Below are 56,343 nucleotides of genomic sequence, written 5' to 3'. Positions count from 1 at the left end.
ACTATCGGTGCTGCGTGGCGCGATCGAATGCGCAAGGTGTCGTCGTTACGCCTCGACTCGTTCATCGGAGCGGTCCTGCAATCGCTTGCTGCAATCCTTGTGATCTGGCTGATTTCCATCCCGGTGGCGGCGAACGTGCCGGGCACCGCGGGGCAGGCGATCCGGAATTCTAAGGTGCTCAGCATCGTCGACGAGGCCGCACCCGCATGGGCCTCGCGCCTGCCTGCGCAGCTCTCAGCGCTTCTCGACGAGTCCGGCCTGCCTCCGCTTGTCAGTCCTTTCGACGCCGGTGCGCGCCAGCACGTCGACGCACCCGCCTCCTCTGCCGTTGATCCGTCCATGGTCGAGCGCTCGCGTGAATCCATTGTTCACGTGCGAGGCGAGGCCGAATCGTGCAGGCGTCGACTCATGGGTTCTGGCTGGGTCGTTGCGGATAACTACGTGATTACTAATGCCCACGTGGTGGCGGGCACGACCGAGGTCGTCCTGGAAACTGTGCTGGGCATGAAGCAGGCGAACGTGGTGTACTACAACCCGGACGTGGATATCGCTGTGTTGCGTTCCCCCGAGCTTGGTCTGAAGTCGCTGCCGGTCAGCGATGAGCTGGTGGAAACTGGCCAGGATACCGTGGTGATGGGCTTCCCACAGTCCGGTCCTTTTGAAGCGGCACCGGCGCGTGTACGTGATCGGATCACTATTGCCGGGCCGGATATTTACGCCACCGGGCGCGTGGAACGTGAGGCCTACACGGTACGTGGCACCATCCGCCAAGGAAACTCTGGCGGACCGATGACCACCACTGACGGCGAGGTGATCGGTGTGGTCTTCGGCGCGTCGGTCGATTCTTCGGATACCGGCTACGCATTGACCATTCGCGAAGTGAAGCAGCAGGTCGGCAACATCCAGGAGTTAACCACCCCGGTCGATACTCAGGAGTGCGTGTCCAGGTAGTCCAGGTACGTCGCGAGCGTCTCGACGAACGCCTCTGGCTGCTCCACGTGCGGGATATTTTTCGTTCCTGGAATACTTGTCTCGTCGACACGCGCGCGCACGCGCTGTCGTGAACGCTTGGTCACGTAGTCCCACAATTTTTGGGGCGGGTGAATCAGGAGGGTGGGGGCGTGGACTGTGGCATCGCCACCCGTCGGCAGCGGCAGCTTCGGAGTGAGAAGGCGGGAATTGTGCACAATATGGGGCAACGCGTTGCCGATGCTCGCTGCTTTGACGCGCAGGTCGAGGATCTCGTCGAAAAGCGGACTGCGTTGAAACTCTGGCGTGGTGTTCAGGACCAGCTCGCGGTGCCACACGGGGCGGTGCAGCCTAGTCAGGCGCTTCAGCAAACCCGATGGGAGGCGGCCGACAAAGATGCGGAGGGTCATCGGCATGAAATCCCACGGGCGGCGCGCGATGGAGGCGCGCAGGTCGGTGGGATGGGCAGCCGAAGCAGAAATCAGCGCGGCCGTGCGCTCTGGGTACTGCGCGGCGAATGCCCAAGCGACCGAACCGCCGGTGTCATGGCCGACGACGATGGCCTCCGAGTGGCCCAGCGAGGAGATCACGCCGGCCACATCACCGGTGGCAATCCGCATCTCATCACCTGGGGTGGTGGGCGGTTTATCGCTCATGCCGTAGCCGCGCATGTCTAAAGCCGCGACGTGGTAGCCGTGGGCCGCCAGGGGCGCGATGACATCTTTGAAGTCGAACCATCCGCCAAAGGTGCCGTGAATGAGCAACACGAGGGGGTTGGCGGGGTCGCCGGCTGTTGCCGTGTGCAGACGGATCCCACGGGCATGCACCATGCGGTGGGTGAAATCGCCGTCGAGTTTGACCACGTCAGGAGATGGTGCATAGCGGTGCATCGGTGCGTGGCCTCCTTCGTTCGACATGGGAAAACGCCCGCCACGCATGATGCGCGGTGGACGTTAACTAAGGGTACACGCCGATCGGAGGCATTGGGGCGCAGCCGGTTTAGGTGTACATGTGGGACTGGCCCTTTTCCAGGTTGTGCTGTGCCTTACCTGGTACCAAGTTCTTCATGTTTGAGACTGAATCGATGGTGCGCTGCGGCTTCTTAATGTCCTTGACCTTGCGCCAGCCAATCAAGGCCGCCACGGCTGCGATGACCAGCATGATGACGAAGACGATGAGGAATGCAGACCAGCGTGGCAGCCATACCGCCAGCAGCTCGGCGAGGAAGAAGAAAAAGAAGAAGGACGAGTACAAAGCGACGACGCCGGCCAGGCCAAACGCCCCACCACCGATAGCACCCTTCTTCACTTCGCCTGCGATCTCGGTCTTTGCGAGCTCGATTTCAGAGCGCACCAGCGTGGACATCTGCTCGGTGGCGTTGGACACCAGCTCTCCCAGCGAGCTTTCGCCCGGACGAGTCGAATCGACATCGCTCAGCGGAATCGAATTGACTTTGGCGGAGTAGGACTCCGAACCATCAGTGTAAAGACCTTTGTTGCTCACGGTGTAAACCTTCCTGGGGTGTCTGTGGTGGACACTGCAGTTTTGTATCTATTGTCTGGCAACCACAGTAGTCCCATCTTTTTCATAATGCTCGTCTGATTATTGCTACTGGGGGCTATTGTAGAGGATATGCCTGCTCACAGCCCACTTTCCCCCTACCTAGAGCTCGGCGAGGTTGCATCGCTTGTCGACGAAGCCACGTCCACAATCGCTCGCGCACACCGTCGCCCGGCGGCTTTGCGCAGGGCTGACGTGATCGTCAGCGAGTCCGTTCTGCGCGGCGCGAAGCTCTCAGCCATCCTCGACGGCGTGGAGATCGAAGAACACATCAGTCCGTACGCGGTGCTCTCGCCAGAAACCTCCGAGTCCACCGCCCGCACGTTCCGGCGCGCGCCTGTGCAAGTCTTCGCCCACCTCGACGTTGCCGCCGGCGGTCCGGGCTTTTCGCTTCTCGACGATGGCCCCGCCCGATTGCATGCCTTTGCGCGATTAGTGGGATCGGCCGGCGGTGACGGGCTGGTGCTCGCTGCGGTAATGCACCTGGAGATTCTGGGCCGGAAATTATTCGGCCCGCGCAGTGGCGTGGTGGCACGCGTGGCGGCGCGCTGTGCGCTGCTGACCAGTGGAGTGGACCCGTTGGGCATTGCGGTCCCAGAGACGTACATGCACCGCCATAAGGCAGACTACGCGGCCGTGACGCAGGGGTGGGCCACCGGCGAGGCCGCAGCCGTCACCGCTGGGTTGGAGTTCATGCTGCGGGCGTTTGCGGCCGGCGGGGTAGAGGCGGACGGGATTGCTGCGGCGGCCTGATCGTCGTTAAGCGGTATCTATGCGGTATCTTTGCGCAGGCGCTGAGCCACCCACACGCCACCGACCGTGATGGCGGCGATCCCCGCCAGAACGCCTGCCCCGATGGATACTTCCTTCGCGGACGGCGCGTGGAAGAGGGGCTCTGGGTTTTTGAACGTGTTAACTTCCCAGCCGTGCTCGAGAGCGTGTTTCTTCATCGCACGGTCCGGGTTGACGGCGACGGGATTGCCTACCTGCGCCAACATCGGGATGTCCGTGGCGGAATCCGAGTAGGCGTAGCTGTTTTCGAGGTCCAGGTTGTAGCGTTTGCTCAGCTCGACGATCGCATCAGCCTTGGCATCACCCTTCAGGTAGCGGGTGATATTGCCGGTGAAGTGGCCGTCTTTGACTTCCATTTCGGTGGCTACAACGTGTTCGATTCCAAGTTCCTTGGCGACCGGTTCGACCAGCTGGATCGCTGACGCCGAGATAATCACGATCTCGTGGCCAGCGGCTTTATGAAAAGCGATGAGTTCGCGTGCTTCCGTGTAGATAGCGGGAGTGACCACGCTGTGGATCGTCTCATCGGTGATGCGACGTACTTCTTCAACAGGCCAGCCGGCGACAAGCTGACTGAGCTGGTCGCGCGTCGAGTCCATCTCACTGCTGGTCATTCCCCCGAACATATAAGAAGTCTTGGCCAGGTACATTTCCAAGGCTTCTTGCTTACTGATCAGGCCGTTGTTCATGAATTCGCGGCCAAACGCGAAGGCGGAGGAGGTGGCGATGATGGTTTTATCAAGATCAAAAAACGCGGCGACGGGCCGCGCCTCAGACGCGGGTGAGGCGGCGCTGTTCTGGTGCATGGGCCTTAGTGTAGCCCCAACTGATACGGAAAGTTAAGTGACGGAAGTGAATATTGTGAATTCCGGCAATTTTTTGCGAGACATAAGCGCAGGTTAAGGTCGGTAAAGTAAAAATTCGTAGATTTGTGCTAATTTGCTCTTGTCAAAAATCCATAGCGTGTGCCATAATCGTCAGTGCATGGCCCCGATATACAGTGTGGCCTGCCCCGGCTCGCCCCCCGAGGCCGGGTTACTTGACGGCCCGCGCACACCCCCCCGAGGCGCGGGCCGTCCCTTATTTTTAACGGCGGCCTCCGCCGAGGAGACCTCCGAGAAGGTCCTTCAATACGGTGCCCATACTCTGTTCACTCGGCTCGCCCTGTGTGGACTGTTGGGGCTGGCTCCCAACCATCTGTTGCAAAATTTGCTGGAGCAAGCCGCCCTGATTGCGTGCGGATCCTGCGCTTTCAGTGCTCTCAGAGCTCTGCTGGAGGCGCCCAGACAGCCACGAGAGCGCCACCGGTGCCAGCAGCGGCAGGAGTTGGCGCACCAAGTTTGAACCACCAAAAGCCCCGCCGAGCTGCTGGGTGACGTGGTCTTTGTTCTGGCCGAAGATATGGGCGGCGATTTTATCGCCGTCTTCAGTGTCGATGTCGGCCACGCTGACGTCACCTTCAGCAAGCTTCGGGTCATGCTGCTGCACGGCGTCGGTCAACGAATCACGGCCAGCATCGTCTTCCGCATTCGCTCCCATGCCCATGAGCAAGGAGTTGAAGATCCCCTCGGCTGCGGTGCGCACAGTGTGGGGGTCCTCGCCTGTCTTTTTCGACAGTTCGTCATAGGGGAGCTTGGAAAGTAGTTCTTGAATAGCGTTTGCGTTTTTGGTCATGGTTATCAGCATATGCTGATTTCGTGCAACGCATCGTAGCGAAGTAATGCCGGCGTTCGGCGTCGCGTTATGTCAGAAACATTCACTTCGGCGAGGGGTTATCCACAGAATCTTGTTGACTTATCTACGGAAACGGCGAGTTATCCACAGCGTGAGAACGTGCTGCGTAAAGCATGTGTGGGTGCAGCATCATCACAGTCATGAGACCGAACACACCAGAGCACACACCGATGCTGGTCGCAGTAGAGGATCCGGCACTGCACCCCGAATCTCTCCACCTCGCAGCGGCGACCGGCAGGCCGATCGTCGATACGCGCGATCCAGCTACCGTGGCCAACCAATGGCCGCGAGCCCATGCGGTGATCATTGATGCTGCCACTGCGGCATCCTTGTCAGCACCATCGCGCCGCAATGGCGTTTACTTCGTCACGGCGGATGCTGCCGACATCGACTTTGAAGCAGCATTGCAGGTGCACGCAAGCGGGGTGTTTATTCTGCCTGCCCAGGCCGGTGAGCTGCTCGCGGCGATCGGCAAAGTGGCAGCTGCTGAAAGCTCTCCCGGTGCGTCGGAAAGCGGTGGCGCGAGTGTGCTGTCGCTGGTCGGGGCCGCCGGTGGGGCAGGCACATCGACCCTGTCTGCAGCCTTGGCGCGAACCGCAGGCCGCGGGCATGCGCCGGTACTCGTCGACGCCGGGCGTTACTCCGGCGGGCTGGATCTACTCCTCGGGATCGAAGAAGAGACGGGAGCGCGTTGGGGCGAAATCACGGTGGGGGACGGGGAAGTTCACCGTAATGACCTGCGCCGCGCACTGCCTGGCACAACAGACGACATTCGGGTGCTGACCAGCGTGCGCACCACCATCGACGATCCTTTTCAGATCACTGCCGAGGAGCTCGACGCGGTGCTTATGTCGCTGGGATCCACAGGTGTCACCGTGGTGGATACAGCACCCCTCCTGGTTCCCTCGCGCAGCACGTACGTGGTGGTTGTGGTGCCAGCTGAGATCCGTGCCGCTGCCACCGCTGCCCGGATTGTCGCTGAATGCCGTGCCGCCAGCCAGAACGTTGGCCTCGTGCTGCGCCACCGTGGATGGTCCGGGATTAGCGCAGACGAGCTGGAGAAAATTGCGCGTGCCGACGTAATCGCCGAGCTACCGCACATCGCCAAACTCACACGCACCTTAGAGACCACGGGTTTGCCACAGCGCCTCCCACGGGCTCTGTCAACGACGGCGAAAGCGATCTGGCAGGCGGTGGGACTGCCATGACATTAAGCCCTGACACACTGGAGCGAATCCAGCGCCGGCTCGCCGATACCGCAGAGAATATGGGCGGTGCTTCCACCAACGTCGATCCCGCCGAGTTGGCCAGAATCATCCGCGAGGAAGCGGTAGTGATCAGTGATGTCGACGTGCTGGAAACGATGCGTGCCCTGCGCCACGACACCCAAGGGCTGGGGGCACTCGAGGCCCTCGCGTCCCGGCCAGGAGTGACCGATATTTGTGTCAATGGGCCTGAGCAGGTGTTCATTGACTGCGGCCGTGGCCTGGAACTGACGGACCTCAGCTTCAGTAATGACGCCGAAGTTCGGCGTTTAGCTACCCGCCTTGCCAGCGCGTGCGGCCGCCGGCTCGACGATGCCCAGCCCTTCCTCGACGGCCACCTCACCAGACTTGACGGCACCTTGGTGCGCATCCACGCGGTCTTGGCCCCGCCAGCGGCCCAAGGCACCTGCATTTCGCTGCGCCTCCTGCGACATTCCACGACCACGCTCGATGACCTAGTTCGCCGGGGCAGTATCCCCGCTCAGGTAGTCGAGGTAGTGCGGGGCATCGTTCGTCGGCACGCATCATTCCTGGTGGTCGGCGGAACCGGCTCCGGCAAGACCACCCTGCTGGGCGCGATGCTGGCCGAAGTGCCTCACGACGAGCGGATCGTGGCTCTCGAGGACACTGTCGAACTCGCACCCGATCATCCGCACGTGGTGAACCTGACCACGCGCGGCTCCAATACGGAGGGCCGGGGCGCAATCACCATGAGCGACCTGTTGAAACAAACGCTGCGCATGCGGCCCGACCGGATTGTGGTGGGCGAGATTCGTGGCGCAGAAGTCGTCGATTTGCTGGCAGCGCTCAACACAGGGCACGAAGGTGGCGCAGGAACCGTGCATGCCAACTCCCTGGCCGAGGTCCCTGCGCGCATCGAAGCGCTCGGGGCGCTGGGAGGGCTGGAACCGGCAGCACTACACTCGCAACTGGCGGCCGCGGTGAAGGTGGTGCTGGTGATGAAACGCGGGCCCGGAGGAGCACGCAGTCTCGACCAGATCGGCCTGCTTTCCGGAACTCCTGTGTGTGCCACCGCCTGTTGGACTGCTGACGAGGGCCCGCTCGATGGCTTTGAGGAGCTCAAGCGCATCGCCGGGGTGAATACGCGATGACCGCGTTCTTATTCGCCGCGGGCCTGCTCGTGGCTCCCGGTGCGCCAGCCGGCAGGCTTGTTTCAACCAGGCGGGCGCTTTCGGTCCGGCACCTCATCACAGCGGGAGCCATCCTGGCCGCCGTGGTAGCGGTGGCCACGGACAAGGTCCTTGTCACAGTCGCTGTCACGCTCGCCGCGATGACCGGCTTATGGGTGCTCAATGACCGCCGTGAGCAAGGCCAACGGGCACGCGAACGCGAGGTCATCGCCGATTTCCTGGGGCACATGCTTGCCGATCTTCGCGCCGGTGCCACCATCGCCCACGCCTGCCACCACGCAGCATCGCGCGTGCCGACGAGCAGCCCACCCGACGTGCGGATCGCCATCACACGTGCCGACGCCTATGTACGCCGTGGTGGTTCCGGAGCAACGGCGTTCCTCGATGCCGAGGCCGAAGAGCTGCGGCGCCTGGGGAGTGTCTGGGCGCTGGCCGAAAATCACGGCATCCCGCTGGCCACGCTGCTGGAGAAAGCGCGGGACCGGATCGACACCGCTCAACGCCACCGCGCGGCCACACAATCCTCGCTGGCCGGGCCTCAGTCCACGGCGTTAGTACTGGCAGTGCTGCCGGTGGCAGGGATTGGGATGGGCATGCTGATGGGAGCCAATCCGGTGAAGTTTCTCACCACCACTTCTCTAGGCGGAGTGCTTCTTCTGGTCGGTACCGCGCTGACGTGTACCGGAATCCTGATCTCCCATGTGATCGTAGCGAGGGCCGCCGCATGACTTTTGCACTGATTGTCGCCGGCTTACTGGTACTGACAGCCCCGCGCCCTGCTGGGCGCCTGGCAGGGATTGCTCAGGGCAGCGAAGCCAGACGTTCCCAACGGAGCCAGGGCGCGACACCGCGCGACGGGCCCTGGGACCTCTTGGCCATAGCTGCTGATGTCGACCTGTTTGCCGCTTGCCTCCGGGCCGGCCAACCGGTCACCACAGCCGTCGCTGCGGTGTCTGCTACCCACACCAGTGCTTCTGACGCACTCGGGGACGCCTGGTCCACGGCCGCGGCCTTGAGCTCTCTCGGTGTCGAACCGGAACGGGCCTGGGCCCACGTCGCTGGTATTCCAGGGCTGTCTGATGTGGCTAGCTTGGTCGCATTATCCAGCACCACCGGTGCTGGATTGGCGCAGGGCTGCGAGCGAATCGCCGCCACACTGCGCGCACAGTGCGTGGACGAATCCACCGCTCGTGCCGAACGCGCCGGCGTGATGATTGCCATTCCGCTTGCGCTCTGTTTCCTACCCGCATTCTTCGTCCTAGGACTTGCCCCTGTGGTGATCAGCCTGGGATCGGAACTACTACCTACCTATTAATTACTCACTCACCCTACAAGGAGAATCATCATGAACACTTTTCTAACCCGCTCATACGTCCATTTTTACACTCGCTTTTACTCCCGCTTTCACGACTTGACCAGCAATGATCGCGGAATGTCGACAATCGAGTACGCCATGGGATCTTTAGCCGCGGCCGCCCTGGCAGCGGTGCTGTACATGGTGATCAATGGCAACGGGGTGGTTGATGCCATAGAAGGAATCATCACCGATGCTTTGAGTAACACACCAGGTAACTAGCGAGTACCTCATGAGCATCCGCACGCTAACTAATGACCGCGGTTCCGTCACCATCGAGGCCGCCTTATCGTTGGCCACACTGATGGTGGTCGCCGCGGGCATTGTTGCGGCGATCGCCACCATGGCTGCCCACATCAGCGCCATCGACATCGCCGGTGCCGCCGCGCGGGCCTATGCCATCGGGGTGGACTTCGATCCCGGAACCGCTGACGTGACCGTCCGCGAAGCCGGCGGCATCGTCGAAGTCACCGCCCGAATCCCAGCGGCCCTCGGCACTGCTGAGGCCACCGCTGCCTACCCGGTGGAGTATCGCTGATGCGCACTACCAACAACGTTCGCAGTGCTCGCAGTGTCCGCAGTGCTCGCAGTGTGCTTGCCGACGATTCTGGCGCCGCCACTGTGGCCTCCGCAGGTATCATCACGGCCGTGACAGCATTGTTACTGGTGGTTGCCGGTGCGGTGGGGCATGTGGTGGGCTCGCACCGCGTCCAGGTCGCAGCAGACCTGGCCGCGGTCGCGGGTGCGACAGCCTTGTACAACGGCCACAACCCGTGTGTCGTCGCGCGCCACACCGCAGAACTCAACAACGCGACCCTCACAACCTGTGAGACGATGGAAGCAGACGTCGTCGTCACGCTCACCATGCCCCTTGCTGAGGCAACCTCGCGCGCCGGGCCCCTCTGATTGGATCAAGGTCGTTAATCAATGGTCTTCTCGAGGCGAGCGTACTCATGCGCGCAGTCGGGACATTGCTCCAAGCCTTCTGTATCGCGGTGGCTGACGACATACATTCCGCAAAGAGCCCGTTTAGGTTCCCCACTATGCGTGGAATTTTCGATGTCGGTCTTGTGGAGATAGTGCGAATGAGGATCTTCAACGAGGGGAAGGATTTCTTCTTTAGCAATGGATTCTTTGAGCTTTGAGGCTTGCTCTTGCCAGAAGCCCTCTTCCTCGCAACAGTAGAACAACGAATTTGGCAACGCATCCCAGCGGTACAGCGGTGGATAAATCGCATTGAGGACGAAAGTCTGCAAATCCCAACTGAGTTTCAAATTTGCCCAACGTGAACGGATTGTAAAGCGAACTGAAACTTCAGCTAGGCCAGAAGTTTCATCGACAGCGATGAGGAAAGAAAGGACTTCGCGATCAGCTGGGGGAACCTTAGAAAAAGTCCCTTCGGGGAAGCTTAGTATCTTCACAGTGGGGTTACCCGACAAAGCAGATATAAGTCCAGCATGTACGGTGCGTTGAATATCAAGCTTCCACGCAAGATAAATAGCGTTCGTTTCTTCCGCGAGCAGGAGTTTGCGATCTAGAGCTGTAGGAAGGAGGGCAGCCGCCGTTTCCGGGGATTGGTGATGTCGCTCAATCTTCTTGTAGAAATCGTCATGATCTTTGTGCCCGCCTTTTGCGAGTCCAGCAGTTACGACCCATGCGGTTCCCGCGTCGTCCTTCCATACGCCACCGCGCCACTGTGAGTTCTTTATTTCGAAGAGAAGGTAGTGGAGAGCTGCTTTAATGGCACCTTCGTGATGATCTTCTGTTGAATTTCCGTTAAAACTCTCTGCAGCCTTGATCAGGATCGGGTGATCGAGCTCGGACAATCCATACACAGAGGCTTGGTCTTCCTCACAGCGGGACGCAAGATAGGAAAAACGCGCCTCCCCAAGGTCCTCTCGTAGGAGCCTGAGGGTGGGGCGGGCGCGCTTTGCGTTCATTTACTGAAGATTACATGAGATCCATTAGCTCGTTGAGGGTCTCAGTTTGATTCTTGGCATAGTTACTACGAGCTTCAGCGAACTGTTTTCGCGCGGCTTCTCGTTCTGACATAAATCGTGCAATAGCACTGTGTGGAATCCGCTTGTGTGTTCCTACCATTTCGCATTCTAGATCCCCTTCGCGGATGAGCTTATTCACAAAGCTGCGACTTACACCGAGGAGATCAGCGGTCTCAGTTGTCGAGAGGGGTTTGGCTGGAAAAGAGTAAAAGACTTCATCATTGCTCGCGTGGATAAGCCGGGAAAGTATCTCTCTTACAGCGGGACGCTCGGCGATATGAAGCAACTTGTCAAGTTCCGTCCGATCTGAATCGCTGATGGGTGCAGCATTGATAGCTCCGTGCATGAAGGTCCTTGAGGGCTAGTCGCGTATACGATCTAAGTGTTTTAAGTGATTTAACTGATTCGAGTTTATGTGGGTGAAGGGGCTTTAGCAAGGCCCGGAATTTATATCCGCCAGAACATCTTCGGTGAACGCGTCGCAGCTAGGGGTACTACCGCTACTAGTCGCGTGGCTGGCTAGCCGTCATCGTCACTAAAGCTCCCAGCAACTTCAGTGCCGCGGCTTTATCCAATGGCTGATTGCCGTTGCCACACTTGGGCGATTGCACGCACGACGGGCAGCCGGACTCGCACCCGCACGCCTGCACAGCCTCGAAGGTGGCGGTGATCCACTCGTGGAAGCGGGCAAAACCCTCGTCAGCGAAACCGGCCCCGCCAGGGTGCCCGTCATAAACAAACACTGTGGGCAACATGGTGTCCTGGTGCAACGCGGTCGAGACACCTCCAATGTCCCAGCGGTCGCAGGTGGCCAGCAAAGGCAACAACCCAATGGCAGCATGCTCAGCGGCATGCAGCGCGCCGGGGATCTCGCCGGTGGAAATGCCCATTGCTTCCAGTGCTTGCGGGTCGATCGTATAGGCCACGGCACGGGTGATCAAGGTCTGTTCCGGCAGGTCCAGGGGGACGTGCTCGCTCACGGTGCCGTCGGAAAGCCGCACCACGTATCCAGTGACGTGGTCGGTGACTTCCACATCCACGTTTGCCACCCAAAGCCCAGGCGAAAAGTTGATCAGGTGCTCGTCGTCAAGCTTGGTGGAAAGGATGCGGATATCCGTCGTCGAACGTGCCTGCGTGGAATAATCCACGGCTTCCGGCCTCGCCAGGGCCATGTAACCTTCCAGGTCAAGCTCCTCGATCACGTAGTACTCACCCTGGTGGATATACACCGCGCCGGCATGGACCTGGGCGCCCGCGCGGGCGGAATCGATGGTGCCCAACAGGCGGCCATCGGACATGTCGACGATCATGACTTCCTCGCCCGAACCCCCGCGCAAAGACACCGCAGAGTGCGCGGACTCAGGATTGATCTCGCCCTCTAGCTGGGGAACCGCGAACCAGCCGCGCGGGCGTTTGCGCAAGAAGCCGCGGGTGGTGAGATCGTGGACAACCTCGTGGGCGTCGAAGGCCTCTACATCGCGTGTGGTCAGTGGGGCTTCCACCGCTGCGCAATACATGTGCCCCCACAACACATAGGGGTTATGCGGGTTGAACACCGAGTTCTCCACCGGGCGCCCCAGCAAGGCCTCGGGGTGATTGACCAGATACGTATCCATTGGCTCGTCGCGCGCCACCATCACCACCACGGAGCCCTGGCCACGCCGACCCGCGCGGCCAGCCTGCTGGGTAAAAGACGCCACAGTACCGGGAAAGCCGGCCATCACCACGGCATCCAGCCCACCCACATCGATGCCCAACTCCAAGGCATTCGTCGTCGCGACACCCAGCAAGTCACCCTCATCCAACTTGCGCTCCAACGCGCGACGATCCTCCGCTAGATAACCCGCACGATACGACGCGATCCGGGAGGCAAAGTCCGCTCGCCCTGCAACAACAAGCTCCTCCGCAGCGCGCATAGCGACGATCTCCGCTGCGCGTCGGGACCGCACAAAAGTGAGCGTGCGCAACCCCTCCGCGACAAGTGCTGCCATGACCTCGGCGGCCTCGGTGGTGGTCGCACGGCGCACGGGGGCACCATGCTCGCCTTCGGCGCCCTCGATGAAACCGGGTTCCCACAGGGCCACGGTGCGCTCGCCGCGCGGGGCGGTGTCCTCGGTGATCGCCACGACCTCGCGCCCAATCAGCCGCGATGCCTGACCCGCCGGGTCAGCCGCCGTAGCAGATGCCAGTACCACTACAGGTGTCGCGCCATATAACCTGGCCACACGCAACAGCCGGCGCAGCACCAAAGCAACATTTGCGCCGAACACGCCGCGGTAGGTGTGGCACTCATCCACCACTATGAACTTCAGGTGGCGCAGAAACCGTGCCCATCGCTGGTGTGCCGCCAGCATGCCGGCGTGCACCATGTCCGGGTTGGAAAAGACAAAGCGGGTGGTCTCGCGGATCCCGGCGCGGGCCTCGGTGGGGGTGTCCCCGTCATAGGGTGCGGGATGTACTCCGGCGAGCTTCTCGACCTGGCGCACAAGGCGCTGCACGGCATGCAGCTGGTCGGAGCCCAAGGCCTTCGTTGGCGTTAGGTACAAGGCGCAGGCCGTGGGGTCTGTGGCTAGATGGCTGAGCACCGGAAGCAGGTAGCCCAGTGACTTTCCCGATGATGTCCCCGTCGAAATCACAACATCCCGCCCGGCCCAGGCGGCCTCGGCGCACTGGACTTGGTGCGAGTACAAGTGGTCCACGCCCTCGTCGATAAGCGACTGGCGAAGCCCCGGGTGCACCCATGTGGGCCACTCGTCGAAGCGTGCGCTGACCGGCTCGGTGGTGGCGACGTGCGTGAGCCGTGAGCTTGGGAAACGACGTGTGAGCTGGCCGATTATTTCGGATCCAAAATTCTTGGACATCTATCCTTCACCTTTTAGGGTGTAGTCAAACCTTGTATAAACGAACAATTATTACTTTTACCCTGTCAAAACCATGTCATTCGTGGCACACTGAAGGTGGTCGCAGATTCTGTGCGCGCCCACAAGGTGCTCGCGAAGGAACGTTATCCGCGGGCACCAGGTTTAATAGCTAGACCTGGTGATTCGGAAAGACCCGTCGCCGACAAAACGTCGGTGTCGTAACACTACCGGCAACCTACGAAAGGTCTACAAAATGGCTACCGGAACTGTCAAATGGTTCAACGCTGAAAAGGGCTTCGGCTTCATCGCTCCCGACGACGGATCCTCCGACGTCTTCGTCCACTACTCCGAAATCCAGGGCTCGGGCTTCCGCACCCTCGAGGAGAACCAGAAGGTCGAATTTGAGATCGGCGAGGGTGCCAAGGGCCCACAGGCACAGCAGGTAACTGCGCTTTAAGGTTTCGCTTAACGACGAACACCCGCGGGCTTGTACCGTGGGTGTTTTTCGTGGGGTGGAAAAGCTGCACCAGGTGGGGTGTGCTGTGACCTGCGGTTCTATATCTGATCGGTGCAGGATGGCGCCATCTTGCACCGATGTGCTACAAAGTGCCTGGTCGTGGGGGAGGGGACCTGGTGCGAGATTGCCGGGGTGGCTGGTTTTTCTTTCCGGGTTGATAATATTCAATTGAATGCTAGATTTGTTGTGTGACTAAACCTGCAGACATACTTGGCCTGGAAGAAGGGCGCCTCCGAGCGCGATGGATCTGTGTTGCCTTAGTCATTTTGCTGGTGCTGATGGCAGTGGCGGGAATCGCGTGGGGGTCGGTGGCTGTACCGATCGCTGATGTCATCGCCGTCATCCGCGCTAACCTCACTGGTGATACCGCCTCGCTGGACTCCGCCACCAATAACGCAGTGATCTGGGAAATTCGCACGCCGCGAGTCATCCTTGGTGCACTGGCCGGGGCGGGCCTGGCAGTCGCTGGCCTGATCATGCAGACGCTGGTGCGCAACGTGCTGGCGGACCCGTACGTAATCGGCATCAACTCCGGTGCAAGTAGTGGCGCGGCAGCAGCAATTCTTTTCGGTTTCGGGGCCGTGTTCGGCGATTTTGCACTCCAAGCCAGTGCTTTCGTCGGTGCGTTCCTTGCGTCTTTGCTCATCTTCTTCGTTGCACGCAGTCAGGGATCAATGACATCGATCCGGCTGCTCATGGCCGGTGTGGCGGTGGGGTATGCGCTGACGGCGTTGACCAACTTCATGGTCTTCGGTGCCGACACCGCTGAAGGCTCCCGCTCGGTCATGTTCTGGACGCTGGGCTCGCTAGGGCTAGCGAACTGGAACAGTGCGCTGGTTATGGTGGCTGTCGTCGTATTCGCCGTGTGCATCTTGCTCTGGCTGTGGTCCAGGCGCCTCGACGTCATGGCCATTGGCGATGAGACTGCCCTGACCTTGGGAATCAACCCCACCCGCTTCCGCATGATCTGCCTTGCCGTGATCTGTGTCCTGATCGGGTCGGTCGTGGCCATGGTGGGCAGTATCGGCTTCATCGGTTTGGTCGTTCCACACCTCGCGCGCCGCATGGTGGGCGGCAGCCACCGCTACACTATTCCGGTTTCCGCTCTTTTGGGGGCAATCTTGCTGCTCTTGGCAGATCTGGGTGCTCGTACTTTGTTGGCGCCGCAAGAGATTCCCATCGGCATCATTACGGCCTTGGTGGGCGCGCCACTCCTGCTTGTTCTTGTTCGTCGAATGTACTCGGCGAGCTAATAACTCAATTTCCACTCACTTCCCCTTCACACTGCACTTAAAACACAAGGAGAACATCAGTCATGAAACGTACCTACGCTAAGCGCCTAGCGGCCACGATCGTTGCATCGTCTTTGCTTCTAACTAGCTGTGCACAGGATGACTCTGCAGACCAAGGCACTGCTGCTAGCCAGAACGGCTCGACGACGAGCGCAGACTCGACCCAAGCGGAAGGCGCTTCCTCTGAGGACACAATCACCGTGGAGAACTGTGGCGACACCATCGAGCTTGAGGGTGTGCCGGAGCGCGTCACAATTCTGCACGTGCCAAACGTTCCCACCCTTGATGCACTGGGTGTCTTCGACGCAGTGACGGCCAAGGGCGGTGTCTTCCTGGATGAGTACTTCTCGGACGAGCTGAACGCGAAACTGGATCAGGTCGAGTCCCTGTCGGAGGAGCTTGCTCCTAACGGACACATTGAGATTTCGCGCGAGGAAGTCGTCGCAAGTAACCCCGACATCGTCATCGGTGAAACCACCAACGTAACCCCAGATACCCTCGCGCCTAATGGCATTCCCGTGATCTTGGAAGAAGGCGCCTGCGGCGGCCTCGAAGGCGACGCAAAGTGGGAGGACGTGAACACGCACATCGACCTGTACGCCACCATCTTTGACCGCGAAGAAGAGGGCGAGAAGCTGAAGGAGGAAACGCAGCAGCAAATCGACGAAGCGTTGGCCTCCGTGGATGAGACCGACCAGCTTTCTGCTGCAGTGTTGTACCCGACCATTGGTGGCGGCGTGACCTACGCGTACGGCCGCGGTTCCATGTCCCACCCGATCGTGGAAACTGCTGGCTTTGAGAATGTGTTCGCAGATGAAGCTGATCGCGTCTTCGAGGTCAACGCAGAGCAGATCGTCGACCGTTCGCCAGAGGTCATCGTCGCGCTGTACTCCGAGGGCGACCCAGAGGAAGTAGCCCAGGCAGTGCGTGATTTGCAAGGAGCAGAAACAATGCCTGCAGTGCAGGAAGACCGTATTATCGCCCTGCCGATTTTCTTCCTCGAGTACGCAAGCCTGCTGAACCTGGAGGGCCTGGAGCGTTTGTTGGATGAGGCACAGGCGTTCTAGATGCTTGCAGCGCGTGACGTACATGTCGCTTTTGGGGACCGGCCTGTCCTAAAGGGGATCGATCTGGATGTCCCGCGGCACGAGTTAACCGGGATTGTGGGCCCGAATGGGTGTGGCAAGACAACCTTGTTGCGCACCTTTTATGGGACCCAAGCCCCGGATTCCGGAACTGTCGAAGTCGACGGCAAAGATATTTCCCACTGGACCCGGAAGGAACTAGCGCAAAAGCTTGCCGTGGTGGTCCAGGAAACAGTGTCCGAAATCCCGGTCACGGTTGCCGAACTGGTGTTGCTGGGCCGGCTTCCGCACCAGCGTTTCTCGTCGACACCGTCCGAGGAAGACCAGGAGATCGTCGAAGGGGTTCTGCGTCATGTCGGCCTCATCGAGAAGGCTTCGCATAATTTCGCGCAGCTTTCAGGCGGTGAGCGTCAAAGAACGCTCATTGCACGTGCGATGGCGCAGGATGCCGAGTTCATGGTCTTGGATGAGCCGACCAACCACCTAGATATCCGTTTCCAGCACGAAGTCTTGGCGCTCGTTGCAAATAATGAGACGGGAGGATTGGTGGTGCTGCATGACCTCAACCTCGCTGCCAGATATTGCGATCGCATCGTCGTCATGAACGCGGGCAAGGTTGTGGCCGACGGGACGCCGCAGGAGGTCCTCATCCCGGAGATCATCGAGCCTGTGTACGACATCTCAATGTCACGCTTCGAGGATGCCGAGGGAGTACACCTCACGTTCAGGCTCCCGGACTAAGAACCAAAAGCATAGATAAGGAACAGAAGAAGATTTTGAACCCGATTCAAACCCAGCTCGACCGCTACTGGAACCAGAGGGCTCGAAGCTATCACGCTGATCAAATGGCTCAGCAGCGCGAGGACATTGAGCACGAGATCTGGGTGTCCTACATGCGCCGAGTCTTGCCCGACCCGCCTGGGCGGGCGCTCGACGTCGGCACCGGCACTGGTTATATCGCCATGCTTATCGACGAGCTGGGGTGGGATACCGTGGGAATCGATACCTCGCCGGGGATGCTCGACTGTGCTCCCTCTGTTGATGGCGGGCCCCGATTTGCGCGAGGCGACGCAGTCGAGGACTGTGGAAATTTCGGAACCTTTGATCTGGTGATCAATCGTTACCTGATGTGGACTCTGGCCGAGCCGCTGGAAGCGGTCCGCAGGTGGCGGGACGTGCTCCGCCCCGGTGGTCAGATCGTGATCATCGACGCGCACCATTTCCCCGCTGGCCTCGAGACAATTGAGAAGAACTCCTCTGGGGAGGGGACCAGCGCTTTCTCCACCTTCTACAACCGTGATGTGGTCTCTCACCTGCCTCTGGCGCTGGCCCGCAGCGTCGATGAGTACACCGCGGTTTTTAAAGAAGCAGGTTTTGGCAACGTGACGGTGACTCCGGTTCCGGAGATCGTCGACATGTGGAAGGAGATCGGGGTTCCGCAAGGGCATGACCTGGTGGAGCCATTCATCATCGTGGCTTCCTAACGACGACGGAAGAGCAGCACCGCCAGCAACCCCGCGACCGCTGCCACCCCGATCAGCACGGCAACTGAGGCGAGGGAGAACCCCTCGCCTTGCCAGGCTGCGTCGACAAGCCCTGCCATGTGGTACGAGGGTGAAAACTCGAAGAGCCTTTGCACGGTGTCGGACAGCGCCGCCACCGGGATGAACGCCCCCGAGGTGAGCATGAGCAGGATCATGAGCATGTTTCCGATCCCGGTCGCGGCACCGGGGCTGGGCATGAGTGCGGATAGCGCGTAGCCGACGGCCAGCATTGTCACCATCGCCAAAGCGATCGCGCCGACGAGCCCAAGAAGGTTCTGCGGGGCCTCGACATCGAAGACGATGAGTGCAACGAGCAGGGTGAGCACGGGGCCGATGATTCCCGAGACAAAATGCACCGTCATGTCCGAAGCAAGATAGGTGGATGGCTTCAGCGGCGTCATCTTCAGCCTGGTCAGAGCACCGGTGGTGAGCAGTAACGCCTGAGCCTGCGGGAGGACGGTCGCGCCGATGATCAAGATCGACATCACCATGATCCCGGGCGTCATGTTGTCGATCGGGCCCCGGCCGCCAAATTCAGGCGTGGGCTCATTGCCGAAGATTAGGCCGAGGAACAGGAGGAGTGCGGGGGAGAAGATGATGAGGAAAAAGAACCCAACGGGTTCGCGGAATTGCGACTTCAGCAAGGCTGTAGTGAGGGCGCGGTAGGCACGCATTAGCTTGCCACCTCCTCGGTGGTAGCGCTGTCACGGCCGGTGAGGTGAAGGAAAACATCCTCCAGTGTCGGCGGATCAATGCGCAGCTCTGTCAGGCGGTCGCCGGCGGTGATAACGCGTTCGGCAAGGCGCTCAGCGAAGTCTCCGGTGCCGGTCACGCGCAGGGAATCGTCGAGGCGCTCGATAGTGGTGACGCCGGGGATCGCGACGAGGTCATCGTCGTTAAGCGATATGTCCGAGGAGAGCGTGACTGTGGCGGCCGGGGCGAATCGCTCGATCAGCTCGGCTGGGCTGCCCTCGGCGAGGATGCGGCCGGTGTCAAGGATGGCTACTCGGTCGCAGAGTTTCTCCGCCTCCTCCATGGAATGGGTGGTTAGGACGATGGTGCGGCCGTCGGCGCGAAGCGAGCGCAGGATGTCCCAGATCGAGTGTTTGATGTGCGGGTCCAAGGCGGAGGTGAGCTCGTCGAAAAGCAGCAATTCCGGGTCATGGATCAGCGCTAGCGCGATGAACACCCGCTGGTGCTGCCCGCCTGAGAGCGATTCGACGCGCGCATCCGCCTTCTCTGTCAGGGAGAGGGCCGCGATCAGCTCTTCCGGGTCGCGGGCGGCCGGATAGAGCGCGGCGAAGAGGTGGATCGTCTCGCGTACCGTCAGCCGTGGCAGGGAGGTTGATTCTTGGTGCTGGCTGCCCAGACGACGAACGAGCTCGGCGTGGTCGCGGATCGGGTTGAGGCCGAGCACCTCGACGCTGCCTGAGGTGGGGGTGTCTAAGCCTTGGATCTGGTTGAGTAACGTGGTCTTGCCGGAGCCGTTGGGGCCCAGCAGGCCGAAGATCTGGTGGGGCTCGACTGTGAGGGTGACATCGTCGAGGGCGACGTGGTCACGGAAGACGCGGCGAACGTGGGAGCAGGTGATCGCTGCCATGGTTCCCTTCTAGAAGTGTGGCGGCGTCTCAGGGAGTAGTTTCTCGGTTTCGCTGACCGGCATGAGCGCAATGCCACGCTCGGTGTCGGCTAACAGGAGGATATCGTCGCCCGGGGCGTAGCTGAACATGTCGCGCACCGCCTTGGGGATGACGATCTGGCCCTTCGTTCCGATCGTCAACGTCGCTGCAAACCTGCGATGTTCGCCTCTCGGTGACTGAGATTCGGGGTGCCCATTGTGATCTGACATGCCCTCGAGTCTACAAGCAGGGGCAGAACCTTCTTCGTACCTTCCTGATGAGTTCACTACCCGCACCTCCACGCCTGGAGTCATACAAGTAGGAAAAGTATAACTCGTAGCGCGGCTGCGGGCAATCGTGTCGGCCGACCTTTTAGAGGCGGGAGACCCCGCGGCGCTCATCAGCCCACTCGAAAAGCCGCTCCTGGAACTTCTGAATCAACGCGCCGACCAGGGTGCCCAGGATGACGCCGACGGCCATACCCAGCAGTGGGTTATCGCGGAACAGCGCGCCGCCGAGGTAGCCGATGAGGATGGTCTGAAACGCCCACAACGTGGCGCCCAGCGTGTCGTAGATGAAGAAGATCGGCCACGGGTACCGCACGGATCCGAGGATGATCGTGGCCACCCAGCGTGCCCATGGGAGGAAGCGGGCGACGATGATGGTCACGCCCGCCCGGCGGCGCATGTTGCGGCGCACCCAGGTGACGGACTGGCCGGCTTTGGACTCGGGGTCGAGCCGGTTGACGAAGGTGACAAGGCGCGTACCCATCAGGTAGCAGATATTGTCGCCAATGATGGCCCCGAGGAGGGAGAAGGCGATGAGGAGCCACACGTTGGGAACGCCCTGGGAACCGGCGAAGGCGCCTGCAAGGTTGAGGACGGTCTCCGAGGGGACGATAGGCGCCAGCGCGTCGAGCGTGATCAGCAGAGTGACCAGGGGGTAGAAAATGGGCATCGTCATGAGTTGTTCGAGCCACAGAACGATGGAATCTGCCACAGGTGCCTTCCTTCTTTAAGCCTTGTTAGAAACTCTATTGGAAGATTTGTTTTTGTGCGGCGTGCAACCACAAAGTCAGGCAGTGTTATGGTCAACAAATACATGCATGGTTTTGTGCAGTCGCTTATCGACGAACAAACGTGCTAGGTTTCCCGACAGGCGCATTAATATATGGTGTTGGCCGAAATGTGACTTTGTGCATACAGTTTTGCATACAGTAAGGCACTAAGGCTTACACCTAAGGAATTGAGGTACACGGATCGTGGCGGATGGAAGCGGATCAGGTAAGACCCTGGTCATCGTCGAGTCGCAGACGAAAGCGAAGAAAATCCAGAACTACTTGGGCGACGACTATATTGTCGAGGCCTCAGTGGGGCATATTCGTGACCTTCCTGGGCGCGCAGCGGACATCCCCGATAAGTACAAAAAGGAACCGTGGGCCAAGCTGGGCGTGAACCCAGAAAAAGACTTTGAACCGATCTATGTGGTCAGCCCAGACAAGAAGAAAAAGGTGTCTGACCTTCGGTCAAAGCTGAAGCAGGCGGACAAGCTGCTGCTGGCAACAGACCCGGACCGCGAGGGCGAAGCCATCGCTTGGCACCTTTTGGAAACGCTGAAGCCGAAAGTGCCCGTCGAGCGCATGGTGTTCAACGAGATCACCGAGTCCGCCATCAAGGAGGCCGCGGAGAACACCCGCGAGCTAGACACAGATCTTGTCGACGCCCAAGAAACCCGCCGCATCCTGGACCGCCTCTATGGCTACGAGGTCTCCCCAGTGCTGTGGAAGAAGGTCATGCCACGCCTGTCGGCGGGGCGCGTCCAGTCCGTTGCCACCCGCGTGATCGTCGAGCGCGAACGCGAGCGCATGGCGTTTATCTCCGCTGAGTATTGGGACCTGACCGCCACACTCAACCAGCTGGCCAAAGACGCTGCTGCTTCGGCAGATCATCAGCCCAACGAGTTCGACGCAAAGCTCACAGCCGTTGATGGCAAGCGCGTCGCCCAAGGTCGCGACTTCAACGATCGTGGCGAGCTGAAGACGAAGGACGTGTACGTCGTCGATAAGCAGGCGGCAGAAACGCTGGCTGAGGCCCTAGACAAGGCCGACATGAGCGTCGATTCGGTCGAGGAGAAGCCGTACACGCGCCGCCCCTACGCGCCGTTTATGACCTCGACGCTGCAGCAGGAGGCAGGCCGCAAGCTGCACTTTACGTCGGCGCGCACGATGCGTATTGCGCAGCGCCTGTACGAAAACGGCCACATTACTTATATGCGTACGGATTCCACGTCACTGTCGAAGCAGGGTTTGAGCGCTGCTCGACGAGCGGCCACGGAGCTGTACGGCGACAACTACGTTTCCTCGTCGCCACGCACCTATGATCGCAAGGTGAAAAACTCGCAGGAGGCGCACGAGGCGATCCGCCCGGCGGGCGAGCGTTTCTCAACCCCAGGCCAGCTGGCAGGTCAGCTCGATGCTGAGGAATTCAAGCTGTACGAACTGATCTGGCAGCGCACCGTGGCATCCCAAATGGCGGATGCGAAGGGCACCTCCATGAAGGTGACCGTGTCCGGCACGGCGACGACCGGCGAGGTCGCTGAATTTAGCGCGACCGGGCGCACGATCACCTTCCCAGGCTGGTTGCGTGCCTATTCGGACTCGCAGGATTCGAAGGAATCCCACCTGCCGCAGCTGGCGAAGGGGGACGCGCTGACCGCGCAGAAGATCACCGCGGACGGCCACTCCACCAACCCGCAGGCCCGCTACACCGAAGCCAGCTTGGTGAAGAAGATGGAGGACCTGGGCATTGGTCGCCCGTCGACGTACGCGTCGATCATCAAGACCATCCAGGACCGCGGCTACGTATTCGTTCGCGGCAACGCCCTGGTGCCTAGCTGGGTGGCGTTTTCTGTGGTCGGGCTGCTGGAGAATAACTTCGACACGCTGGTGGACTATGACTTCACCTCTTCGATGGAGGACGAACTCGACGAGATCGCGGCCGGCAACGAAGACCGCACCGATTGGCTCAACGGGTTCTACTTCGGCGATGCGGATGCCGACGATTCCACCGCCGAATCCGTCGCACGCCGTGGCGGGTTGAAGTCGCTGATCGAGTCCAACCTGGAATCCATCGACGCGCGCGCCGTGAACTCTCTAAAGCTTTTCGACGACTCCGAGGGCCGCGCCGTCAACGTACGCGTGGGCCGCTACGGGCCGTACCTGGAGCGCCAGATCGGTGTGGATGCTGAAGGTGAGCCCGAATACCAGCGCGCCAACCTGCCAGAATCGGCAACGCCGGACGAGGTCACCCTGGAAATGGCGGAGAAGCTATTCGCCACCCCGCAGTCTGGGCGCGAACTGGGCGAAAACCCAGACAACGGCCGAATGGTGGTGGCGCGCGAAGGGCGCTACGGCCCCTATGTCACCGAGGTTGTGCGTGACGACGAGCGCGAGAAGGCCGAAGCTGAGGCCGAGGAGATCGTCGCCCAGGAGCGCAAGGCCGAAGACGAGCAGCGCGCCGCCGATGGCATGAGGGCCAAGAACTGGGAGACCAAGACTGCTGCGAAGCAGAAGGAAAAGCGCATCACCGAGTATGTGGATGAGAAGCTGAAGCCAAAGACGGCCTCCCTGTTCAACTCGATGGAGTCTGCGACAGTCACCCTTGAGGAAGCCCTGAAGCTGCTCAGCCTGCCACGCGAAGTGGGCGAGGACCCAGCCGACGGCGAGATGATCACCGCCCAGAATGGACGCTACGGCCCGTACCTGAAGAAGGGCTCGGACTCGCGTTCTTTGGCTAGTGAGGAGCAGATCTTCGAGATCACTCTTGAGGAGGCGCGCCGCATTTATGCCGAACCGAAGCGTCGCGGCCGCGCTGCCGCGAAGCCACCACTGAAGATGCTGGGCGATAACGACGTCTCCGGCAAACCGATGAGCGTGAAGGACGGCCGCTTCGGCCCCTATGTTACCGATGGCGAGACCAACGCCTCGCTGCAGCGTGGCGACACCCCAGAGACCATGACCGACCAGCGCGCCAACGAGCTGCTATCTGCACGGCGCGCCCGGATGGCCGAAGACGGCGGGACGACCGCGAAGAAATCGCGTAAAAAGGCTACTAAGAAGAAGTCGACGAAAAAGACAGCGAAGAAGCCCCCTCAAACCACGAAACGCGTGGTGAAGGCGGGCACCAGGAGGAAGTAGGACACCATGCCAGCAGAACTCGGAACCGGTCAGTTTTTCCAACGCACAGCACAGGGGATGGAGGCGCTGAATCACTCGATCCGGAAGGCCCTGAGTCGCCCAGAGCGCATCGCGTTCCTCACCGTCGGTGAGATCGCCTGCTGGCTGCGTGTGCTGAACAAGGACACTGCGTCGCGAATTTTCGAGCCCGCCATCCTTCCGCTGTTGGCGGGTGAAGCGCTGCGCTCGTCGTTAAGCAAGGACCAAAAGACTGCCCTGACCGGCGCAACCCTCTCCGGTGGTGTTGCGGCTTATGAGCAGGTTCGCGTGCCGACGAAGTCCTCTGGCCTGGGTGTCGCCGCTGTCGTGGGGCAGCACGCTGGTTTCATCACGCGTCTTGCCGATAAGCGTGCTGCGGTGAGCGCGCGCGGTGCCGCGGTTGGCGGGGCGATTGTGGCTGCGGGTGTTGGCTTGGCTGCATGGAAGAACCGCGCTCTAGTGCCGGCCGTAGCACTTGGTGGGACTTCCGCCGTTGCTACCGCGGCACTTGCCGACGATGAACGTTTCCGCCGCCACACCACCGCCGAAGGTGGCATCAGCCACGGCGCGAACCTGATGCTGGCAGGCGAGGGGCTGCGCCTGGTGCGCAACACGGTGCTGAAGGATAAGAAGCACAACTTCTGGATCGGCATGCTCGAGGGTCTCACATTGGGTGCAACCAGTGTGGGTGCGATGCTGCTGGTCGACGGTGTAGCTGAGTAGGGGCCCGTAGCTCCCGCCTTCCCGGCTCTCTGCCTTTTCGCAAACCGATATAGTCCTCGGCCCATAGTGCGAGATACCAAAACGTTTTCAATAAGTTACTCGCACTATGGGCCGAGGACTATATCGGTTTGTCGTTGAGAGGGTGGGCGAGCGGTCATTTTCGGGGTTTATCTGAAAATATGTGCCCGTATCTAAAAAATTAGATACGGGCACATATTTCTGGATAAATGGTTTAGTGTGGGACGCATGGACCAAACGCTCAACCCCTATTCCCCGGGCGCGGGGCTGCGTCCACCTGCGCTTACGGGGCGCAAGCCAGAGCTTGACTTGATCGGTGCGATCATCACGCGCACCCAGCATGGCATGCACAATCGCGGCGTGATTTTGTCAGGTCTGCGCGGGGTGGGCAAGACAGTCCTGCTCAATGAGATGGCGTCGCGGGCAGAGGAAGCGGATTGGCTGATCGTCCAATTTGAAGCGAGCGCGGATACCGCTGGCAAAAGCCGTGTCAGGGCTAGGTTGGCGCGGGAGCTGGCATTGAGCGCACGAAAAGTGTCGCTGCGGAAAAAGTGGGCCCATATTCGAGAAGCACTGCCGGTCATTTCCTCTTTCGCCTTACACGTTGGAGGCGTTGATGTCGCCCTCGACGTCCCTGCTCAGAAGGGCTTATCGGACTCTGGCGATATTGGGATGGACCTGGAAGAACTTGTTTTGGGTGTTGCGAAATCCGCGCGCAAGGATGGAAAAGCGATCGCCTTCTTCATCGATGAGATGCAGGACCTGGACCCAGAGCTGATGGCCGCTATCATTACCGCCCAGCATCAAGCGGGCCAAAAGGGATTGCCATTCTACGTATTCGGGGCGGGCTTGCCGACGCTCCCTCAGAAGCTGGCCGAATCTCAATCATATGCAGAGCGGCTTTTTGAGTACCGCAAGATTGGTCCGCTATCAGACCAGGCAGCTGCCGCAGCGTTGGAAGAACCAGCGAGATTACAAAACGTTGAGTATCTCCCTGAGGCTATCGATGGGCTGATTAATACTGCACTGAATTACCCTTATTTCCTGCAGGAATACGGGAAAGCAATCTGGAATGTTGCGCCTGGATCGCCCTTTACTGGGAAAGATGCGGAGCTTGCCGTTGTCGAAGGTACAGAAGCGCTCGATGCAGGGTTCTTTCCCAGCAGGTGGGAACGTGCGACACCCGGTGAGAAACGCTTCCTTGTAGCAATGGCAAAACTGGGCGATGACCAGCTTACAACTCGTGAGATAGCCGACCACCTCGACGTAACCATGGGATCGCTGAGCAACAATCGGAAAATCTCATCGACAAGGGCCTAATTTTTGCCCCTGACCATGGCGTTGTCCAATTTACAGTTCCTGGAATGGCCGCGTTTATTCGGAGGATGGAGCACGAAGCTGCGGGAGAAGCGTCTGAGTAAACCGAGGAGCTGTTGAAGGGGCGTCGGCCTTCTATCCTGTTTTATCTAAAAATATGTGCCCGTATCTAAAAAATTAGATACGGGCACATATTTCTGGATAAATGGGCGAACACCTAGTAGCGGTCCGCCATCGTCGAGCGCACCGGGCGGGCCAGCTGAGTCATCTTGTGGCGGCCGCGCAGCTCGATGGACTTCATCAACGTCCAGCGGGCCTTTTCCACTTCGTTGGCTCCGCGCAGGGTGGCGGCATTGGTGAGCACGCGACCTGGGGTGTCCTTGGCCATGTCGGTGAGGCGGGCGGCGGAGTTCACGGCATCGCCGATCACGGTGTACTCGAAACGGTCGTGCCCGCCAATGTGGCCGGCGACCACGTGGCCGGCAGCCACGCCAATACCTGCCTGTAGTTCCAGTCCGCGCAGCTCAGTGCGCAGTTCGCGGGCGGCCTGCAGGGCGTGGGAGGTGGCGTCGTTCAAGTTGGCCGGGGCTCCGAACACCGCCAAGGCCGCGTCGCCCTGGAATTTATTGATCACGCCGCGGTTGCGGTGGACCACGTCGACGACGATCTCAAAGAATTCGTTCAACGCTTCAACGACCTGCTCGGGTGTGTGGTTCACGGCGAAGGTGGTGGACCCGATGACGTCGATAAACAGCACGGCGACCTTGCGGTCCTCACCGCCCAGTTCTGGCTTTTCTTCCAGCGCTCGCTGGGCTACTTCGGTGCCCACATAGCGGCCGAAAATATCGCGCACGCGCTGGCGTTCGCTTAAGCCGCGCATCATCTCGTTAAACCCGGCCTGCAGCACGCCAAGTTCAGAGCCATCGTAGATGTCCACCTGGGTGTCGTTGTCGCCGCGGCGCACACGGTTGATGGCGAGATGGAGCTCGTTGATCGGATCAACTACCGACGAAATCGCGAATGCCATGCCCACAAACCCCGTCAGGAGAGCTGCTACGGCCAGCGCCACGATCGCCGGCATGAGCTCGCCCGCATTCCCGGTGAAGTAGCCAGCGCGCTGCGCCCACAGCAGCAACACGATGCCAATCAGAGGCGCCGCGGATGTCATCATCCACGTCATATACAGCCGGTATTTGATCGGAGGCTCTAGGGTGGAATCCTCAAAACGGCGCGCCAGTGCGGTCACAGCCACCGGGCGTACGAGGCGCTCAGCCTGCAGGTAGGTCAAAAGTGCAACAACAAGGCAGGCCAGCGACGTCGAAAAGCCAACGACGAGTGCCAGTCGCCCACTGACACGGCCGCTGGCCACCACCGCAATGATGATGCCGACCACCCACACCACCACAACCACCACGGTCTGCCGGATGGGCACGCGCATCACCAGGTTGCGCACCATGTTGGGGTCGTGTTCGTCGGGATGCCTCTGCCAATCAAACACCGGCCGCAGCATAAACAAAGTAGCGAGGATGCCCACCAACACGGCGAGGACCACATAGACAATGCCGATCGTCGCTAAGCTCGATGCTTCCGACGCGAAGGTGAGCACTTCGGGCATGGGGATGAGGTAGCGCACGAACAACATAATCGCGATCGCGCCCACCAGGTTCGTGGCGAGGAGATTTGCAGCATACAACGGCCACGAGGTGCCCAATAGCCACTTCAGTCCTTGCCACAAACGGTTCATGGTGTATTACTCTATCGGTCATTTGCCCCGCGCGGTATGCAGTAGGGTAGTGGAGTGATCAATCGCAGTGTCTCGGCCCGACTCGCGGACAGCCCCAAGGTCCGCGACACAGTTCTGTCCGCCGCCGCTGCTGCTCGTGGCGCCTCCGGAATAGGCGCTGAAACGCATGTCGACCCGCGCGCCATGACCCACTCCTGGCTGTTTACCGGCCCACCCGGTGCAGGCCGTTCGACGGCCGCCGTCGCTTTCGCCGCCGCCCTCGTGTGCACCGACCCGCAAGAGATCGGGTGCGGGGTGTGCGACGGTTGCCGCGATGCCTTCGGTGGATCGCACACGGACATCGTGCACATCGTGCCCAAAGAGTTGTCCATTTCGAAAGACACAGTTGACGAGGTGGTTGCGCAAGCAGCACGCTTGCCGACGATCGCCCCGTGGCGGGTGATCATCATCGAGGATGCCGACCGCCTGACCCCCGAGGCCGCCGACGCCATGCTGAAGACCGTTGAGGAACCGCCAGCGTCCACCGTGATCATCATGTGCGCGCCCTCCACCGATCCGGAGGACTTCTCACAAACATTGCGCTCGCGGTGTAGGCACCTGTATATTCCGGCGCCGTCCGCTGGTGAGATCGTGCGCATTTTGACCCAAGAAGAAGGAGCTTCAGAATCTGACGCGAAACTCGCCGCCGCCACCTCCCTCCGGCATATCGGTCGCGCGCGGGCGTTGGTGAAAGACCCCTCGATCCAACAGCGGCGCGCGCAGGTGATCAACCTCGCCGAGCTTATCTTTCACGGTGATCAAGCGTTCCAAGCCGTCGGCAGTCTGCTCAAAGCCGTGAATAAAGAAGCTGTGGACTCCTATGCTGATGCCGACGCGCAAGAGCGCGAGAAACTTGAACAAGCCCTAGGCATGGGAGCGAAAGGCAAAGGGGCGACGAAGGCCCTGCGCGGGGCGGCCGGCACCGTGAAAGAGCTGGAGGATCGCCAGAAAGCTAGGAGTACTCGTCGTAAGCGCGACGTGCTGGACCTCGCCCTCGTGGACTTTGCCGGTGTCTACCGTGATGCGTTGATGGTGAAAACGGGCGCCAACGTGGGGCTGACCCACCCCGACTTTGAAGGGCTCGCGCGCGACATCGGGCAGCGCGTATCCATCGAAGGGCTGGTGGCGTGCCAGGATGCCATCGCGAAATGCCGCACACAGCTCAGCCAATCAGTCATCCCGACCATTGCTTTTAACGGCATGATCGGTGCGATCAGGCAGGCCTGCCGCGTGAAGTGACCAGCCGTTTTCCGGTTTCGGTGACGGTAGGTTAAGCTGATTGGCGCACGATTTGCGCAGCCGAGGTTGCGCGTAGTGCAGGCCGCCTTAGCTCAGTCGGTAGAGCGTTTCACTCGTAATGAAAAGGTCGCGAGTTCGATTCTCGCAGGCGGCTCCACCAAACCCCCAGGTTAAACAGTGTTTAGCCTGGGGTTTCTCGTCTTGCGCCCCGCTGCCGGCCAAACTGCTGAAGCTGAACTGTTGGAACTGGGCGCTTTTGGGTGCCTGGAACCGTTTTGGGCCCCTGTTCCAACATTCTAGGTCCAGTAGTTTGCGGTAGGGGCCGGTGATCGGAACCCTACGCGCCGGGCACAGACTCCGGTAGGAAGCGGGGCACGACCTTGCCCACGGCGTTGCGGGGCAGTTCGTCGACGAAGTTGACGTCGCGGGGGACGGAGTGGCTGGCCAGGTTGTCGAAGACATACTGGCGAACCTTGTCGCTGGTTAAGGTACGGCCGGCGTCGTCGTCGGAACGCACGATCCAGACGGCGATGCGGGCAAAGGTCTCTTCGTCGTCCACGCCCCCTGCATAAAGGTCGGCGACGCCCGGCATGGATTCCAACACGTCGGACACGGAGGCGGGGTAGACGTTTTCGCCGCCGACGATGATCATGTCGTCGGCTCGTCCGACCACGTGGAGGCGGCCGTCGGCGTCGAAGTAGCCCAAGTCGCCCATCTCGATCAGGTTGTCGATTTTCACCATTCGGGTGTTCGGGTTGGAGTAGCCGATCAGGGAGGTGGAGTTGTTCAGGAAGATGCGGCCGACCTTGCCCTGGGGGACTTCTTGGTCGTTGTCGTCGTAAAGCTTCAGGATTGTGCCGGAGGACACGTGGCCGGCGACGGTGGGGTCGGCGGCGACCTCGGCCCCGGAAGCGGCGGCGGCCAAGGTGAGCTCGGTGGAGCCGTAGATATTGCACAGGATCGGGCCGAAGCGGTCGATGACGCGCTTGACGATCTCCGGGGTCAACGCGTGGCCAGCAGAGGCGATGAATTTCAGGCGGGAGGTGTCATATTTCTGGTTATCCTCCAGCTCAAGCAGCTGCTTGAAGAAAATGGGGGAGGAGACGTGGGCGTCGCACTTGAAGCCCTCGAGCTGCTCGAACACGCGCACCGGATCGTAGTTGCGCATGGTCACCACGGTGTTGCGCGCGCCGAAGGCGATATTGGTGGCCGACCAGCCCCAGGTGTGGAACATGGACGCGCTCATCTGCACCGTCATGCCGGCCTTCCACGGAATCTTCTCCAGCAGGCCCGCCAGAACCAGTGGCAGTTTCGGCTCTGGGCGCAGGATGCCCTTGGGGATCCCGGTGGTGCCGGAGCTCATCAAGACGATATAGCCATGCTTTGGCATGGCAGGAAGCTTGGTGTCGGTATCGCAGTGCGCGATGAGTTCGGCCAGCGATGGGTAATCAGCATGACGCTTTTCGACGTGCGCGTAGGCCACTGTCAGGCCCGGATAGTCGTGCGGGATGACGTGGGAAAATTCGTCGTCGACGATGAGCACATTGATCGTGTTTTCTTCGATAATGCCCAAAATCTGTTCGGGTGAAGATCCCACGTTCAGCAGGTAAAGGTGTGCGCCGGCGTAGCCCTTGGCCGTCATGGGCAGCAGAATGCCGCGGCCGTTGCGGGCCATCACGCCGATGTGCAGTTCGTCGAAACCCTCGCGCTTCTTCACGTCGAGGAACCACTTCGCCAGGGCTTGGGCTTGGTCACGCATCTGAGCGTAGGTGAGCACGCCATCGTCGTCGATAAGCGCGTTGCGGTGTGGCGTTTGGGCTGCACCCTGCTCGATCTCCCGCGCGGTGGTGAACCAGTAGCGGGCTAGCGTCGCTGGCAGAGTTGCGGCGCCTGCAGGTCCGCCTTCCGTGCCGACGATGCCGGAACGGATGACCGCGGGGATAAATTTGGCCAGCGCCTGCGCGTTAAAGGCGATCTTTCCTAGAAGTGGCAGTGGTGACATGGGCATCCTTAAGGGGCTGTAACAAATCTGTTTACGTTGGGATATATCGAGAGAGGGGGCGCAAACGTTGCACGTTGCTATTATTTCGCCCACAATACCGATAGGCATTGCGTAGACAATGACTGGGGATAGAGTTACACAAGTTGCTTGAGTTGTCGATGTGAAACGTTTGCGACGTGGGCACTTCGTGCTTAAGGTGTTCAGGGAATCGCAACGTGATAAAACCCTCAGAATTTTAAAGAAAGCTGAAAGAAAGCAGGCTGCATGCTGATCCACGCCACCCGCCGAAAGGTCACCGCGCTCGTGGCCTCCGTCGCCGCCACGATGCTCGCTGCCATCACGATGGTGGCCGGCCCCGCCGTTCCTAACGCCCAAGCGCAAAACGGGAATATGGTCATCTTCGGTGACTCGTGGGTTGCCGACCCGCCGCTGGAGCAGTGGGCTGCCGGCAAGCTTGGCCTCGACGCCCGCGGTTCCTCGAATGTGACCACCTGGTGCCCAACCTCCAACAATAACTTCGGCAAGGTTGCCGCGCGCCAGCTCGGCCTGGCTGCCCACGACTACTCGTGCACCGGCACCGTCACCATTTCCCAGGGGCCACAGCTGTCTTCCCAGGTCAACCGTGCGATCAATAACAGGGGCCTGAACCACGACACCCGCCGCGTGCTCATCTCGGTCGGTTTCAACGACACCTATAACAACGAAGGTCGCCCACACGCGGACATCCGCCGCGACTTCGTCAACTACATGCGCCCGCAGGTCGACCGCATCCGCGCCCACGCACCAAACGCGCGCATCCAGTTCGTCGGCTACCCGCAGATTTCCGACGGCCGCGGCAACGTCTGCCTCTTCCACGTCGGACCCAACATGCACGACGTCACCCCGCTGGCGAAGATCACCGAGTGGGAAAACCTTGGGCAGTGGATGCTTGTCGACGCAGCACATGCCACCGGTACCCAGTTCGTCGACCTGAAGCCTGCTACCCGCAACAATCACATGTGCGCGCCAGATCACATGCGGATGTGGCCAGGACTCGTCGACTTCTACGCGGGTGCCGGCAACATGCCGTTCCACTTCACCCAGCGTGGTCACGATTATGTCGGCGGGATCGTGGCGCGTTCGTAGCCCAAAGCCCACCACGGTGCTGATTCATAGTCGTACACTGAAAGTATGACTACTCAGAACCAGCGCACCCTTTCCACCCGCACCAAAAACGTCATCACCGTCGACGGCCTAGAATTTAAGGACCTCGACGGTGACGGCCAGCTCACCCCCTACGAGGACTGGCGCCTCAGCGCCCGTGAGCGTGCCGAGGACCTCGTCGCGCGCATGACCGACGAGGAAAAGGCGGGCCTGATGATCATCGGCTCGCATTATCCCGGCAACTCCGCCTTCCTGCCCAACGCCGAGGAAGGAAAAGTGCTTCACGACGAAGACTTTTGGGCAGACAAACACCCGATGACCGGCCTGGAATACCCAGAGCCGATGCTGCTGGGCCCGGCGACGGACACGTCCATCAATGAACGCCACCAGCGCTTCTTCATCTATCGTGACAACCTTCCTGCCCGTGACCTCGCCGTGTGGACCAACGCGGTCCAAGAGATCGCGGAAAGCTCCCGTCTGGGCATCCCGGCGGTATTTGCAGCCAACCCGTTGAATATCTTCTCTGTGGTCCCTGCGTTTGGCGATAAGGACACGTCCGGGGTGTTCTCTGGGTGGCCGTCCGAACTTGGTCTGGCCGGCTTGAGGGACGCAGACCGCGTCGAAAAGCTTGCTGCCGGTGCCGCCGCCGAGTGGCGTGCCGGGGGCATCCACAAGGTCTACGGCTACATGGCCGATGTGGCCTCTGAGCCACGGTGGGCGCGCTTCGTCAACACCTTCGGTGAGGACCCGCAGGTGGTCGCCGATTATGTCACCGCCACCGTCCGCGGCCTGCAGCAGGTGCGTGAGACTGAGCACGGCCGCGCCATCGACGGCGTGGCATGCACGGTGAAGCATTTCCCTGGTGGCGGCGTGCGCGAGGATGGCCACGACCCGCACTTTGCCTGGGGCAAGTTCAATAACTATCCCACCGAGGATGCGCTGTACACCTACCACATGCCACCATTCCAGGCGGCGATCGAAGCGGGCGCCTCGTCGATCATGCCCTACTACGCGTTGCCGGTGAATGAGTCCGCTGACCAGCTGCCGCGCCAGTTCTGGCAGTCGGAGGACACCCAGTTCGAGGAAGTTGCCTTCGCGTTCAACAAGACCATGATCACCGACATCCTGCGTGGACAGCTCGGCCATGCCGGCTACGTCAACTCTGACTCAGGCGTTCTGGACGCGATGCCGTGGGGCGTGGAGGACAAGACCCAGCCCGAGCGCATCGCGGCCGCCGTGAACGCGGGCGTGGACATCTTCTCCGACGTCTCCGACCCGTCCGCCGTGCGCGAAGCGATCGCTGCTGGCCTCAACGTCGACGAGTCCGTCACGCGCCTGCTGGTAGAGATCTTTGAGCTTGGGCTTTTCGACGATCCCTTCGTCGACGAGGACGCAGCCGCGGAGGTGATCGGCAACCAAGCCGTCGCCGATGCCGGCCACAGCGCCCAGCGCGATTCCGTCACCTTGCTGCGCGGTAACGCAGAGCTTCTGCCGCTGAACCCTGAGACCACCCAGAAGATTTACACCTGGGTGACTGCGCGCACCAAGCCCGAGCTCGCCGATGAGCGCTTCGCCGCCGCTGTTTGTGAGGCGTTTCCGCAGGCGACCTTCGTCGATAAGCCCGAGGATGCCGATCTGGCCATCGTGTGGGCCCGGCCTGAAATCGCGCTGTTTACCGACGACAAAGAAGACCAGCCGCTCTCCATCGATCCGCGCGACAACCAGATCGACATGGACCGCGTGATCGAGATTCAGCGAACCGTGCCCACGATGACGCTGCTCAACATCACTAACCCATGGCTGCTGGGTGAGATCGAACCGAACGCGGCAGCGCTCGTCGCCACGTTCGATTCCTCACCCAAGGCGATCCTCGAAGCATTGTGTGGGGTCGACGGCGGCCCGAAGGGTGAACTCGCGTTCTCCTTCCCACGCGATGTTGCCGCCTTCGCCGATTCGCCGCGCGACGTGCCTGGCAAGTTCCTTGGCGAGGACTATGCTTACGTCGACCGCGACGGAAACGTCTACCAGTACGGGTACGGTCAGCGCCTGTAGCGAGATGGGCTTGATTTTCGTTAAGCGCGTCTTGACGAAAATCGTTAGCCTAGTTGTATGACCGAAACTGTTCAAGGAGTAATCGCCCGCGAAAAGGGCGCCGATGTAGAAGTAACCAACATTGTGATCCCGGAGCCAGGCCCGAACGACGTTGTCGTGAAGGTCCAGGCCACCGGCGTATGCCACACTGACCTCGCCTACCGCGACGGGGACATTGCCGACGACTACCCCTTCCTGCTTGGCCACGAGACGGCAGGTGTCGTCGATAAGGTCGGCGAAGCAGTCACCCACGTCGAGGTCGGCGACTTCGTCGTACTGAACTGGCGCGCCGTGTGCGGTGAGTGCCGTGCCTGCCGCAAGGGCGACACGAAGAACTGCTTTAATACCCACAACGCCTCGAAGCCGATGACCTTGGAGGATGGCACCGAGCTGACCGCAGCGCTCGGAATCGGCTCCTTTGCTGAGAAGACTTTGGTCCACGAGGGCCAGTGCACCAAGGTGAACCCCGAGGAAGATCCTGCAGCGGCTGGCCTGCTTGGCTGTGGCATCATGGCCGGCGTTGGCGCCGCCGTGAATACCGGTGATATCCGGAAGGGCGAGTCTGTCGCTGTCTTTGGACTTGGCGGAGTGGGCTTGGCAGCGATCGCCGGCGCGAAGCTGGCCGGTGCCACCACGATTATCGCGATCGATCTCGATGAGCGAAAGACCAAGGCGGCCGTCGACACCTTCGGCGCAACCCACGCCATCGCCTCTAAGGACATGGAGGAACAGGAGATCATCGACAAGGTGCGCGAGCTGACCGACGGCTTCGGTGCCGACGTCACCATCGACGCCGTGGGCATCATCCCCACCTGGCGCCAGGCCTTTTACTCTCGCGACCACGCAGGCCGCATGGTCATGGTGGGCGTACCAAACCAGACCAGCGAGATTCAGCTGCCAGCCATCGACGTGTACTCGCGCGGCGGCTCCATCAAGCCAGCCTGGTACGGCGACTGCCTGCCAGAGCGCGACTTCCCAATGTACGTTGACCTGCACCTGCAGGACCGTTTCCCGCTGGGTGAGTTCGTCTCCGAGCGCATCGGAATCAACGACGTGGAAGAATCCTTTGCAAAGATGAAGCAGGGCGACGTCCTGCGTAGCGTAGTGGAGTTCAAATAATGACTTTTCGCATTGACAACGTAGTAACCTCCGGAAAGTTCAAGCTCGACGGCGGTGAATGGGACGTAGACAACAACGTGTGGATCGTCGGCGATGACTCCGAGGTGTTCATCATCGACGCGGCCCACGATTCCGATGCCATCGCTGCCGCCGTGGGGGACCGCAAGGTCAAGGGCATCATCGCCACCCACGGCCACAACGACCACATCGACGCAGCCCCACGCCTGACCGAGCTTGTCGACGCCCCCATCTACCTCCACCCAGCCGATTCCATGCTGTGGGAGGAGACCAACAAGGGCCTGAACTACCGCGACCTCGAGGACGGCCAGACCTTCCAGATCGCCGGCACCGACATCAAGGTGCTCAGCACCCCAGGCCACTCGCCAGGCTCCTGCGTGTTGTACGTGCCTGAGGCGGCCGAGCTGTTCTCCGGCGACACCCTCTTCCAGGGCGGCCCGGGCGCGACAGGCCGCAGCTACTCCAGCTTCGACACCATCATCGAGTCCCTGCAGAAGTCCGTCCTGGACCTCCCCGCAGAGACCGTAGTGCGCACCGGCCACGGCGACCACACCACCATCGGTGACGAGGCCCCGCACCTAGAGGAGTGGATCAAGCGCGGTTACTAAAGCGCACCTTTCGAATCGCGTATTAGACTGAGTACCTATGCGTACTCTTGTCACCGGCGGCGCCGGGTTCATCGGATCACACCTGGTCGATTTGCTTATCGACGAAGGTCACCAGGTGACCGTTGTCGACAACTTGTCACACGGGAAAGAATCCAACTTGAACCCCGGCGCCGTTTTCGTCCAAGCGGATGTGCGCACGGCTGACTACGACCAGCTCTTTAGGGACCACACCCCAGAAGTCGTGTTCAACTTGGCGGCGCAGATCGATGTGAGAAAAAGCGTCGAAAAGCCCGTGGAGGATGCCGAAACAAATATCCTGCCGCTGATTCGCCTAGCCGATGCGGCGCGGAGGCACGGGGTGCGCAAGATCGTTCACACGTCTTCGGGTGGCGCGATTTACGGCGAGCCGGAAGTATTCCCAGTGTCCGAGGCCTCACCCGTGGACCCGTACTCGCCGTACGCGGCCTCGAAGTATGCCGGCGAGGTCTACCTGAACATGTTCCGCAATCTCTACGGCCTAGATTGTTCGCACATCGCCCCGGCGAACGTGTACGGCCCGCGCCAAGATCCCCACGGGGAGGCCGGCGTCGTCGCGATTTTCGCGCAGAACCTGCTGTCCGGGGCACCCACCCGCGTGTTCGGTGGGGGCACAAATACCCGCGACTATGTGTATGTCGGCGACGTGGTGCGCGCCTTTTACCTGGCTGCAGGCGATGTCGGTGGGGGAGAGCGCTTCAATATCGGCACCGCCGTGGAGACGACTGACCGCGAGCTCCACACCCTCGTCGCGCGTGCCGCCGGAGCCCCCGATAACCCCGAGCTCGCACCCGCCCGGCTTGGCGATCTACCACGCAGCGCCCTCGACTACTCGAAGGCCAAGCGCGTATTGGGCTGGGAGCCGCAGGTGCGTATCGACGAGGGCGTGGCCCGCACCGTCGACTACTTCCGTGGTGCCTAGACACGCTCCTGAGATTCGACGAGTTCTTCGTTGATCACTACCTCGAACTGTTCGAAAGGCAGCGCACCGGAGATGGTTTGGGTGCCGATCACAAAGCTTGGTGTCCCGTCGATCCCCAACTCAGAGCCGAACTGGCGCGAGCCGGCGATGGCCTCGTCGTACTTATCGCTGGTGGCGTCGGCCGCGAACTTGTCCAGGTCTGCGACACCAGCCTCCTCTGCGTAGCGGAGGAAGTCCTCCTGCGTGAACTGGCCGCCGCGCGCCTCAAATTCAGCGAACAGGGCGTCCTTGAATTCGAAGAATTTGCCCTGCTCAGCGGCGGCGCGACCTGCACGTGCGGCATCTTCGGAGTTGGGCCCGTTGATGGGGAAGTCATTCCACTCCAAGCGCACAAGCCCGGTCTCGACGTACTCTTCGACGATGCGCTGCTCAGTCTCATTGTTGTGGCGCGCGCAATAAGGGCAGCCGAAGGAGGAGAATTCGCTGATCACGATCGGCGCATCCACCGCTCCCATGGCCATGGCATCGTCCGCGTTTCGACGACCGACCTCACCGTCATCGCCGGCGCCATAGAGGGTCGCATCAGTTGCATTGTCACCGTTGAAATCGGTGCCGGGCTGAACGTCTGAAATATCCGCAGGCTGGCTCGCATGCTCGCCAGCCTGACCATTTGTCGGCTGGCCAGCGGTCGGCTGCGGAGCTTGCGACGCGGCCGTTGCTTGGTCGCGGCCCTCGTTCAGGCCGATGATATAACCACCCAGTGCCGCGCCCAGCGCCAGCACAATGGTGAACGCCCACATTAACGCGGGGATCTTCGTCTTTGTTTCGTTCTTCGTTGTAGACACGCACCTAACGGTAGCAGCCCCACTGCCACCGCATAATTAGCGCTTAGCGTGCGCGGTCTTCCGGCTTTTCAGCATTTTGGAGGGCGATGGTGCGTGCAAGGCGCGCGTAGCGCAGTTCCTGTTCACGGAACCGGACCCAAGTGCTCATCGTCGTAAAGAAAAATGCGACAACCAGGGCGTAGAGCATCAGGTCGGTGCCGCGGTCCACGCCGAGCCAGTTGGCGAGCACGGTCAGATCGTCGGGACGCAAAATCGCCCACACCGCAGCGATCGCGAGCAGCACGAAGACGATCTTCACCCAGGCCTTCGCGCGGGCCTTCTTGCGGTTGAGGAAAAAGTAGGCGACCAGCGCGATCGCCGCAATGAGCAAGATTAATTGGATCATCTATAGTCTCCTCGCCACGATGCCGTCGGCCAAAATATTCACACCGTTAATCAGCGACTGCCCCTTACTCATGGAGTACTCCGTGTACAAAATGTCCACTGGCTCCTCGGCCACCCGCCACTTGTGCGTGTCGATCATGCCGACAATCTCACTGGCGTGCGACATCCCATTCATTCGGATGTCCATCTCATCAGCGACCTTCTTGTTGAACACGCGCAGGCCATTGTGGGCGTCGGTCAGCCCCAAACGCCTGGTCCGCGGGCTGAGCAGCACCACCGTCTTGAGCACGAGGCGCTTGATCCACGGCACTTGCGAATTGTCCTGGCCGGCAAAACGCGTTCCGACGACGATATCGAGCGGCTCATCGCGCAACCGCTGCACCATCCGCACCACGTCCTTGACCTGGTGCTGGCCATCGGCGTCGAAGGTGACGAAGAACTGCGCGGCGGGTTGCGCACGGGCGTATTCCACACCGGTCTGGATCGCTGCGCCCTGGCCCAAATTCACCGGGTGATCGACCAGGTGGGCCCCCGATGCTCGGATCTCCTCCCGCGAATTATCCTTCGAACCATCGTTCACCACCGCGATATTCGGGAAAGTTTCGCGGGCGTGCTCCACCACCTGGCGGATCACCTGCCCCTCGTTATAGCAGGGCACGATCAGCCAGGTGTCGCGAAAATCCTGGGGAGCGCTCATGTTTCCCAATCATAACCGCTTCCGGTGGAAGAGCATCCCATTGACTTTGCGGAGCAGCCCAGCAGGCAACATTCGGTACACAGTCCGAACCACAAAGTTGACCACCGCCCGCGGACGCGACACGAGCCCATAGCTGGCCAGGTTCTTCTGCAGCTGGATCTCTGACGCCAGCATTTTCTTATCCGTGCGGCGCGCCAATTGCGCATCACTGACACGGAAATAGGTCAGCGGCTCCTCCATATTGCGCAGCTGCTTGCCCGCCGCCAGCAGGCGAGCCCAGAGGTCATAGTCCTCAATAAACGGCAGGTGACGGTACCCGCCGACCTCGCGCACGTCGGCCGTGCGCATCATCACCGACGGATGGTTCAGCGGCGAATTGATTTTCGCGTACCCGCTCGGGTCTTCCGGTAGCCGACGGATCTCGCCTAACGACGATTCCAGCTGGCCAGTGTCCCGAAAAGTATCGTCATCAAACTCCTGCACCGCCGTGCCGACCACCGCCACGTCTGGGTGGGCGCGCAAGAATTCCACCTGCTTTTCGAAACGCTGCGGAAAGGCGATGTCATCAGAATCAAGGCGCGCCACAAACTCGGTGTCCACCTGTTCCATTCCTGCGGCCAGCGCCGCCCCAAGGCCTTGGTTTTCCTCCAGCGGGTGTGGCAGAACGGAAGGGTATTCGTCGATAAGTGAGCGAAGCGAATCGGGCACCGGGCCGTCGATCACCACGATGATCCGCTCAGCCGGCAGCGACTGAGCCACCAGCGAATCAAGGGCCGCGCGCAACTCGGCGGGCTGGGTGCGCGCGTAAATCGACATGAGCGCCGTGACGGAAGTGGGGGACTGCATGGCACCTAACTATAGATCGATCGCATCCAGCAGGTACGCGCCGTAGCCGGACTTCATCATCGGCGCGGCCAGTTTCTCCAGCTGGGCAGCATCAATGAACCCCTCCCGGTACGCCGCGACCTCCGGGCTACCGATGATCGTGCCCGTACGCTTCTGGATGACCTCAACATAGGCGCTGGCCTCGCTCATCGAATCGATCGTGCCCGTGTCCAGCCAGACATCGCCGCGCTGCAAACGGCGCACCTGCAAACGCCCCTGGTTGAGATAAGCCTCATTCACCGCCGTGATCTCCAGCTCACCGCGCGCGCTTGGCCGGATCTGCTTCGCGATATCGACGACCGCGTTGTCATAGAAATACAGCCCCACAACCGCGAAATTACTCTTCGGGTGTTCCGGCTTCTCCTCGATAGACAGCGCGGTGCCGGCCGCATCGAACTCCACCACGCCATAGCGCTGCGGGTCCGAAACCTCATAGGCGAAAATCATGCCGCCGTCCGGGGCTTGGCGGTGTGCAAGCGCACCGGAAGAATGAGGCCCTTCAAAAATATTGTCACCCAGGACGAGCGCTACAGAGTCATCTCCGATGAACTCCTCACCGATAATGAACGCCTGCGCAAGCCCCTCCGGTTGCGGCTGCACGGCATAATCGAGCATCAGCCCCCAAGAGGAACCGTCGCCAAGTAATCGTCGAAAAGCGGACTGATCCTCCGGCGTGGTGATGATCAAAATCTCCCTAATGCCGGCGCCAATCAGCGTCGATAGCGGGTAGTAGATCATCGGCTTGTCGTAGATGGGCATCAGCTGCTTCGAAATCCCCTTGGTGATGGGGTACAGCCGCGTCCCTGAGCCGCCAGCGAGAATAATGCCCTTCATGGCTGTTTAGTCTACTGGTGTCTAGGTTGCCGGGGACGCAGCTGATCGAATCATCCGTGGGTGTTAGCCGATGGCGCGGATCGCCGACGCCACCAAATCCCAGAACTTCGGTGCATCCAACTTCGTTGCGACCTGAGTGTGGCAATCTGCCGGGGCAGGTGAACGGAAATCCGCCACCGTCATACCAGTGGTGAGCTTGCCATCAAGCTCCACGTCGAGCGGCACCTTTTGGGATTCCACAATCGAGGGATCAATTAGGTAGGCGATTGTGCAGGGATCGTGCACTGGCGGGTTATCGAAGCCCTGCGCATCCTTGTAGTTCTCACGGAAAGCACCGAACAGCCCGACGACAAAGTCAGCGGTATCGGTACCGATGGCCTTGATCTCCGCCTCTACCTCTGGGGTCGCGAGGGCCTGGTGAGTCAGGTCCAAGCCAACCATGGTGAGTTTCCATGGCTCGTTGAACACGATGTGCGCTGCCTCGGGATCGATCTTGATGTTGAACTCAGCGACAGGCGACCAATTGCCTACGTGATACCCGCCGCCCATCAGGACGACTTCCTTCACGCGTTCGACGATACGTGGCTCCATGCGGGCAGCCAAAGCGATGTTGGTGAGCGGGCCGGTGGGCACCAAGGTCACCGTGCCCGGTTCGTGGGACATGACAGTGTCGATGATGAACTGCACGCCACTGCCTTCTGCCACATCGACCGTCGGATCGGGCAAATCGTATCCGTGAATTTCCATGCCGGTATCGCCGTGGATATCTTCGGCCACTTCAACTGGGCGGACCAGTGGGCGGGTGGCGCCAGCGTAGAGGGGCACGTCTTTCATGTTCGCGATGGTCATGACCTGGCGGGCGTTGAAGGTGACTTTCTCCAGTGTCTGGTTTCCACCGACGGTGGTGATACCGAGCAAGTCGATCTCCGGGTTGCCGTGGGCCAGAAGCATGGCGACGGCATCGTCGTGGCCAGGATCGCAGTCGAGAATGATCTTATGCATTGTTATTGACTCCTAGTTCTTCTTGTTCTTCACGAATTTCTTCACGCGCAGCTTGTGCTGCCAACGTATCTGAAATGGTTTCTGGTTTGGGGATGAGGAAAGAGGTGAGGAATGCTGCTGCCAACAGGATCGCACCGGCGATCATGCCTGCCGCGTAGCCGCCGTCACTATCGGCGAAGATCGTAGCTACGGCGAACAGGATGGCGAACGAGATTCCAGAGCCGAGGTTGAATGCGCCTGCATTCATGCCCGGCAAGTAGCCCTGATTATCGGCTGGCGATAGGACGACACCAAGCCCATTGAGCATGATGTTGGCCGTACCTGCGTAGGTGATGCCGACGAAGAGAGAGATACCAAGCAGCGCTGCCGGACTTGGGGAATCAGACAGGAAGATTGCCGCCAAGACGCCGATGAACGTACCGGCGATACCGATCTGCAGGACATTCTTGTACCCGAACTTTGCTGCCAGCATGCCGGCAATCGGACCGAAGACCAAGCCTGCCAGGGCGTAAGGGGTGAGCGTCCACCATGACACCGTGCCTGCGGACAGGCCCGGGCCGTGCACTGCGTCTTGCGCCAAGTTGGGGATCAGCCCGTTCATGATGGCAAAGACACCAGTCATGGTCAGCAGCGTGGTGAGCAAGAGCGCCCAAGTGCGGCGTTGCTTCAGGTAGTCGACGGTGACGAGGGGGTGTTCGACCTTCTTCTCCACGTTCCAGAAGACGACCACGCCCAGTGCACCGACCACAACGAGCAGCAGTACCAGCCACCAGTTGGCATCTTGGATTTTCCCGGCTTCGTTGAAGGCAGTGAGCAGCGCACCAATTGCGATGGCAAGCGGCAACACACCTGCCCAGTCCATTGGCTGGTGCTCCTCGGCACGGGATTCGCGTGTAAAGAAGCGAACAGCAATGACCGCCGCGACGCAGAAGCCAGCCATGACCCAGAAGATTGAGCGGAATCCGAAGGTTCCTGCGAGCCACCCTCCGGCCAGCGCATCCACGCCGCCAATACCACCGTTGACCGAGGTCAGGATGCCCATGTACAAAGCGTACTGCTTTTCATTGGGCACTTGCTGACGCAGCATGATCAGGCACAGCGGCACAGTTGGTCCTGCCACGCCTTGAATGACACGTCCGATGAACAAGACGGTGACGTTTGGGGCGAGTGCTGCGACGACGCATCCGATGCCGGTGACCAGCATCATGCCGATCAGTACTTTTCGACGACCAATGAGGTCACCCCAGCGTGGAAGGAACAGCGAGAAAAGAGCTGCTGCGGTAAAGAATGCTGTTTGTGTGAGTCCGATTTGTGCGGCGGTCGCATTCAGTTCTGATTCCATCGTCGCCAAGGCCGGCGAAAGCATGGACGCGTTGAGTTGGAATGCAAACACCGCAACCAGGAGGGCGAGTAAGAGTGAAACAGCCTCCCCGGTGGGTGTGCGTCTCACATCAGTTGAGGTGGACATGATTTTCCTTTCTTAGTTGGCCACGAGGGGCTTGACTTGTTGAGCGAGGTCTTCAAATTCTGGTCGTCGTTGCGTGTACCCCTGCGCGCCCGGCGCCGAACAGGCAGCCGTAGCGGCAGCGATTCCAAACCGGGCAGCGGCGTCAATGGATGCGCCTTCAGCAAGCAGAGCAGCGAACGTGCCGACGAAGGCATCTCCTGCGCCGGTTGTGTCGCTGATATCAACCGGGAGAGCGGGAAGAGAACAGTGCACGTCCTTGGCAGCCACGATGGCTCCTCGTTCACCGAGGGTGGCCACGACATCGACTCCGAAACGGCGGTGGATTTCTTCGGCCATATTTCCAGCGTGCGCGGGGTCTGTCAGGCTTTCGCCTAGCAGAGTCGCGGCCTCAATTTCGTTGACGATCAGAATGTCCACGTGCTTGAGGAAATCTGCATCTGGAGAACCGGGCGCGAGGTTTAAGATCGTGCGGCAGCCTTGGGACTTGGCGTATTCAAGGGCTGCCAGGGTAATGCTTTTGGGGATTTCGTTCTGGCACACCACAACGTCGTTAGGCGTGGCGAGTTCCAGTGTGGATCGCACTTTGTCTGCTGAGACGTGGCCGTTTGCGCCTGGCACCACAACGATTGCGTTGTTGCCGTTCGCGCCGATTTGAATGAAAGCCTGGCCCGTATCTACGCCGTCGAGGACGTTGACGCGCGATAAGTCGAGCAGTTTTTCCTCAGAACAGTGGCGAAACAAGGTTTCACCTGCTGAGTCCTGCCCGACGGCCCCAACCATGACGGTATCTACCCCCGCCCGACCTGAGGCGACTGCCTGGTTTAGGCCCTTGCCACCGACCGATTCCTCAAGCCGGGTGGCAGCGATTGTTTCGCCCTCAGAGACGAAATTTTCAACGGTGAGAAAGCGGTCGAGATTCGCGCTTCCTACAACGAAAACTTGCACCTGTGGGTGTGCCATGGTTCCTCCAATGTAAACGATTACTTAAATGTTCGGCAATATTTAAAGTTCAGCTGCAACTGCGCAACAAGGCTTCGGTGGAGTTATCTCGTGGTCGACCCTCCGACGCGTAGAGTTCCAGGGATACGGAAAGTCGTGGGCACTGCGTCGCCTTCACTAGAGACCCGTTGAATGATCTGTTCGACAGCTACCCGGGCCATTTCCTCAATGGGTTGAATCAACGTCGTCAGCGATGGCTGCACTAGCGAGGCAGTGGTGATTCCGTCGAAACCGGCGATGAGAACCTCATCCGGCACCGAAACATCATGTTTTGCACATGCCATGAGCGCGCCAATTGCCATGAGGTCATTGGCAGCAAAGATCGCTTCCGGCAGATTATCTAGGCGTTTTTCGACGGCCTCTGCACCCGATTCTGCAGTGAAATCGCCGGAGGCAAGTTGCACATCTTCCAACTCGGCTTGAGCGCAGGCCTTGAGGAAGCCCGATTTCCGCTCCTCCGACACCGGTGACCCTTCTGGCCCCTCAATGTGCAGGATGGATGTAGCTCCGCAATCAATGAGGTGCTGGCAAATCGTCTCAGCGCCAGCGACATTGTCGGTGTAGACGAGTGGAAGATTGGAGTGTCCAATCGGCCGGTCGAAGGAGAGGACGGGGAGGTTAATGTCCTTATCGGTCAGTGGCTTCTTGTTTGGCTCCCAGGAGGAGGAAATAATCAGGATTCCGTCGACGGTCCTGCTGTTCGCTAGCCTTTGGCATTCTGCTGTGGGATCTTCTCCGCCTGCAATGAGGACTGAGTAGCCACGTTTCCGGCATTCGGTCTCAATGTGAGGCAGCAGTTCGAAATAAAAGAGGTTATCGAAGCCCGGAAGAATCACCCCGATTGTTCCCGTGCGCTGACTGCGAAGCGCCCGAGCCGAAGCGTTGGGAACGTAGCCAAGCTTCTTCATGGCCTGGCTTACCTTATTGGCTGTTTCTTGAGAGACCGTGGCGCTGCCGTTGATCGTTCTAGACACGGTGGCAGTAGACACGCCTGCTGCAGCTGCCACCTCCGCGACGGTGGGAGACTGCCCGACAGCAGTTTTGTTCCCCTGTGCCATGGTCTCCTCCACCGATGAAAACGATTACATCTTTAAGATAGTAAAATTAGCCACTCATGGCCAGCCCGTGTGAGGTGCTGCATAGTTTCCCGGGGGTAGAATCGACCTTGTCTTTTCCTTCGTTCCTCTGGGCGCGTCTTATTCTGCCGTGTAAGCTTGACGGCAACACTAGCAACAGGAGGCAACATGCGTTTCGGAAAATTGGCTGCGGTAGCGTGCGCCGCGATCGTCGGGCTGGGCTTGGCACCTGCCGCGTCGGCGTCGTCGGTGCCCGTAGGGGGTTCCTCGGCTGCCGCGCCTGCGCTTGGCGTCGCCGCACCACGTGGCACCACCGTCACCCAGGGCGATGAGATCCTCGGTTTCCGTGGCCTCGTCTGGAACACCTGCACCTTGGGCTTCGTCGACCGCGCCGCGCGTGTCGGCTACACCGCCTCCCACTGCGCTTTTCCGGGTGAACCTGTTTTTAACTCGCGTTCCCAGCTGATCGGCTTCGTCGAGAAGTCCAACATGCTTGCCTTGAACGGTGGTGCCACCGACGTTGCTCGGATCCGCTTCGTCGACGGCGTGCGCATGGGAGCCAACGTTCATACCGGCGATGCTCGCGTCCCAGCCCACACCGTCCGCCCCGGCGAGAACCTGTGCGCCTGGGATCGCACCGATGCGCGCGTCGTCTGTGGCCCAGTCACCGATGTGCGCGGCAAAAACGTCAACGGCCACCTACCTGGCGTCGGCCCCGGCGACTCCGGATCGCCCGCCTGGATCCCCGGCCGCGGCTTCGTCGGCGTGGTCTCCGGTGCCGATAACACAGGCCCCGGTGGTCTGTTCCGCGAACGCATCGCCAGCCCCGACGGTTTCTAGCTTTCGCTTTACGACGAACACCCTGCCGAACTCTTGTCCTGACAAGTTCTGCGGGGTGTTTCGTGTTGTGCCATGATCATGTTCACCAGTTCGTCGCACCGGGGGAGAGCAATGGGGTAGTGCTCTATGACGAGCCGGTGACGGTCCATGAGCGGACACTTGTCCTGCCTCTTCGACCGAGTACGCGCCACCCGCTGGGGCAACCGAGGCTGCACCACGTGCCCCAGCGGGTGATGTTGAAGCAGTAAGTTCTGCGTGTCTTTCGCGGTTGTGTCAGGATTATGGATGCCGGTGAAACGTACTCGGGGGAGGGGCCATGAAACTCAGAATCGGTGCTGTTGTTGTAGCACTGTCGTCACTGCTTTCCGCATGTTCAGCGGGTAGTGACGCGGAGCCTGCCGCTGCCGTGACCGAGGTTGTCACTGAGGTCGTCGAACCGGAGACTGAAACTCAGACTGTCGATGCGTTTCATTTCGAATCCGGCACTTTGGAGCTTGGGCCATTCGATCCGCTGGAGGTCTACCCAGATGTCTTCGACCCGTGCCAAGAAATCTCTGACAAAGAATTCGCGAAGGCCGGGTTTGAGACCGATCGAATTACGACTCCAATGGCCGATCACTCGATACTTTCATGCACGTTGCTTCCAATAGACCGAACTGAAAAGTTCGGGCTTTTGCTAGCTGGAAACATCGTCGACAGGGCAGATCTCGAACTCCAATCAACGATTATTGCGGAAGATGTCTCGCAGATTTTGCCTAACATGTTCCTTTACGTCGTTGATGGATTAGAGGAACATAACTGTAGCGCTGCTGTGGCGACTGATCGGGGACACCTAATCGCGTTTTCAGTCGACGGATTTACGCAATATACACAACAAGATCACTGCACAAATGCAATCCAAACGTTGGAAAATCTAGCTAGGAGTTAAAAATGAATCTCGGGGGACAAAATCTAAACATCATCCCACATGATGTAGCTTCTGCCATTTCTAAATTAATGGCGCCCGGCGAAAACCTTATTTTTGGAGAAAGAGGCTTCGCTTTTCCGTCGAAACTTTCTTTCACCTCTGTGTCAGGGTTGAAAGAGATCGGTGACTCCCATAGTGGAGTCATCAACGATAACGGTGCCGAGTCACAGGAAGCGTTTGCTAATCGGTTCGCCAACATTGCAGCACAACTACGCCAGAACCTCGTCGATGTCATCGACGCAGACACCAACATCAGCGGTCTGATCGGGGCAGTCGGCCTACGCTCCGACGGGGCAGAACTAATGACCAAGAACCACGTCGCCGACATCGTCGATACCGAAACCACACCATTTGCAATCACCCCACCAGGGGTAGCCCATCCAGGCTCACTACCAGCACTGGCAGCACAGTACAGCGCCACCAACTACGGGGTGCCCACATCGATGACCAGTCACTGGGAAGCCCTGTCAACCAAAGTTGCCAACGCAGCCGACTCACTCAACGCAGTAATCGCTGACTTAGACAGCTCCGCAGACACCCAAGCAATCGCTAATGCGATCACCACCATCCACGCACTACAACAAGCCGGGGCTGTGTTTGCTGCCAATTCCACAACCATGGGTGCGACCACCACCAACCTGGGCACCGGCAGCCTTGCCTTAGGCCAACAGGTCATGGCTGCAGCTAAAGCCCACGCGATCTTATTAGCAACCCGCCCAGAGGCCGCAGCCGCATTCGAACAGGCCTACCTAGCCTCCTACCCAGCAACTGTTGCTGCAGCACTCCCACCGGCGATCCCACCCATTACTCAACTACTGCCCTCCGCACTTGATCCGTCTGGTCTGTCAGCAGGAGGAGTGGGTTCAATTGGTGAATCCGCAGGTGCTCGTCTCAACGCGTGGCAGGATATGCCTCTGCCGTCAGTCGTCCAAGAAGCCATGGAACATATCGGTATGGCTGAACAGGCCCGGATGCGCAGCCCTCAGCAGTTGGCTGATGAATTCCAACGGGCGGGTATGGATGACCTCAACGCGCTTGTGGCAGGAGCAACACCAACGACAACCGCGTCTGTTGCGGCTCCGAGCATGCCACCGACACTCAACCCGGCAACGCATCTTAGCCCTGCTAGTGCAGGTTCTGCGATACCTGGTGCCAGTGCGACAGGTCCTGTCCCACACATCAATCCAGCCGGTGTGCCAACAACTGCTGCAGGTGCTGCGTCACGCCCTGGCGGTGTAAGTACCGGCGGTGTGGGCCATGGCCTGGGTACCGCGGTGCCTGGCAGTGTGGCAGGTGCTGGACGTGGGTTGGGAAACACTGGTCTTAGCCGCGCAGGTATAGGACTTGCCGGAACCGGTGCGCCTGGCATGACAGGAATCAGTGGCGGTTACGGAGCAGGTGGTTTTGCTTCAGGTGGGCGCGGCCTCGCTGGCTCCGGCAGCACGCCAGGCGCGCAGGGCCTGCCGGGTGCGTCGGGGATGTCTGGTTCGCAGGGTGCGCTTGGCGGGGCTGGCCCACACGGTGCGGTAGGAAAACCAACACCGCACGCAACCCCAGGCGCAGGCCACGCCGGCTCTGGCGGTCATGGCGGCAATCAGAGCCGTGGCGGGATGCCGATGGGCGGGATGATGGGTGCCGGCCGGGGCGGAAACCAGCGCGGTGGCACGTCGAATTCGGTACGCGGGATCAAAACAAGTGCGGTGGAACGTGAAGGCAACCTGAAAGCACTGCTCGGCGAGGGACCAGAGGTGATCCCGGGTGTGATCGGGGCGTGGGTCCGCGAACCACGCCCCGATCGTTAGAAAACCGCTACAGTAACGCCAAGTACAGGGCGAGGGCGGCGCGCCAGTTGCTGGGTTTGAACCCGGTGGCCTCGATCTTGGATAAGTCGAAGGCAGAATTTTTCGGGCGCGGCGCCTCCGGCCCCACCAGCTCGGCGTATTGTTCCGTGCTGACTGGGTGCACCTCGGCGGGATCGTGCCCGACTCCAATAAAAACGGCCATGGCGATTTCGTCGCGGCCCACCACATCGCCTGACGACGACAGGTTGTACACCCCATACTCCGCACCAACATCCAGCAGGTGTTTAATCCCTTTGGCCAGGTCTTCGGCGCTGGTGGGACGGCCGCGCTGATCATGAATCACCCGCGGTTCCACACCGCGTTCGGCCAGTTCGGCCATGGTGCGCATGAAGTTCTTGCCGTCGCCGAACACCCACGACGTGCGGATCACATAGTGCTTCGGAGCAACGCGTGCCGACGATTCCCCCGCGGCCTTGGATGCGCCGTACAGGCTCAAGGGGCTGGGCACTTCGTCTTCTGAGTGGACCTCAATAGTGCCGTCGAAGACATAGTCGCTGCTGACATGGACAAGAACGAGGTTGTGTGCTGCGGCGATGCCGGCGAGTTTTGCGGGGGCCTCGGCGTTGACGGCCCAGGCGGTGGCGCGGTCGGTTTCGGCACCGTTGACGTCGTTAAACGCAGCAGTGTTGATGATGGCACGGTACTGCGACCAGTCACGCGCCGGCGGATCGGTGATGTCGAATTCTTCGCGGGTGCAGTACTCCCAGTCCGGGGCGATCGCCCGCAGCGCGCGCCCCAGCTGCCCGTTCGCGCCGGTGACCAGCACTTGGCGGGGTGGGACGGGGGTGGCGTCGGCAAGCGCGGGGTGCGCCAGATCCTTCTCAGAGACCTGCGCGGGCTCCAGCGGCCACTCAACCTCATTCAGGTTGACGAAGGAGTACTGCGCATCCGCCGTCCAGTGCGCGTTGACAAGATAGACGTAGGCGGTGTCGTCGATAAGCGACTGGAAGCCATTAGCCACCCCGCGCGGCACGAACACCGCAACGCCCGGCGTGATCTCGCAGGTCACTTGCTCGCCGAACGACGAAGAACCCTCCCGCAGATCTACCCACGCCCCGAACACCGCACCCGTTGCCACTGAGACGTACTTGTCCCACGGCTCCGCATGCAGCCCCCGCGTCGTGCCGCGCTCGGCGTTGAAGCTGATGTTATTTTGCACCGGGCTGAAGTCCGGCAGCCCAGCCGCGACCATCTTCTCGCGCTGCCAATTCTCCTTGAACCAGCCGCGCGCATCGGTGTGCACGTCCAGCTCGACTATGAGGAGCCCTTCGATCGCCGTGGTAGAAACCTGCATGCAACCACCCTACTGCTTCGTGCGCGCGTACTTCTCCTCCACGGCTGCCTTGTTGGCGGCCCACCAGTCTTCGTTGTCGCGGTACCAGTCGATGGTGCGGGAGAGGCCTTCGCTTAACGACGAGGTATAGCGTGGTTGCCAGCCGAGCTCGTCCCGGAGGAGGGAGGCGTCGATGGCGTAGCGTTGGTCGTGGCCGGGACGGTCGGCGACGTGTTCGTAGGTGCCGCCCATCAGTTCGCAGATCAGCTCGATGACGTGCTTGTTTGTTGCTTCGCCTTCGGCGCCGATGAGGTAGGTCGCACCGGGGCGGCCGCGGCCGAGGATGGTGAGAACGGCGTCGTTGTGGTCGTCGACGTGGATCCAGTCCCGGATCTGTTCCCCAGTGCCGTAGAGTTTCGCGGGCCGGCCGGTGAGCAGGTTGGTGATCTGCCGGGGGATGAACTTCTCGATGTGCTGATACGGCCCATAATTATTGGAGCAGTTGGAGATTGTCGCCTCCACGCCAAAGGAACGCACCCAGGCCCGCACCAAATGATCGCTGCCAGCCTTCGACGCGGAATAGGGCGAACTGGGCTGGTAGGGGGTGTGTTCGTCGAAACGCGGGTCGTCGGGTGCAAGGTCACCGAAGACCTCGTCGGTGGAGACGTGATGAAACCGCACACCATGTTTGCGCACCGCCTCCAGCAGCGTGAACGTGCCCACCAGGTTCGTCTGAATAAACGGCGACGGGTCCGCCAGCGAATTATCGTTGTGCGACTCCGCCGCGAAATGCACCACTACGTCGGCGCTGGAGACGAGCTCGTCGATAAGCGGAGCGTCAGTAATGCAGCCCTGCACGAACTCGATGTCCAGGCCGGCCAGGTTGGCGCGATTGCCGGCATAGGTCAGCTTATCGACGACCGTTATGCGCTGGTCAGGGTCACGCTCAAGGGCGAGACGGATAAAATTTGCACCAATGAAACCGGCGCCGCCGGTGACCAACATCGAACCCATAGACGTTACTATACTTCGGCGCCACCCGTTTCCGCCCTGTGGATAACTGGGGGTTATCCACAGATTTTTTGGTGAGGTGCGCGGGAAGTTGCGTGCTGGTTTAGTCTTCGAATCATGACCACATATCAGACCTTCGCAGCCGGCTGGGCCAGCGCAATCTCCATCCTGGAGGGCGCCGCCGGCAAGTCTGTCATCGATATGTGCAAAGACGGCCTGGACACCACCATGGCGAAACTGCTGGAGAAACTGTCCACCATCTACTTCGGTTCCACCAGCCACACCCGCTACCAGGCGCGCGCCCGCCGCAACGCCGCCGACAACCGCCATACGTTCAACACGCTGGCGGAGATCGAGAAGCAGGTGAAAAAGCTCGACGACAAGAAACATTCCTGGCGCATGCGCGAAGAACTCACCGAGCAGCCTGCGATTTTGCGCAGCATTCGTGCGCGTGCCGACGAGCTCCTCGCCGAATTGAACGGCCCGGAAAAGGTGGTGAACGAATCGTCGATAAGCGCCCGCGCGATCCCGAACTCCACCCACATGCGCCTGTCCGCCACCGCGCCTGGCCACCTGGTGCGTGCCGCGCTGGACGCGCTGAACGACGTGCCCGAGGATGACCGCGCTGAGGAAGCCGTCCGCCGCATTTTTGGCGGTGGCGAATCTGCCGAACCGACGCTGTCCGCGCGCGTGATCGTGCGTGCCGAAGACGTCGCCTCCATCGGGGAGGAGACCGAGGACGGGGACGTGATCCTCTCGCTGACCAACGGCACCCGGATCCTGTCGTCCGAACTGGCGCGCCAGAACCTCGCGGAAGACTGCCGCATCGTGCTGGTCTCGCCGATGCTCGGCGTGCTCAACGTCTTCGAAGGCCGGTTCGCCAACGAAAAACAGCGCGAGGCGCTAGCCGCCGTCGAACCAGTGTGTACCTGCGACGGGTGCGGAGAGGGCGCCGACTACTGCGAAATCAACCACAACATCCCGTACTCGCGCGGCGGGCCGACGTCGGTGCGCAACTTATCCACCGTGTGCAGGTTCGATAACGGCAGGATGAGCGACACCAACATCTACGGCCACATCGAACAGCGTGGCGGCGAGAACTACCACGTCTCGCGGTATGGAAAGTGGCGGCTGAACAATCATCCGGTGGCCCGGGGCGGGGCCATGCGGCTAGTCAAGCACGGGCCGCCGCGAGCGCGCACGACCTAAACCCAGCAGGTGCACCACAGCACCTGCTAATGGGCCTGCTACCAGGGAAACGATCACCGAGGGCACTAGCCCCAGCGGCGCCGCAAACAGGATGAGGTACGCCACCGCCGATGCCGTCAGCCACCCCGCCACGTACCAGCCGTGCTGCTCGAGAGCCAGCACGGCGGTGCCGGTGATCATGAGGCTGCCCGTCAGCGACGACGCGAAAGTAAGTAGGCCGAGCGTGAGCCCGTTGACGAAGAGTTCCGGTTTGAACGCCACCTCTAAAATCCACGGGCCGATCAGCCAGGCCGCGGCGAAGCCCAGAATCCCGACACCCAGCACAGCAGCGATCGGAGTGATAAGCGCCCGGTAGATCCCGCGCCCGGCCTCAACAAACTTAACGACGAGCATCGATTGGAACCGTTGCAGAGGAACCAGGATCGGGGCGCGCGTCAGCGTGACGGCGTTGATGATGCCGGAGATCGTGATCGTGGTCGTCGGATCCTCGTGCGGAAACGCCGCGTTGAGGAAAGTGGGGTAGCCGGTAATCAGCGCCGCGTTCGCACCTGAGGCCAGCATGGCCTGCAGCACGCGCCGGGCAAAGGGGCCAGGGGAGACGTCGAGTTGTGCGCCGATCGCCGCGCGTGCCGACGACGAACCCGCCAACACCACCACCCAACTCAACGCGCCGATCACCGTGATCAGCAGGAAAGCCTCCAAGCACCAGCCGAAGCCCCAGGCAGCAAGGGCGAGCACCAAGCGGATCCCAGAATCCAAAGCGACCAGGCTGGCATACTGGCCCCACAGGTTTGCGCCCGACAAAATGCCGGAAAGAACCGCCTGGAACACGTAGCTGACCAGCCCGAAGGCGAGCAGCCCCGTGGCAAGGCCGGGTGCGGGTGGGACGACGCTGGACATTACCAAGAAGCCGGCCACCACGGCCACCGCGAACACCACGATGGTGACGACCCCGCCGAATTTCCATGGGTCTGCGGACCTCGTAATCGCAGACCTCGCAGGCTCGGTCTGCGATTGGGTAGAGGCGGCTGCGACGGCGCGCGTTGTTTCCTGCGTGATCCCATCGATCACACCCGCAGAGGCAAAAAACAACCCCCAGTATGCCTGGAAGTAGCGCATCTGCGTTTCGGCATCGAGCGGCCACTGCGCCACCCAGATGACCACAAACCCCGACAAAGCGGCGAAGATCGTGGCCATCGATAGGGATCTCATCGTGGGCACTCCGGCAATGCGGGATCGAAAAGCCAAGCGTGCAGGATGTCGTCGATAAGCGAACGCGGCACCGACACAGAATCGGCGGCCGCGTACAGTTCGCGCTTCAAATCCCGCGGCTCCACAACACTGTGGGCACCTGATGCGACATAGCGGCGCACCGCCGGGAAGAAGGCAGAGTCGCCAAGGGCTCGTCGTAAAGCGTGCAAAGCCATGGCGCCGCGCTTGTACACGCGGTCGTCAAACATGTCGCGGGGCCCCGGCGCGCCCACGACGACGTCCTTGGCCTTGCGCTGCAAAATCGCGTACTCGCGGTCCACGTTCACCTGGGCGGGTGTGCCGCGGTGCTCAAACCACAACCATTCGCAGTAGCAGGCGAAACCTTCGTTGAGCCAGATATCATCCCACTGCGCCAGGCCGAGGGAGTTGCCGAACCACTGGTGGGCCAGCTCGTGGGCGATCAGCCGTTCCCAACCGGTCATGTGGTTGACGCCGAAGATGCTCAGGCCCTGCGCCTCCAGGGGGATTTCGAGCTCATCGTCCGTGACAACCACTGTGTAATCAGTAAAGGGGTAGGGGCCGAAGAGCTGTTCGTAGAAATCGAGCATGGCCTGCTGGTCGCGCAGCGCGGTTTTCGCGGCGGCGGCGTTGTCGGGGCTGACCCACACGTGGGTGTTGCGGCCGAGTTCGTGCCGCTGGTACTCGCCGACCTGCACGGTGGCCAGGTAGGTGGCCATGCGGTGCGTGGTTTCGTAGTGCCAGGTGGTGCGTGAGCCGTGCGCTTGCTTATCGACGAGGCGCCCGTTGCACACGACGACGTAGGGGTCGTCGGCGCTGATGCGGATGCTATAGGTGGCTTTTTCGTCGGGGGTGTCGTCGCAGGGGAACCAGGAGGGCGCGCCGTTGGGCTGGCTGGCGACGAGGGAGCCGTTTTCTAGTTCTTCCCAGCCGATGTCGCCCCAGGTGGTGCGGCGGGGCCGGGGGTTGCCGCCGTAGGAGATGACGAGGCGGAATTCGGAGTCGACGGGGATGTCTTCGCCGAAGGTGATGCGCAGTTTGTTGCCGGACTGCTTGAACTTGGTCACTTTGACGGTCAGGCCGCTGGCCCCCTGGGCGATGATGCGCCGGGCGACCATATTCTGCATCAGGTCGAGGGTGAGGGTGCGCAGGGGCTGCCAGTTGTCCATCAGGAGTGTGGCGGTGCCTTCGAGCCGGTTGGGGTCGACGCGGTAGGTGAGGTCGAGCTCGTAGTGCCGGATGTGGTAGCCCAGGTTGAAGTCGACGCCGGTGTAGGCGTCGCGGGTGCCGGGGATGGGGGTGGAGCGCAGCCTCGTGCTTGTCATCTTGCTGGTCATGGTGGGACTTATCCTACTTTCTGGGCCAGCCAGCTGTAGATCAGGGCCTCCACACGGGCGGTTTGGGTGTTGTCGGCGGCTCCGGCGTGCCCGCCGACGGTATTTTCGTAGTAGTCCACGGGCTGGCCCGCTTGGTGGAGGGCGTGGGCGAAGTGGCGGGCGTGGGCTGGGTGGACGCGGTCGTCGCGTGTCGACGTGGTGACCAGCGCCTCCGGCAGTTCCTTTTCCTCGCGCTGGGGGATGTTGTGCAGCGGTGACCACTTTTCGATGGCGGCGCGCTCCGTGGGATCGTCGGGGTTGCCGTACTCCGCCATCCAGGACGCCCCTGCTGAGAGGGTGTGGTAGCGCAGCATGTCGGTCAGCGGGACTTGGATGACGGCAGCGCCGAGCGCGTCTGGGTACTGCACAAGCGCGCCGGAGGTGAGCAGCCCGCCGTTGGAACCGCCCCGGATCCCGATCTGGCGCGGCGTGCTGTAGCCACGTTCGACCACGTCACGCAGCACGGCCTCATGGTCCTCCCACACTTTGTGCCGGTTGGTTTTCACGACCTGCGAGTGCCACTCCGGCCCAAATTCGCCGCCACCGCGCAGGTTGGGCTGCACGTAGTAGTAGCCGCGTTCCAGCCAGGCGCGCCCGCGCACCGCCGAGTAGCCGGGAGTAAGGGAGACTTCGAACCCGCCGTAGCCGCCGACCAGGGTGGGCTGTGCGCCGCGGTTGAAGTCGCCGGTGATGAAGTAGGGGATCTGTGTGCCGTCGGCGGAAGTGGCCCAGTGTTGGCGGGTCTCCAGACCGGTGGCGTCGAAAAGCGCGGGTGCTTGTTTCACGGCCTCACCGTTGCGCAGCAGCGTGGACGGCTGGGTGAAGCTGGAGGTGTTGATCCAGTACTCGTCGCCGTCGAGCGGGCTTGTGGCCACAACGCTTGCCGACGAGGCCTCCGGCACCTCCACGCGGCGCCGCTCCCAGGTGCCCAGCCGGTACGCGTGGATCTGGGTGGCGACATCCACAAGCGTGGTCACCAGCAGTTCGGAGGCGGTAAAAGAAATGGAGACCACAGAGGTATGGGGGTCTGGCTCTACAAGCAGGGTCAGTTGGTCGTCGTCACGCACCGCAAGCCCACCCGCTGGGATGCCCTCAAAATCTGTGCGCGGCTGGAGGAAGAGCCACTGGCGGAAGAAGGTGGCGTCGCAGTCGGTGGGGATGTTCAGACGCTCGCCGTCGATGAATGTTTCGGAGTTATAGAAATCGAGCGCGCGGGTGATCACGGTGCGTTCGAAACCGGGGGTCGGGTCATAGGCTGCGGCGACGAGAACGTCCTCGGGTTGGCCGGAAAAGATGACTGGGGCGTCGGCCAGCGCCTGCCCACGCTGCCACCTGCGCACCTCGCGCGGGTAGCCGGACTCAGTCAGCGAGTCCGCGCCCGTATCCGTGCCGACCAGCAGCGCATCTCCC

54 protein-coding genes and 1 tRNA gene (1 of these 55 only partly in view) are annotated in these 56,343 nt (G+C 60.8%); 28 read left to right on the top strand and 27 right to left on the bottom strand.

Features of this window, described 5'->3' with window-relative positions:
• On the top strand, positions 1-951 hold the 3' portion of the coding sequence (locus ACHFGA_RS10570; RefSeq protein ID WP_394282341.1) for a MarP family serine protease. The gene continues 243 nt to the left of window position 1, outside the view; the window shows 951 of its 1,194 coding nt (coding positions 244-1,194); its start codon lies off the left edge, out of view; it ends in the stop codon at positions 949-951.
• Here the strand turns inward: ACHFGA_RS10570 and ACHFGA_RS10565 are convergent.
• Both ACHFGA_RS10565 and ACHFGA_RS10560 read right to left on the bottom strand, forming a co-directional pair.
• Entirely contained in the window at positions 930-1,859 is a 930-nt protein-coding gene (locus ACHFGA_RS10565; protein WP_394282340.1) for an alpha/beta fold hydrolase, read from the bottom strand. The genes ACHFGA_RS10570 and ACHFGA_RS10565 overlap by 22 nt on opposite strands.
• A 109-nt stretch (positions 1,860-1,968) precedes the next feature.
• Positions 1,969-2,472 (bottom strand): phage holin family protein, encoded by a 504-nt coding sequence (locus tag ACHFGA_RS10560; RefSeq protein ID WP_394282339.1) that lies wholly within the window; start codon positions 2,470-2,472, stop codon positions 1,969-1,971.
• Between the two features lie 129 nt (positions 2,473-2,601).
• On the opposite strand from ACHFGA_RS10560, the gene ACHFGA_RS10555 reads away from it, so the two are divergent.
• A complete protein-coding gene (locus tag ACHFGA_RS10555) occupies positions 2,602-3,282 on the top strand; it encodes a hypothetical protein (RefSeq protein WP_394282338.1) in 681 nt (226 codons plus the stop codon).
• Positions 3,283-3,299: 17 nt separating this feature from the next.
• Here ACHFGA_RS10555 and ACHFGA_RS10550 read toward each other — a convergent pair whose 3' ends face one another.
• Positions 3,300-4,127 carry an HAD family hydrolase gene (locus ACHFGA_RS10550; protein ID WP_394282337.1) on the bottom strand — a complete coding sequence of 276 codons (828 nt, stop codon included), beginning with the start codon at positions 4,125-4,127 and terminating at the stop codon, positions 3,300-3,302.
• A 280-nt stretch (positions 4,128-4,407) separates the two neighbouring features.
• The gene (locus tag ACHFGA_RS10545) at positions 4,408-4,995 is read right to left on the bottom strand and encodes a DUF937 domain-containing protein (RefSeq protein WP_394282336.1); all 588 of its coding nucleotides are present in this window, start codon (positions 4,993-4,995) and stop codon (positions 4,408-4,410) included.
• Positions 4,996-5,195: 200 nt separating this feature from the next.
• Between ACHFGA_RS10545 and ssd the strand changes: the two genes are divergently transcribed.
• Genes ssd through ACHFGA_RS10510 form a run of 7 tightly spaced genes read left to right on the top strand, consistent with a single transcriptional unit; the run spans position 5,196 to position 9,731 of the window.
• Positions 5,196-6,263 carry a septum site-determining protein Ssd gene (ssd, locus tag ACHFGA_RS10540; RefSeq protein ID WP_394282335.1) on the top strand — a complete coding sequence of 356 codons (1,068 nt, stop codon included), beginning with the start codon at positions 5,196-5,198 and terminating at the stop codon, positions 6,261-6,263.
• A complete protein-coding gene (locus tag ACHFGA_RS10535; protein ID WP_394282334.1) occupies positions 6,260-7,432 on the top strand; it encodes a TadA family conjugal transfer-associated ATPase in 1,173 nt (390 codons plus the stop codon). Before ssd ends, ACHFGA_RS10535 begins: the two co-directional genes overlap by 4 nt.
• Complete coding sequence (locus ACHFGA_RS10530) at positions 7,429-8,199, top strand: type II secretion system F family protein (RefSeq protein ID WP_394282333.1); 771 nt, start codon at positions 7,429-7,431, stop codon at positions 8,197-8,199. The genes ACHFGA_RS10535 and ACHFGA_RS10530 overlap by 4 nt, the downstream gene beginning before the upstream one ends.
• Entirely contained in the window at positions 8,196-8,786 is a 591-nt protein-coding gene (locus ACHFGA_RS10525; protein ID WP_394282332.1) for a type II secretion system F family protein, read from the top strand. Before ACHFGA_RS10530 ends, ACHFGA_RS10525 begins: the two co-directional genes overlap by 4 nt.
• A gap of 30 nt (positions 8,787-8,816) precedes the next feature.
• Entirely contained in the window at positions 8,817-9,047 is a 231-nt protein-coding gene (locus ACHFGA_RS10520) for a DUF4244 domain-containing protein (RefSeq protein ID WP_394282331.1), read from the top strand.
• A 10-nt stretch (positions 9,048-9,057) separates the two neighbouring features.
• A complete protein-coding gene (locus ACHFGA_RS10515) occupies positions 9,058-9,363 on the top strand; it encodes a hypothetical protein (protein WP_394282330.1) in 306 nt (101 codons plus the stop codon).
• On the top strand, positions 9,363-9,731 hold the full coding sequence (locus ACHFGA_RS10510; protein WP_394282329.1) for an Rv3654c family TadE-like protein: 369 nt from the start codon (positions 9,363-9,365) through the stop codon (positions 9,729-9,731). The genes ACHFGA_RS10515 and ACHFGA_RS10510 overlap by 1 nt, the downstream gene beginning before the upstream one ends.
• Positions 9,732-9,745: 14 nt before the next feature.
• Here the strand turns inward: ACHFGA_RS10510 and ACHFGA_RS10505 are convergent, their stop codons facing one another.
• The 3 genes from ACHFGA_RS10505 to ACHFGA_RS10495 all read right to left on the bottom strand — a co-directional run bounded on the left by ACHFGA_RS10505 (position 9,746) and on the right by ACHFGA_RS10495 (position 13,686).
• Complete coding sequence (locus tag ACHFGA_RS10505; protein ID WP_394282328.1) at positions 9,746-10,765, bottom strand: DUF3039 domain-containing protein; 1,020 nt, start codon at positions 10,763-10,765, stop codon at positions 9,746-9,748.
• 10 nt (positions 10,766-10,775) lie between these two features.
• Positions 10,776-11,171: a helix-turn-helix domain-containing protein gene (locus ACHFGA_RS10500; RefSeq protein WP_394282327.1), complete on the bottom strand. Its 396-nt coding sequence runs from the start codon at positions 11,169-11,171 to the stop codon at positions 10,776-10,778.
• Positions 11,172-11,328: 157 nt separating this feature from the next.
• Entirely contained in the window at positions 11,329-13,686 is a 2,358-nt protein-coding gene (locus ACHFGA_RS10495; RefSeq protein WP_394282326.1) for a DEAD/DEAH box helicase, read from the bottom strand.
• Between the two features lie 253 nt (positions 13,687-13,939).
• On the opposite strand from ACHFGA_RS10495, the gene ACHFGA_RS10490 reads away from it, so the two are divergent.
• The 5 genes from ACHFGA_RS10490 to ACHFGA_RS10470 all read left to right on the top strand — a co-directional run bounded on the left by ACHFGA_RS10490 (position 13,940) and on the right by ACHFGA_RS10470 (position 18,064).
• Positions 13,940-14,143: a cold-shock protein gene (locus ACHFGA_RS10490; RefSeq protein ID WP_018581751.1), complete on the top strand. Its 204-nt coding sequence runs from the start codon at positions 13,940-13,942 to the stop codon at positions 14,141-14,143.
• A 248-nt stretch (positions 14,144-14,391) separates the two neighbouring features.
• On the top strand, positions 14,392-15,456 hold the full coding sequence (locus ACHFGA_RS10485) for a FecCD family ABC transporter permease (protein ID WP_394282325.1): 1,065 nt from the start codon (positions 14,392-14,394) through the stop codon (positions 15,454-15,456).
• A 62-nt stretch (positions 15,457-15,518) separates the two neighbouring features.
• Positions 15,519-16,562, top strand: a complete 1,044-nt coding sequence (locus ACHFGA_RS10480; protein WP_394282324.1) for an ABC transporter substrate-binding protein — start codon at positions 15,519-15,521, stop codon at positions 16,560-16,562.
• Positions 16,563-17,321, top strand: coding sequence for an ABC transporter ATP-binding protein (locus ACHFGA_RS10475; RefSeq protein WP_394282323.1), 759 nt, complete (start codon positions 16,563-16,565; stop codon positions 17,319-17,321).
• A gap of 104 nt (positions 17,322-17,425) precedes the next feature.
• Positions 17,426-18,064, top strand: coding sequence for a class I SAM-dependent methyltransferase (locus ACHFGA_RS10470; protein ID WP_394282322.1), 639 nt, complete (start codon positions 17,426-17,428; stop codon positions 18,062-18,064).
• Here the strand turns inward: ACHFGA_RS10470 and ACHFGA_RS10465 are convergent.
• The 4 genes from ACHFGA_RS10465 to ACHFGA_RS10450 form a co-directional block, all read right to left on the bottom strand.
• Complete coding sequence (locus ACHFGA_RS10465) at positions 18,061-18,798, bottom strand: ABC transporter permease (protein WP_394282321.1); 738 nt, start codon at positions 18,796-18,798, stop codon at positions 18,061-18,063. The genes ACHFGA_RS10470 and ACHFGA_RS10465 overlap by 4 nt on opposite strands.
• Positions 18,798-19,724, bottom strand: coding sequence for an ATP-binding cassette domain-containing protein (locus ACHFGA_RS10460; protein ID WP_394282320.1), 927 nt, complete (start codon positions 19,722-19,724; stop codon positions 18,798-18,800). Before ACHFGA_RS10460 ends, ACHFGA_RS10465 begins: the two co-directional genes overlap by 1 nt.
• 9 nt (positions 19,725-19,733) lie before the next feature.
• On the bottom strand, positions 19,734-19,973 hold the full coding sequence (locus tag ACHFGA_RS10455) for an AbrB/MazE/SpoVT family DNA-binding domain-containing protein (protein ID WP_394282319.1): 240 nt from the start codon (positions 19,971-19,973) through the stop codon (positions 19,734-19,736).
• Between the two features lie 142 nt (positions 19,974-20,115).
• Positions 20,116-20,742, bottom strand: coding sequence for a DedA family protein (locus ACHFGA_RS10450; protein WP_394282318.1), 627 nt, complete (start codon positions 20,740-20,742; stop codon positions 20,116-20,118).
• A 262-nt stretch (positions 20,743-21,004) separates the two neighbouring features.
• Between ACHFGA_RS10450 and topA the strand changes: the two genes are divergently transcribed.
• The 3 genes from topA to ACHFGA_RS10435 all read left to right on the top strand — a co-directional run bounded on the left by topA (position 21,005) and on the right by ACHFGA_RS10435 (position 26,017).
• On the top strand, positions 21,005-23,938 hold the full coding sequence (gene topA, locus ACHFGA_RS10445; RefSeq protein WP_394282317.1) for a type I DNA topoisomerase: 2,934 nt from the start codon (positions 21,005-21,007) through the stop codon (positions 23,936-23,938).
• A gap of 6 nt (positions 23,939-23,944) precedes the next feature.
• Positions 23,945-24,679 (top strand): hypothetical protein, encoded by a 735-nt coding sequence (locus ACHFGA_RS10440; RefSeq protein WP_394282316.1) that lies wholly within the window; start codon positions 23,945-23,947, stop codon positions 24,677-24,679.
• A 246-nt stretch (positions 24,680-24,925) separates the two neighbouring features.
• Complete coding sequence (locus tag ACHFGA_RS10435) at positions 24,926-26,017, top strand: ATP-binding protein (RefSeq protein ID WP_394282315.1); 1,092 nt, start codon at positions 24,926-24,928, stop codon at positions 26,015-26,017.
• A gap of 214 nt (positions 26,018-26,231) precedes the next feature.
• On the opposite strand, the gene ACHFGA_RS10430 is transcribed toward ACHFGA_RS10435, so the two are convergent.
• Complete coding sequence (locus ACHFGA_RS10430; RefSeq protein WP_394282314.1) at positions 26,232-27,758, bottom strand: adenylate/guanylate cyclase domain-containing protein; 1,527 nt, start codon at positions 27,756-27,758, stop codon at positions 26,232-26,234.
• 54 nt (positions 27,759-27,812) lie between these two features.
• On the opposite strand from ACHFGA_RS10430, the gene ACHFGA_RS10425 reads away from it, so the two are divergent.
• Together ACHFGA_RS10425 and ACHFGA_RS10420 are read left to right on the top strand one after the other, a co-directional pair.
• Complete coding sequence (locus ACHFGA_RS10425; RefSeq protein WP_394282313.1) at positions 27,813-29,036, top strand: DNA polymerase III subunit delta'; 1,224 nt, start codon at positions 27,813-27,815, stop codon at positions 29,034-29,036.
• An 81-nt stretch (positions 29,037-29,117) separates the two neighbouring features.
• A tRNA-Thr gene (locus ACHFGA_RS10420) sits at positions 29,118-29,193 on the top strand.
• Between the two features lie 180 nt (positions 29,194-29,373).
• Here the strand turns inward: ACHFGA_RS10420 and ACHFGA_RS10415 are convergent.
• A complete protein-coding gene (locus tag ACHFGA_RS10415) occupies positions 29,374-31,038 on the bottom strand; it encodes an AMP-binding protein (protein ID WP_394282312.1) in 1,665 nt (554 codons plus the stop codon).
• 264 nt (positions 31,039-31,302) lie between these two features.
• On the opposite strand from ACHFGA_RS10415, the gene ACHFGA_RS10410 reads away from it, so the two are divergent.
• Genes ACHFGA_RS10410 through ACHFGA_RS10390 form a run of 5 tightly spaced genes read left to right on the top strand, consistent with a single transcriptional unit; the run spans position 31,303 to position 36,975 of the window.
• Complete coding sequence (locus tag ACHFGA_RS10410) at positions 31,303-32,163, top strand: GDSL-type esterase/lipase family protein (protein ID WP_394282311.1); 861 nt, start codon at positions 31,303-31,305, stop codon at positions 32,161-32,163.
• 45 nt (positions 32,164-32,208) lie between these two features.
• The gene (locus ACHFGA_RS10405; RefSeq protein ID WP_394282310.1) at positions 32,209-34,233 is read left to right on the top strand and encodes a glycoside hydrolase family 3 protein; all 2,025 of its coding nucleotides are present in this window, start codon (positions 32,209-32,211) and stop codon (positions 34,231-34,233) included.
• A gap of 57 nt (positions 34,234-34,290) precedes the next feature.
• Complete coding sequence (locus ACHFGA_RS10400) at positions 34,291-35,391, top strand: S-(hydroxymethyl)mycothiol dehydrogenase (protein WP_394282309.1); 1,101 nt, start codon at positions 34,291-34,293, stop codon at positions 35,389-35,391.
• Positions 35,391-36,017: an MBL fold metallo-hydrolase gene (locus tag ACHFGA_RS10395; protein WP_394282308.1), complete on the top strand. Its 627-nt coding sequence runs from the start codon at positions 35,391-35,393 to the stop codon at positions 36,015-36,017. Before ACHFGA_RS10400 ends, ACHFGA_RS10395 begins: the two co-directional genes overlap by 1 nt.
• Before the next feature lie 37 nt (positions 36,018-36,054).
• Positions 36,055-36,975 carry an NAD-dependent epimerase/dehydratase family protein gene (locus ACHFGA_RS10390; protein ID WP_394282307.1) on the top strand — a complete coding sequence of 307 codons (921 nt, stop codon included), beginning with the start codon at positions 36,055-36,057 and terminating at the stop codon, positions 36,973-36,975.
• On the opposite strand, the gene ACHFGA_RS10385 is transcribed toward ACHFGA_RS10390, so the two are convergent.
• The 9 genes from ACHFGA_RS10385 to ACHFGA_RS10345 all read right to left on the bottom strand — a co-directional run bounded on the left by ACHFGA_RS10385 (position 36,972) and on the right by ACHFGA_RS10345 (position 45,147).
• Entirely contained in the window at positions 36,972-37,820 is an 849-nt protein-coding gene (locus ACHFGA_RS10385) for a DsbA family protein (RefSeq protein ID WP_394282306.1), read from the bottom strand. The genes ACHFGA_RS10390 and ACHFGA_RS10385 overlap by 4 nt on opposite strands.
• Before the next feature lie 43 nt (positions 37,821-37,863).
• The gene (locus tag ACHFGA_RS10380) at positions 37,864-38,205 is read right to left on the bottom strand and encodes a DUF2304 domain-containing protein (RefSeq protein WP_394282305.1); all 342 of its coding nucleotides are present in this window, start codon (positions 38,203-38,205) and stop codon (positions 37,864-37,866) included.
• The gene (locus ACHFGA_RS10375; protein ID WP_394282304.1) at positions 38,206-38,901 is read right to left on the bottom strand and encodes a glycosyltransferase family 2 protein; all 696 of its coding nucleotides are present in this window, start codon (positions 38,899-38,901) and stop codon (positions 38,206-38,208) included.
• A gap of 9 nt (positions 38,902-38,910) precedes the next feature.
• Positions 38,911-39,747, bottom strand: a complete 837-nt coding sequence (locus ACHFGA_RS10370) for a glycosyltransferase (RefSeq protein WP_394282303.1) — start codon at positions 39,745-39,747, stop codon at positions 38,911-38,913.
• Positions 39,748-39,756: 9 nt separating this feature from the next.
• Entirely contained in the window at positions 39,757-40,620 is an 864-nt protein-coding gene (gene rfbA / locus ACHFGA_RS10365; protein ID WP_394282302.1) for a glucose-1-phosphate thymidylyltransferase RfbA, read from the bottom strand.
• A 63-nt stretch (positions 40,621-40,683) separates the two neighbouring features.
• Entirely contained in the window at positions 40,684-41,622 is a 939-nt protein-coding gene (locus ACHFGA_RS10360) for a nucleoside hydrolase (RefSeq protein WP_394282301.1), read from the bottom strand.
• Complete coding sequence (locus tag ACHFGA_RS10355; RefSeq protein ID WP_394282300.1) at positions 41,615-43,090, bottom strand: MFS transporter; 1,476 nt, start codon at positions 43,088-43,090, stop codon at positions 41,615-41,617. The genes ACHFGA_RS10360 and ACHFGA_RS10355 overlap by 8 nt, the downstream gene beginning before the upstream one ends.
• A gap of 12 nt (positions 43,091-43,102) precedes the next feature.
• Positions 43,103-44,050, bottom strand: coding sequence for a ribokinase (locus ACHFGA_RS10350; protein ID WP_394282299.1), 948 nt, complete (start codon positions 44,048-44,050; stop codon positions 43,103-43,105).
• A gap of 83 nt (positions 44,051-44,133) precedes the next feature.
• On the bottom strand, positions 44,134-45,147 hold the full coding sequence (locus ACHFGA_RS10345; protein ID WP_394282298.1) for a LacI family DNA-binding transcriptional regulator: 1,014 nt from the start codon (positions 45,145-45,147) through the stop codon (positions 44,134-44,136).
• A gap of 186 nt (positions 45,148-45,333) precedes the next feature.
• Here ACHFGA_RS10345 and ACHFGA_RS10340 point away from each other — a divergent pair, with 186 nt between their 5' ends.
• The 3 genes from ACHFGA_RS10340 to ACHFGA_RS10330 all read left to right on the top strand — a co-directional run bounded on the left by ACHFGA_RS10340 (position 45,334) and on the right by ACHFGA_RS10330 (position 48,774).
• A complete protein-coding gene (locus ACHFGA_RS10340; RefSeq protein WP_394282297.1) occupies positions 45,334-46,005 on the top strand; it encodes a hypothetical protein in 672 nt (223 codons plus the stop codon).
• A 316-nt stretch (positions 46,006-46,321) separates the two neighbouring features.
• Positions 46,322-46,933: a DUF3558 family protein gene (locus tag ACHFGA_RS10335; RefSeq protein WP_394282296.1), complete on the top strand. Its 612-nt coding sequence runs from the start codon at positions 46,322-46,324 to the stop codon at positions 46,931-46,933.
• Positions 46,934-47,073: 140 nt separating this feature from the next.
• Entirely contained in the window at positions 47,074-48,774 is a 1,701-nt protein-coding gene (locus ACHFGA_RS10330) for a hypothetical protein (RefSeq protein WP_394282295.1), read from the top strand.
• 7 nt (positions 48,775-48,781) lie between these two features.
• On the opposite strand, the gene ACHFGA_RS10325 is transcribed toward ACHFGA_RS10330, so the two are convergent.
• Together ACHFGA_RS10325 and rfbB are read right to left on the bottom strand one after the other, a co-directional pair.
• Positions 48,782-50,128, bottom strand: coding sequence for a sugar nucleotide-binding protein (locus ACHFGA_RS10325; RefSeq protein ID WP_394282294.1), 1,347 nt, complete (start codon positions 50,126-50,128; stop codon positions 48,782-48,784).
• A gap of 9 nt (positions 50,129-50,137) precedes the next feature.
• Positions 50,138-51,112: a dTDP-glucose 4,6-dehydratase gene (gene rfbB, locus ACHFGA_RS10320; protein WP_394282370.1), complete on the bottom strand. Its 975-nt coding sequence runs from the start codon at positions 51,110-51,112 to the stop codon at positions 50,138-50,140.
• Positions 51,113-51,235: 123 nt separating this feature from the next.
• Between rfbB and ACHFGA_RS10315 the strand changes: the two genes are divergently transcribed.
• A complete protein-coding gene (locus ACHFGA_RS10315; protein WP_394282293.1) occupies positions 51,236-52,327 on the top strand; it encodes an HNH endonuclease signature motif containing protein in 1,092 nt (363 codons plus the stop codon).
• Here the strand turns inward: ACHFGA_RS10315 and ACHFGA_RS10310 are convergent.
• The 3 genes from ACHFGA_RS10310 to ACHFGA_RS10300 form a co-directional block, all read right to left on the bottom strand.
• On the bottom strand, positions 52,289-53,539 hold the full coding sequence (locus tag ACHFGA_RS10310; RefSeq protein ID WP_394282292.1) for a hypothetical protein: 1,251 nt from the start codon (positions 53,537-53,539) through the stop codon (positions 52,289-52,291). The genes ACHFGA_RS10315 and ACHFGA_RS10310 overlap by 39 nt on opposite strands.
• Positions 53,536-54,894 (bottom strand): M1 family metallopeptidase, encoded by a 1,359-nt coding sequence (locus ACHFGA_RS10305; RefSeq protein ID WP_394282291.1) that lies wholly within the window; start codon positions 54,892-54,894, stop codon positions 53,536-53,538. Before ACHFGA_RS10305 ends, ACHFGA_RS10310 begins: the two co-directional genes overlap by 4 nt.
• An 8-nt stretch (positions 54,895-54,902) precedes the next feature.
• The coding region (locus ACHFGA_RS10300) for a prolyl oligopeptidase family serine peptidase (protein WP_394282290.1) at positions 54,903-56,343 on the bottom strand (1,441 nt) is incomplete at its 5' end.

This window comes from Corynebacterium sp. (assembly GCF_043426755.1).
Lineage (GTDB): Bacteria > Actinomycetota > Actinomycetes > Mycobacteriales > Mycobacteriaceae > Corynebacterium.
This window is presented reverse-complemented; position numbering and strand designations above follow the sequence as displayed.

What these genes read in the sequence shown, in the direction of transcription:
- ACHFGA_RS10565 (WP_394282340.1), bottom strand. Translation starts at nt 1,859, where the DNA reads ATGCACCGCTATGCACCATCTCCTGACGTGGTCAAACTCGACGGCGAT.
- ACHFGA_RS10555 (WP_394282338.1), top strand. Translation starts at nt 2,602, where the DNA reads ATGCCTGCTCACAGCCCACTTTCCCCCTACCTAGAGCTCGGCGAGGTT.
- ACHFGA_RS10550 (WP_394282337.1), bottom strand. Translation starts at nt 4,127, where the DNA reads ATGCACCAGAACAGCGCCGCCTCACCCGCGTCTGAGGCGCGGCCCGTC.
- ACHFGA_RS10545 (WP_394282336.1), bottom strand. Translation starts at nt 4,995, where the DNA reads ATGACCAAAAACGCAAACGCTATTCAAGAACTACTTTCCAAGCTCCCC.
- ssd (WP_394282335.1), top strand. Translation starts at nt 5,196, where the DNA reads ATGAGACCGAACACACCAGAGCACACACCGATGCTGGTCGCAGTAGAG.
- ACHFGA_RS10535 (WP_394282334.1), top strand. Translation starts at nt 6,260, where the DNA reads ATGACATTAAGCCCTGACACACTGGAGCGAATCCAGCGCCGGCTCGCC.
- ACHFGA_RS10530 (WP_394282333.1), top strand. Translation starts at nt 7,429, where the DNA reads ATGACCGCGTTCTTATTCGCCGCGGGCCTGCTCGTGGCTCCCGGTGCG.
- ACHFGA_RS10525 (WP_394282332.1), top strand. Translation starts at nt 8,196, where the DNA reads ATGACTTTTGCACTGATTGTCGCCGGCTTACTGGTACTGACAGCCCCG.
- ACHFGA_RS10520 (WP_394282331.1), top strand. Translation starts at nt 8,817, where the DNA reads ATGAACACTTTTCTAACCCGCTCATACGTCCATTTTTACACTCGCTTT.
- ACHFGA_RS10515 (WP_394282330.1), top strand. Translation starts at nt 9,058, where the DNA reads ATGAGCATCCGCACGCTAACTAATGACCGCGGTTCCGTCACCATCGAG.
- ACHFGA_RS10510 (WP_394282329.1), top strand. Translation starts at nt 9,363, where the DNA reads ATGCGCACTACCAACAACGTTCGCAGTGCTCGCAGTGTCCGCAGTGCT.
- ACHFGA_RS10505 (WP_394282328.1), bottom strand. Translation starts at nt 10,765, where the DNA reads ATGAACGCAAAGCGCGCCCGCCCCACCCTCAGGCTCCTACGAGAGGAC.
- ACHFGA_RS10500 (WP_394282327.1), bottom strand. Translation starts at nt 11,171, where the DNA reads ATGCACGGAGCTATCAATGCTGCACCCATCAGCGATTCAGATCGGACG.
- ACHFGA_RS10495 (WP_394282326.1), bottom strand. Translation starts at nt 13,686, where the DNA reads ATGTCCAAGAATTTTGGATCCGAAATAATCGGCCAGCTCACACGTCGT.
- ACHFGA_RS10490 (WP_018581751.1), top strand. Translation starts at nt 13,940, where the DNA reads ATGGCTACCGGAACTGTCAAATGGTTCAACGCTGAAAAGGGCTTCGGC.
- ACHFGA_RS10480 (WP_394282324.1), top strand. Translation starts at nt 15,519, where the DNA reads ATGAAACGTACCTACGCTAAGCGCCTAGCGGCCACGATCGTTGCATCG.
- ACHFGA_RS10475 (WP_394282323.1), top strand. Translation starts at nt 16,563, where the DNA reads ATGCTTGCAGCGCGTGACGTACATGTCGCTTTTGGGGACCGGCCTGTC.
- ACHFGA_RS10470 (WP_394282322.1), top strand. Translation starts at nt 17,426, where the DNA reads ATGGCTCAGCAGCGCGAGGACATTGAGCACGAGATCTGGGTGTCCTAC.
- ACHFGA_RS10465 (WP_394282321.1), bottom strand. Translation starts at nt 18,798, where the DNA reads ATGCGTGCCTACCGCGCCCTCACTACAGCCTTGCTGAAGTCGCAATTC.
- ACHFGA_RS10460 (WP_394282320.1), bottom strand. Translation starts at nt 19,724, where the DNA reads ATGGCAGCGATCACCTGCTCCCACGTTCGCCGCGTCTTCCGTGACCAC.
- ACHFGA_RS10455 (WP_394282319.1), bottom strand. Translation starts at nt 19,973, where the DNA reads ATGTCAGATCACAATGGGCACCCCGAATCTCAGTCACCGAGAGGCGAA.
- ACHFGA_RS10440 (WP_394282316.1), top strand. Translation starts at nt 23,945, where the DNA reads ATGCCAGCAGAACTCGGAACCGGTCAGTTTTTCCAACGCACAGCACAG.
- ACHFGA_RS10435 (WP_394282315.1), top strand. Translation starts at nt 24,926, where the DNA reads ATGGACCAAACGCTCAACCCCTATTCCCCGGGCGCGGGGCTGCGTCCA.
- ACHFGA_RS10430 (WP_394282314.1), bottom strand. Translation starts at nt 27,758, where the DNA reads ATGAACCGTTTGTGGCAAGGACTGAAGTGGCTATTGGGCACCTCGTGG.
- ACHFGA_RS10415 (WP_394282312.1), bottom strand. Translation starts at nt 31,038, where the DNA reads ATGTCACCACTGCCACTTCTAGGAAAGATCGCCTTTAACGCGCAGGCG.
- ACHFGA_RS10410 (WP_394282311.1), top strand. Translation starts at nt 31,303, where the DNA reads ATGCTGATCCACGCCACCCGCCGAAAGGTCACCGCGCTCGTGGCCTCC.
- ACHFGA_RS10405 (WP_394282310.1), top strand. Translation starts at nt 32,209, where the DNA reads ATGACTACTCAGAACCAGCGCACCCTTTCCACCCGCACCAAAAACGTC.
- ACHFGA_RS10400 (WP_394282309.1), top strand. Translation starts at nt 34,291, where the DNA reads ATGACCGAAACTGTTCAAGGAGTAATCGCCCGCGAAAAGGGCGCCGAT.
- ACHFGA_RS10395 (WP_394282308.1), top strand. Translation starts at nt 35,391, where the DNA reads ATGACTTTTCGCATTGACAACGTAGTAACCTCCGGAAAGTTCAAGCTC.
- ACHFGA_RS10390 (WP_394282307.1), top strand. Translation starts at nt 36,055, where the DNA reads ATGCGTACTCTTGTCACCGGCGGCGCCGGGTTCATCGGATCACACCTG.
- ACHFGA_RS10380 (WP_394282305.1), bottom strand. Translation starts at nt 38,205, where the DNA reads ATGATCCAATTAATCTTGCTCATTGCGGCGATCGCGCTGGTCGCCTAC.
- ACHFGA_RS10375 (WP_394282304.1), bottom strand. Translation starts at nt 38,901, where the DNA reads ATGAGCGCTCCCCAGGATTTTCGCGACACCTGGCTGATCGTGCCCTGC.
- ACHFGA_RS10370 (WP_394282303.1), bottom strand. Translation starts at nt 39,747, where the DNA reads ATGCAGTCCCCCACTTCCGTCACGGCGCTCATGTCGATTTACGCGCGC.
- rfbA (WP_394282302.1), bottom strand. Translation starts at nt 40,620, where the DNA reads ATGAAGGGCATTATTCTCGCTGGCGGCTCAGGGACGCGGCTGTACCCC.
- ACHFGA_RS10360 (WP_394282301.1), bottom strand. Translation starts at nt 41,622, where the DNA reads ATGCATAAGATCATTCTCGACTGCGATCCTGGCCACGACGATGCCGTC.
- ACHFGA_RS10355 (WP_394282300.1), bottom strand. Translation starts at nt 43,090, where the DNA reads ATGTCCACCTCAACTGATGTGAGACGCACACCCACCGGGGAGGCTGTT.
- ACHFGA_RS10350 (WP_394282299.1), bottom strand. Translation starts at nt 44,050, where the DNA reads ATGGCACACCCACAGGTGCAAGTTTTCGTTGTAGGAAGCGCGAATCTC.
- ACHFGA_RS10345 (WP_394282298.1), bottom strand. Translation starts at nt 45,147, where the DNA reads ATGGCACAGGGGAACAAAACTGCTGTCGGGCAGTCTCCCACCGTCGCG.
- ACHFGA_RS10340 (WP_394282297.1), top strand. Translation starts at nt 45,334, where the DNA reads ATGCGTTTCGGAAAATTGGCTGCGGTAGCGTGCGCCGCGATCGTCGGG.
- ACHFGA_RS10335 (WP_394282296.1), top strand. Translation starts at nt 46,322, where the DNA reads ATGAAACTCAGAATCGGTGCTGTTGTTGTAGCACTGTCGTCACTGCTT.
- ACHFGA_RS10325 (WP_394282294.1), bottom strand. Translation starts at nt 50,128, where the DNA reads ATGCAGGTTTCTACCACGGCGATCGAAGGGCTCCTCATAGTCGAGCTG.
- rfbB (WP_394282370.1), bottom strand. Translation starts at nt 51,112, where the DNA reads ATGTTGGTCACCGGCGGCGCCGGTTTCATTGGTGCAAATTTTATCCGT.
- ACHFGA_RS10315 (WP_394282293.1), top strand. Translation starts at nt 51,236, where the DNA reads ATGACCACATATCAGACCTTCGCAGCCGGCTGGGCCAGCGCAATCTCC.
- ACHFGA_RS10310 (WP_394282292.1), bottom strand. Translation starts at nt 53,539, where the DNA reads ATGAGATCCCTATCGATGGCCACGATCTTCGCCGCTTTGTCGGGGTTT.
- ACHFGA_RS10305 (WP_394282291.1), bottom strand. Translation starts at nt 54,894, where the DNA reads ATGACCAGCAAGATGACAAGCACGAGGCTGCGCTCCACCCCCATCCCC.